This is a genomic window from Mycolicibacter sinensis, from assembly GCF_001667375.1.
GTDB classification, from domain to species: Bacteria; Actinomycetota; Actinomycetes; order Mycobacteriales; family Mycobacteriaceae; genus Mycobacterium; species Mycobacterium sinense_A.
Genome location: NZ_LZIN01000060.1, coordinates 1 through 55,539, shown reverse-complemented (window position 1 = coordinate 55,539; position 55,539 = coordinate 1). Strand labels below are relative to the sequence as shown.

Annotated in this window: 55 protein-coding genes; 32 read left to right on the top strand and 23 right to left on the bottom strand. The window is 70.3% G+C overall.

Annotated features, from left to right (window positions below):
* Positions 1-129: 129 nt before the first annotated feature.
* Complete coding sequence (locus A5771_RS23380; protein ID WP_064855460.1) at positions 130-657, bottom strand: Rv3235 family protein; 528 nt, start codon at positions 655-657, stop codon at positions 130-132.
* A gap of 202 nt (positions 658-859) precedes the next feature.
* On the opposite strand from A5771_RS23380, the gene A5771_RS12120 reads away from it, so the two are divergent.
* The 5 genes from A5771_RS12120 (at position 860) to A5771_RS12100 (ending at position 6,172) form a co-directional block, all read left to right on the top strand.
* Positions 860-2,254, top strand: coding sequence for a WS/DGAT/MGAT family O-acyltransferase (locus tag A5771_RS12120; protein ID WP_064855459.1), 1,395 nt, complete (start codon positions 860-862; stop codon positions 2,252-2,254).
* Positions 2,251-3,072, top strand: a complete 822-nt coding sequence (gene ppk2 / locus A5771_RS12115; protein ID WP_064855458.1) for a polyphosphate kinase 2 — start codon at positions 2,251-2,253, stop codon at positions 3,070-3,072. The genes A5771_RS12120 and ppk2 overlap by 4 nt, the downstream gene beginning before the upstream one ends.
* A 25-nt stretch (positions 3,073-3,097) precedes the next feature.
* Positions 3,098-3,613, top strand: coding sequence for a DUF6912 family protein (locus tag A5771_RS12110; RefSeq protein WP_064855457.1), 516 nt, complete (start codon positions 3,098-3,100; stop codon positions 3,611-3,613).
* A 67-nt stretch (positions 3,614-3,680) separates the two neighbouring features.
* Positions 3,681-4,826, top strand: a complete 1,146-nt coding sequence (locus tag A5771_RS12105) for a ferredoxin reductase (RefSeq protein WP_064855456.1) — start codon at positions 3,681-3,683, stop codon at positions 4,824-4,826.
* Positions 4,827-4,909: 83 nt separating this feature from the next.
* Positions 4,910-6,172, top strand: a complete 1,263-nt coding sequence (locus A5771_RS12100; RefSeq protein ID WP_064855455.1) for a fatty acid desaturase family protein — start codon at positions 4,910-4,912, stop codon at positions 6,170-6,172.
* Positions 6,173-6,190: 18 nt separating this feature from the next.
* Here the strand turns inward: A5771_RS12100 and rsgA are convergent, their stop codons facing one another.
* Positions 6,191-7,171, bottom strand: coding sequence for a ribosome small subunit-dependent GTPase A (gene rsgA, locus A5771_RS12095; protein ID WP_064855468.1), 981 nt, complete (start codon positions 7,169-7,171; stop codon positions 6,191-6,193).
* Positions 7,168-8,460, bottom strand: coding sequence for a 3-phosphoshikimate 1-carboxyvinyltransferase (aroA, locus tag A5771_RS12090; protein WP_064855454.1), 1,293 nt, complete (start codon positions 8,458-8,460; stop codon positions 7,168-7,170). Before aroA ends, rsgA begins: the two co-directional genes overlap by 4 nt.
* 111 nt (positions 8,461-8,571) lie before the next feature.
* On the opposite strand from aroA, the gene A5771_RS12085 reads away from it, so the two are divergent.
* Complete coding sequence (locus A5771_RS12085) at positions 8,572-10,152, top strand: serine/threonine-protein kinase (protein ID WP_064855453.1); 1,581 nt, start codon at positions 8,572-8,574, stop codon at positions 10,150-10,152.
* A 58-nt stretch (positions 10,153-10,210) separates the two neighbouring features.
* Here the strand turns inward: A5771_RS12085 and A5771_RS12080 are convergent, their stop codons facing one another.
* The 4 genes from A5771_RS12080 to A5771_RS12065 form a co-directional block, all read right to left on the bottom strand.
* On the bottom strand, positions 10,211-11,422 hold the full coding sequence (locus A5771_RS12080; RefSeq protein ID WP_064855452.1) for a PPE family protein: 1,212 nt from the start codon (positions 11,420-11,422) through the stop codon (positions 10,211-10,213).
* A gap of 14 nt (positions 11,423-11,436) precedes the next feature.
* Positions 11,437-12,636, bottom strand: coding sequence for a PPE family protein (locus A5771_RS12075; protein ID WP_064855451.1), 1,200 nt, complete (start codon positions 12,634-12,636; stop codon positions 11,437-11,439).
* Positions 12,637-12,645: 9 nt separating this feature from the next.
* A complete protein-coding gene (locus A5771_RS12070) occupies positions 12,646-12,945 on the bottom strand; it encodes a PE family protein (protein ID WP_064855450.1) in 300 nt (99 codons plus the stop codon).
* A 215-nt stretch (positions 12,946-13,160) separates the two neighbouring features.
* Complete coding sequence (locus tag A5771_RS12065) at positions 13,161-14,198, bottom strand: LLM class flavin-dependent oxidoreductase (RefSeq protein ID WP_064855449.1); 1,038 nt, start codon at positions 14,196-14,198, stop codon at positions 13,161-13,163.
* A 92-nt stretch (positions 14,199-14,290) separates the two neighbouring features.
* Here A5771_RS12065 and A5771_RS12060 point away from each other — a divergent pair, with 92 nt between their 5' ends.
* Positions 14,291-15,016, top strand: coding sequence for a class I SAM-dependent methyltransferase (locus A5771_RS12060; protein ID WP_064855448.1), 726 nt, complete (start codon positions 14,291-14,293; stop codon positions 15,014-15,016).
* A 16-nt stretch (positions 15,017-15,032) separates the two neighbouring features.
* Complete coding sequence (locus tag A5771_RS12055; RefSeq protein WP_064855447.1) at positions 15,033-15,779, top strand: SOS response-associated peptidase; 747 nt, start codon at positions 15,033-15,035, stop codon at positions 15,777-15,779.
* Between the two features lie 12 nt (positions 15,780-15,791).
* Here A5771_RS12055 and A5771_RS24445 read toward each other — a convergent pair whose 3' ends face one another.
* The gene (locus tag A5771_RS24445; protein ID WP_064855446.1) at positions 15,792-17,099 is read right to left on the bottom strand and encodes a PPE domain-containing protein; all 1,308 of its coding nucleotides are present in this window, start codon (positions 17,097-17,099) and stop codon (positions 15,792-15,794) included.
* A 4-nt stretch (positions 17,100-17,103) separates the two neighbouring features.
* The gene (locus A5771_RS12045; RefSeq protein WP_064855445.1) at positions 17,104-18,453 is read right to left on the bottom strand and encodes a PPE family protein, SVP subgroup; all 1,350 of its coding nucleotides are present in this window, start codon (positions 18,451-18,453) and stop codon (positions 17,104-17,106) included.
* 211 nt (positions 18,454-18,664) lie between these two features.
* Between A5771_RS12045 and A5771_RS12040 the strand changes: the two genes are divergently transcribed.
* The 4 genes from A5771_RS12040 to A5771_RS12025 are packed head-to-tail and all read left to right on the top strand — an operon-like array spanning position 18,665 to position 22,869.
* Entirely contained in the window at positions 18,665-19,408 is a 744-nt protein-coding gene (locus A5771_RS12040; RefSeq protein ID WP_064855444.1) for a response regulator transcription factor, read from the top strand.
* Complete coding sequence (locus A5771_RS12035) at positions 19,405-20,835, top strand: sensor histidine kinase (RefSeq protein WP_064855443.1); 1,431 nt, start codon at positions 19,405-19,407, stop codon at positions 20,833-20,835. The genes A5771_RS12040 and A5771_RS12035 overlap by 4 nt, the downstream gene beginning before the upstream one ends.
* Positions 20,836-20,875: 40 nt before the next feature.
* On the top strand, positions 20,876-21,946 hold the full coding sequence (locus A5771_RS12030) for a class I SAM-dependent methyltransferase (protein ID WP_064855442.1): 1,071 nt from the start codon (positions 20,876-20,878) through the stop codon (positions 21,944-21,946).
* A complete protein-coding gene (locus tag A5771_RS12025) occupies positions 21,943-22,869 on the top strand; it encodes a phytanoyl-CoA dioxygenase family protein (protein WP_064855441.1) in 927 nt (308 codons plus the stop codon). The genes A5771_RS12030 and A5771_RS12025 overlap by 4 nt, the downstream gene beginning before the upstream one ends.
* Positions 22,870-22,892: 23 nt before the next feature.
* Here the strand turns inward: A5771_RS12025 and A5771_RS12020 are convergent, their stop codons facing one another.
* Positions 22,893-23,753 carry an SDR family oxidoreductase gene (locus A5771_RS12020; protein ID WP_082947201.1) on the bottom strand — a complete coding sequence of 287 codons (861 nt, stop codon included), beginning with the start codon at positions 23,751-23,753 and terminating at the stop codon, positions 22,893-22,895.
* 272 nt (positions 23,754-24,025) lie between these two features.
* Here A5771_RS12020 and A5771_RS12015 point away from each other — a divergent pair, with 272 nt between their 5' ends.
* The 3 genes from A5771_RS12015 to A5771_RS12005 all read left to right on the top strand — a co-directional run bounded on the left by A5771_RS12015 (position 24,026) and on the right by A5771_RS12005 (position 25,683).
* The gene (locus A5771_RS12015; RefSeq protein WP_082947202.1) at positions 24,026-24,661 is read left to right on the top strand and encodes a TetR/AcrR family transcriptional regulator; all 636 of its coding nucleotides are present in this window, start codon (positions 24,026-24,028) and stop codon (positions 24,659-24,661) included.
* 84 nt (positions 24,662-24,745) lie between these two features.
* Positions 24,746-24,919, top strand: a complete 174-nt coding sequence (locus A5771_RS12010) for a CsbD family protein (RefSeq protein WP_064855439.1) — start codon at positions 24,746-24,748, stop codon at positions 24,917-24,919.
* A gap of 392 nt (positions 24,920-25,311) precedes the next feature.
* A complete protein-coding gene (locus A5771_RS12005; protein WP_234783032.1) occupies positions 25,312-25,683 on the top strand; it encodes an anti-sigma factor antagonist in 372 nt (123 codons plus the stop codon).
* Between the two features lie 9 nt (positions 25,684-25,692).
* On the opposite strand, the gene A5771_RS12000 is transcribed toward A5771_RS12005, so the two are convergent.
* Positions 25,693-26,202, bottom strand: coding sequence for an aminoacyl-tRNA deacylase (locus A5771_RS12000; RefSeq protein ID WP_064855437.1), 510 nt, complete (start codon positions 26,200-26,202; stop codon positions 25,693-25,695).
* Positions 26,203-26,394: 192 nt separating this feature from the next.
* Between A5771_RS12000 and A5771_RS11995 the strand changes: the two genes are divergently transcribed.
* Together A5771_RS11995 and rsrA are read left to right on the top strand one after the other, a co-directional pair.
* Positions 26,395-27,057: a sigma-70 family RNA polymerase sigma factor gene (locus tag A5771_RS11995; RefSeq protein ID WP_207545436.1), complete on the top strand. Its 663-nt coding sequence runs from the start codon at positions 26,395-26,397 to the stop codon at positions 27,055-27,057.
* Entirely contained in the window at positions 27,054-27,350 is a 297-nt protein-coding gene (gene rsrA, locus A5771_RS11990) for a mycothiol system anti-sigma-R factor (protein ID WP_064855435.1), read from the top strand. The genes A5771_RS11995 and rsrA overlap by 4 nt, the downstream gene beginning before the upstream one ends.
* 36 nt (positions 27,351-27,386) lie before the next feature.
* On the opposite strand, the gene A5771_RS24650 is transcribed toward rsrA, so the two are convergent.
* A complete protein-coding gene (locus A5771_RS24650) occupies positions 27,387-27,461 on the bottom strand; it encodes a 50S ribosomal protein bL37 (protein ID WP_089025046.1) in 75 nt (24 codons plus the stop codon).
* Positions 27,462-27,563: 102 nt separating this feature from the next.
* Positions 27,564-28,010, bottom strand: a complete 447-nt coding sequence (locus A5771_RS11985) for a hypothetical protein (RefSeq protein ID WP_131808912.1) — start codon at positions 28,008-28,010, stop codon at positions 27,564-27,566.
* A 300-nt stretch (positions 28,011-28,310) separates the two neighbouring features.
* On the opposite strand from A5771_RS11985, the gene A5771_RS11980 reads away from it, so the two are divergent.
* Together A5771_RS11980 and A5771_RS11975 are read left to right on the top strand one after the other, a co-directional pair.
* On the top strand, positions 28,311-28,526 hold the full coding sequence (locus A5771_RS11980) for a biotin/lipoyl-binding carrier protein (protein WP_064855466.1): 216 nt from the start codon (positions 28,311-28,313) through the stop codon (positions 28,524-28,526).
* A gap of 28 nt (positions 28,527-28,554) precedes the next feature.
* The gene (locus tag A5771_RS11975) at positions 28,555-30,042 is read left to right on the top strand and encodes a sensor histidine kinase (protein WP_064855433.1); all 1,488 of its coding nucleotides are present in this window, start codon (positions 28,555-28,557) and stop codon (positions 30,040-30,042) included.
* Positions 30,043-30,118: 76 nt separating this feature from the next.
* Here the strand turns inward: A5771_RS11975 and A5771_RS11970 are convergent, their stop codons facing one another.
* Positions 30,119-30,373 (bottom strand): WhiB family transcriptional regulator, encoded by a 255-nt coding sequence (locus tag A5771_RS11970; protein ID WP_019737187.1) that lies wholly within the window; start codon positions 30,371-30,373, stop codon positions 30,119-30,121.
* Positions 30,374-30,616: 243 nt separating this feature from the next.
* Positions 30,617-31,594, bottom strand: coding sequence for a diacylglycerol/lipid kinase family protein (locus A5771_RS11965; protein WP_064855432.1), 978 nt, complete (start codon positions 31,592-31,594; stop codon positions 30,617-30,619).
* Positions 31,595-31,649: 55 nt separating this feature from the next.
* Here A5771_RS11965 and A5771_RS11960 point away from each other — a divergent pair, with 55 nt between their 5' ends.
* Positions 31,650-32,060 (top strand): hypothetical protein, encoded by a 411-nt coding sequence (locus A5771_RS11960; RefSeq protein WP_064855431.1) that lies wholly within the window; start codon positions 31,650-31,652, stop codon positions 32,058-32,060.
* Here the strand turns inward: A5771_RS11960 and A5771_RS11955 are convergent.
* Together A5771_RS11955 and A5771_RS11950 are read right to left on the bottom strand one after the other, a co-directional pair.
* Entirely contained in the window at positions 32,002-33,117 is a 1,116-nt protein-coding gene (locus tag A5771_RS11955; protein ID WP_109401113.1) for an isochorismate synthase, read from the bottom strand. The two genes, A5771_RS11960 and A5771_RS11955, sit on opposite strands and share 59 nt — an antisense overlap.
* A 5-nt stretch (positions 33,118-33,122) precedes the next feature.
* Complete coding sequence (locus A5771_RS11950; protein ID WP_064855429.1) at positions 33,123-33,719, bottom strand: acid phosphatase; 597 nt, start codon at positions 33,717-33,719, stop codon at positions 33,123-33,125.
* Positions 33,720-33,819: 100 nt separating this feature from the next.
* Here A5771_RS11950 and A5771_RS11945 point away from each other — a divergent pair, with 100 nt between their 5' ends.
* Positions 33,820-34,620 (top strand): ParA family protein, encoded by an 801-nt coding sequence (locus A5771_RS11945; protein ID WP_082947199.1) that lies wholly within the window; start codon positions 33,820-33,822, stop codon positions 34,618-34,620.
* A gap of 94 nt (positions 34,621-34,714) precedes the next feature.
* On the opposite strand, the gene A5771_RS11940 is transcribed toward A5771_RS11945, so the two are convergent.
* A complete protein-coding gene (locus tag A5771_RS11940; protein ID WP_064855428.1) occupies positions 34,715-35,950 on the bottom strand; it encodes an Rv3212 family protein in 1,236 nt (411 codons plus the stop codon).
* A 14-nt stretch (positions 35,951-35,964) separates the two neighbouring features.
* A complete protein-coding gene (locus A5771_RS11935) occupies positions 35,965-37,482 on the bottom strand; it encodes a DEAD/DEAH box helicase (protein ID WP_064855427.1) in 1,518 nt (505 codons plus the stop codon).
* A 243-nt stretch (positions 37,483-37,725) separates the two neighbouring features.
* Here A5771_RS11935 and A5771_RS11930 point away from each other — a divergent pair, with 243 nt between their 5' ends.
* Both A5771_RS11930 and A5771_RS11925 read left to right on the top strand, forming a co-directional pair.
* Complete coding sequence (locus A5771_RS11930) at positions 37,726-38,421, top strand: ferritin-like fold-containing protein (protein ID WP_064855464.1); 696 nt, start codon at positions 37,726-37,728, stop codon at positions 38,419-38,421.
* A 111-nt stretch (positions 38,422-38,532) separates the two neighbouring features.
* Positions 38,533-38,799 carry a DUF3107 domain-containing protein gene (locus A5771_RS11925; RefSeq protein WP_064855463.1) on the top strand — a complete coding sequence of 89 codons (267 nt, stop codon included), beginning with the start codon at positions 38,533-38,535 and terminating at the stop codon, positions 38,797-38,799.
* A gap of 51 nt (positions 38,800-38,850) precedes the next feature.
* Here the strand turns inward: A5771_RS11925 and A5771_RS11920 are convergent, their stop codons facing one another.
* On the bottom strand, positions 38,851-39,534 hold the full coding sequence (locus A5771_RS11920; RefSeq protein ID WP_064855426.1) for a TetR/AcrR family transcriptional regulator: 684 nt from the start codon (positions 39,532-39,534) through the stop codon (positions 38,851-38,853).
* Between the two features lie 201 nt (positions 39,535-39,735).
* Here A5771_RS11920 and A5771_RS11915 point away from each other — a divergent pair, with 201 nt between their 5' ends.
* The 3 genes from A5771_RS11915 (at position 39,736) to A5771_RS11905 (ending at position 42,946) form a co-directional block, all read left to right on the top strand.
* On the top strand, positions 39,736-40,773 hold the full coding sequence (locus tag A5771_RS11915; RefSeq protein ID WP_064855425.1) for a DUF3152 domain-containing protein: 1,038 nt from the start codon (positions 39,736-39,738) through the stop codon (positions 40,771-40,773).
* Between the two features lie 91 nt (positions 40,774-40,864).
* Positions 40,865-42,043, top strand: coding sequence for an adenylyltransferase/sulfurtransferase MoeZ (moeZ, locus tag A5771_RS11910; RefSeq protein WP_064855424.1), 1,179 nt, complete (start codon positions 40,865-40,867; stop codon positions 42,041-42,043).
* Positions 42,044-42,091: 48 nt separating this feature from the next.
* Complete coding sequence (locus tag A5771_RS11905) at positions 42,092-42,946, top strand: TIGR02569 family protein (protein ID WP_064855423.1); 855 nt, start codon at positions 42,092-42,094, stop codon at positions 42,944-42,946.
* Positions 42,947-43,033: 87 nt separating this feature from the next.
* Here A5771_RS11905 and A5771_RS11900 read toward each other — a convergent pair whose 3' ends face one another.
* Positions 43,034-43,330: an MGMT family protein gene (locus A5771_RS11900; protein ID WP_064855422.1), complete on the bottom strand. Its 297-nt coding sequence runs from the start codon at positions 43,328-43,330 to the stop codon at positions 43,034-43,036.
* On the bottom strand, positions 43,330-44,118 hold the full coding sequence (locus A5771_RS11895) for an alpha/beta fold hydrolase (protein ID WP_064855421.1): 789 nt from the start codon (positions 44,116-44,118) through the stop codon (positions 43,330-43,332). The genes A5771_RS11900 and A5771_RS11895 overlap by 1 nt, the downstream gene beginning before the upstream one ends.
* A gap of 58 nt (positions 44,119-44,176) precedes the next feature.
* Between A5771_RS11895 and A5771_RS11890 the strand changes: the two genes are divergently transcribed.
* Genes A5771_RS11890 through nudC form a run of 4 tightly spaced genes read left to right on the top strand, consistent with a single transcriptional unit; the run spans position 44,177 to position 52,720 of the window.
* On the top strand, positions 44,177-47,335 hold the full coding sequence (locus A5771_RS11890) for an ATP-dependent helicase (RefSeq protein ID WP_064855461.1): 3,159 nt from the start codon (positions 44,177-44,179) through the stop codon (positions 47,333-47,335).
* Positions 47,332-50,676 carry an ATP-dependent helicase gene (locus tag A5771_RS11885; RefSeq protein ID WP_064855462.1) on the top strand — a complete coding sequence of 1,115 codons (3,345 nt, stop codon included), beginning with the start codon at positions 47,332-47,334 and terminating at the stop codon, positions 50,674-50,676. The genes A5771_RS11890 and A5771_RS11885 overlap by 4 nt, the downstream gene beginning before the upstream one ends.
* 56 nt (positions 50,677-50,732) lie before the next feature.
* Positions 50,733-51,809 carry a potassium channel family protein gene (locus A5771_RS11880; protein WP_064855420.1) on the top strand — a complete coding sequence of 359 codons (1,077 nt, stop codon included), beginning with the start codon at positions 50,733-50,735 and terminating at the stop codon, positions 51,807-51,809.
* The gene (gene nudC / locus A5771_RS11875; RefSeq protein ID WP_064855419.1) at positions 51,806-52,720 is read left to right on the top strand and encodes an NAD(+) diphosphatase; all 915 of its coding nucleotides are present in this window, start codon (positions 51,806-51,808) and stop codon (positions 52,718-52,720) included. Before A5771_RS11880 ends, nudC begins: the two co-directional genes overlap by 4 nt.
* A 14-nt stretch (positions 52,721-52,734) precedes the next feature.
* Here the strand turns inward: nudC and A5771_RS11870 are convergent, their stop codons facing one another.
* Complete coding sequence (locus A5771_RS11870; RefSeq protein ID WP_064855418.1) at positions 52,735-52,995, bottom strand: mycoredoxin; 261 nt, start codon at positions 52,993-52,995, stop codon at positions 52,735-52,737.
* A gap of 67 nt (positions 52,996-53,062) precedes the next feature.
* Between A5771_RS11870 and A5771_RS11865 the strand changes: the two genes are divergently transcribed.
* Positions 53,063-55,165: an ATP-dependent DNA helicase UvrD2 gene (locus A5771_RS11865; RefSeq protein ID WP_064855417.1), complete on the top strand. Its 2,103-nt coding sequence runs from the start codon at positions 53,063-53,065 to the stop codon at positions 55,163-55,165.
* Between the two features lie 240 nt (positions 55,166-55,405).
* Positions 55,406-55,539, top strand: a 134-nt coding sequence (locus A5771_RS21955) for a WhiB family transcriptional regulator (protein ID WP_207545435.1), incomplete at its 3' end; no start/stop codon positions are given.

The following is a 55,539-nucleotide window of genomic DNA, read 5'->3' as shown; positions in this document are numbered from 1 at the left end:
CGCCGCACCTGAGCCGAGCCGTCCTCGTCGGGACCGGAGTAGGTCAGCCCCGCGGTACCGTCGGAGGCCGCGGCCCCAAACCGCCCAAGACGCGCAAGAGCTGATTCGGCCTGCAACAGCGCGAAGCCCTCAGCCGATGTGCAGGGCGACGATCTGCCAGGCCGTGACACCGCTGGGTCCGGCAACCCGCTCGATGCGGCAGGCCAGCGCATGCGTACGCCGGCCACGCCGGTAGGTGCCGAACGCCTCGACGGCGGTGGTCGGCTCGGCGGATCCGGCCGGTTGCACCCGCACCCGCTGCAGTGTCGCCGGCCCGCCTCCGGCCCTGGCGAACGGGCGCGCCGCCAGCACCGATTCGGCCAGCCCGGTGGCCAGCAGCGGATGCATATGCGCCGTTGGACGACGCCCGTCGATGACCTCCAAGACCCGGCGTAGCGCGGCGTCGGCGAAGACCGCGGCCGACTGCAGCGGCGCCGGCAGCCCGCCTCGCGCCGGACGGTGCGGCCACAGTCCCGGCGGATGCCCCCGGCGCGGCCGCGACAAGGGCGCCGATACCGGCGGCACGGGCCGGCACGGCACCGCCGCGCGGGCCGGTGGTTCGTAGTCGATCACCGGCGCGACGCTCGAGCGCACGGACGGGTTCGGGGTGACGGTCACAGCAGCTCCCCACGGGTCGGTCCGATCGGACAGTCCTGCTGGAGAGTGGCAGGATGTGTCCGGCGATCATGGCACAATCGCGGCGCGGCCGTATCCGCGTGCGCGGCGCGACGGCGGCGGGCTACCGTGAGCGGCAGTGTTTTTCTCCGGTTCGGGCCGCTTGCAGCGCCGTTCGGATCGAGTGCTGGGAGGGCGGGCTGCCATGGTGAACCGGTTGTCGGCGACGGATGCGGCCTTCTACCAGTTGGAGAACACGACCACGCCGATGTACGTGCAATCGCTGCATGTGCTGGGCAATCCGCGGGGCGGGCTGAGCTATGAGAAGCTGCTGACCACCGTCGAGCAACGGCTGCCGCAGGTCCCGCGTTACCGGCAGAAGATCCGCGAAGTCAGCATGAGCCTGGCCCGCCCGGTGTGGGTGGACGACCACGAGTTCGACATCACCTATCACGTACGCCATCTCGCGGTCCCGTCTCCGGGTAGCGACCGGCAGTTGCACGAGCTGATCGCGTACCTCGGCCAGCAGCGGCTGGACCGGCTCCGGCCGCTGTGGGAGCTGTACCTGATCGAGGGCTTGGCCGACAATCGCATCGCGCTGTACATCAAGTCGCACCAGGCGTTGGTGAACGGCATGGCCGCACCGGCCCTCGGGCACGTTCTGGTCGACCGGACGCAGCGCCCGCCGCCGTTCGACGAGGACATCTGGGTGCCGCGCCGCGAGCCCGGCGCCGTCGAACTGGTCTTGGGCGCGGTCGGGGACTGGGTGGTGGCGCCGCGCACCCAGCTGCGGGCGGTGGGATCGACGGTCGGCAGCCCGCTGAGCTGGTTGGGCCGCAAGGCGTTCGACACGGCCCGGGCGGTCGCGCGCGGCACGGCGCCGAACACCCCACTCAACACGCAGGTTTCGCAGAACCGGCTCTTCACCGTGGCGCAGGGCAAGCTGGAGGACTATCGCACGGTACGGGGCCGCTATGACTGCGCCATCAACGACGTCGTGCTCGCGGTGATCACCGGCGCGCTGCGCAATTGGCTGTTGTCCCGAGGCGAGCCGGTCGGATCGACCCGGACGGTGCGGGCCATGGCGCCGCTGTCGGTGTACCCCGGCCACGAATACGACACCGCGGGCCAACCCATCGGTGCGGTGACCCCGTTCCTGGTGGATCTGCCGGTCGGAGAACCCAATCCGGTGGTGCGGCTCTCCCAGATCGCTTATGCCACCGAATCGCACCCCACCTCGACCGGTTTGGTGGACGCCCGCACCATCCTGACCGTGTCGGGGTTCGCGCCACCAACGCTGCACGCGATGGGTGTTCGGGTTGCGACCGCTTTTGCCGGGTTCTCCGGGCGGGTGTTCAACCTGTTGATCACCAATGCTCCCGGTGCCCAGCGCCAGCTCTACGTCTGCGGCGCCAAGCTGCTCGAGACCTACGATGTGCCGCCGCTTTTGCCCAACAAGGCGTTCACCATCGGGGTCACGTCCTACAACGGCACGCTGTACTACGGGGTCAACGCCGACCGCAAGTCGATGAGCGACGTCGGGCTGGTCTCGGCGCTGTTGGACGAGGCCCTCGCAGAACTGCTGGAGGCGGCTACATGAGCGGCAAGTCCGCCGCGCACCGGATCGCCGACGACGTATACAAGGCCGAGTTGCAGCGGCTGCAAACCGAATTCGTCAAACTGCAGGAGTGGGTGCGGACCACCGGCGCTCGGGTCGTGGTGATCTTCGAAGGCCGCGACGCCGCCGGCAAAGGCGGTGCCATCAAGCGCATCACCGAAAGCCTCAACCCGCGCGTGGTGCGCGTGGCGGCGCTTCCGGCGCCCACCGAACGCGAACGCGGACAGTGGTACTTCCAGCGTTACGCCGCGGCGCTGCCGACTCGCGGCGAGATCACCCTTTTCGACCGGTCCTGGTACAACCGCGCCGGTGTCGAGAAGGTGATGGGGTTCTGCACGCCGGACGAGCATTCGCGCTTTTTGGAGCAGGCCCCGGTCTTCGAGCAGCTGCTGGTCGACGACGGAATCCTGCTGCGCAAGTACTGGTTCTCGGTCTCGCAAGGCGAGCAGCTGCGCCGCTTCCGCAAGCGCCGCAACGATCCGCTGCGGCGGTGGAAGTTGTCTCCGATGGACCTCGAGGCGGTGAACCGCTGGGACGACTACTCACGGGCCCGCGACGAGATGATGGCGCACACCGACGTCGCGGCGAGTCCCTGGTACGTGGTCGAGTCGGAGATCAAGAAGCACGCGCGGCTGAACATGATGGCGCACCTGCTGTCGACGATTCCCTACTCCGAGGTGGCGCTCCGGCAGGTGGACCTACCGGAGCGGCCCGTCGACACCGGGAACTATCAGCGCCCCGATCGCGAGAACTACCGGTACGTACCCGACTACGCCGCCACCTTGACGCGCGAGGCGTGAGCGTGCGCGGCTAAGGTCTTCGCTCATGCGGGTGTACATCCCGGCGACGCTGGCCATGCTGGCCCAACTGGTCGCCGACGGTTCACTGCTGGCGGTCAGCGGAACCGCGTTCGCGGTGACGCCGGCCCTGCGGGAGTCCTACGCGCACGGCGACGACGACGAACTGGCCGAGGTGGCCCTCGGCGAAGCGGCCATGGCCTCACTGCGGCTGCTGGCCGGGGCCGCGACGGACACCGCGGAATCGGCCGGCGAGCTGCCGACCCGCAGGGCGGTGCTGGTCGCCGAGGTCGAGCCGGTTACCGCCCGTCCCGAACTGGATGCCGCCGTGGTGCGGCTGGCCGGGCCGGTCGAGATCGGCGACGTGATCGCGGCGTATGTGGACAACGCGGCCGCCGAGCCGGCGGTGCGTGCGGCGGTGGCGGTGATCGACGACGCCGATCTCGGTGACGAGGATGCCGAGCTGGCCGTCGGCGACGCCCAGGACCACGACCTGGCCTGGTATGCCACCCAGGAGCTGCCGTTCCTGCTTGACCTGCTGTGATGTCGGCCGGGGCAAGCTGCGCTACCGTAGCTTTTCCGGCCCCCGGGCAGCGAGCAGGGAAGTTTCAGTGAGCAAGAAGCATTCGTCGATCAACGCCAACATCGGCGACACCAAGCGGCCGACCGTCGCCGGCGCCGACCGCCATCCGGGCTGGAATGCGCTGCGCCGCATCGCCACCCGTATCACCACGCCGCTGCTGCCGGACGACTATCTGCGGCTGGCCAACCCGTTGTGGTCGGCCCGCGAACTGCGCGGCCGGGTGCTGGAGGTGCGCCGCGAAACCGCCGATTCGGCGACGCTGGTCATCAAACCGGGCTGGGGTTTTCACTTCGGCTACTCCGCCGGCCAGTACATCGGCATCGGCCTGCTGGTCGACGGGCGCTGGCGCTGGCGGTCCTACTCGTTGACGTCGGCCCCGGTGAGCGGGTCGCGCACCATCGCCATCACCGTCAAGGCGATGCCCGAGGGCTTCCTGTCCAGCCACCTGGTGGACGGCGTGGCTCCGGGCACCGTGGTGCGGCTGGCCGCTCCGCGGGGCGAATTCGTGCTGCCCGACCCGGCGCCGGCCACCGTGCTGTTTCTGACCGCCGGCTCCGGGATCACGCCGGTCATGTCGATGCTGCGCAGCCTGGCCCGCCGCGACGGCATCACCGATGTGGTGCACTTGCACTCGGCGCCCACCGCCGCAGACGTGTTGTTCGCCGAGGAGTTGGCCGCCTTGGCGCGGGAGCACCCCGGCTACCGCCTGCTGCTGCGCACCACCCGCGCGCAGGGCCGGCTGGACCTCTCCGGCCCGGATTCGCTGGACGCCGAGGTGCCCGACTGGCGCGGCCGGCAGACCTGGGCGTGCGGGCCCACGGCGCTGCTGGGTGACGCCGAGCGCATCTGGGCGGCGGCCGGGATCGCCGACCAGCTGCACATCGAGCGATTCACGGTGGCGCGCACCGCGGCGGCCGAGGGCGGCGGGACCGTCACCTTCGCGGCCAGTGGCAAGAGTGTCGTCACGGATGCGGCCACCACCCTGCTGGAGGCGGGGGAGAGTGCCGGGGTGCAGATGCCGTTCGGCTGCCGAATGGGGATCTGCCAGTCCTGCGTGGTGGAGCTGGTGGCCGGTCAGGCCCGCGACCTGCGCACCGGTGCCGACCACGAACCGGGCACCCGGATTCAGACCTGCGTCTGCACGGCCGCCGGTGACTGCGAGCTGGACGTCTGATGGTTACCCGTTGGTAACCTACGCAAACGTAGGTTACGATTGAGTAGGTCAAGCAAGGAACAGATGCTGGGAAAGGCGGTTCGATGGCGGTAACCGACGTCGAGGTGTTTGCGCACCTGACCGACGCCGATGTGGAGAACTTCGCCACTGAGCTCGACGCCATCCGCCGTGACATCGAGGCCTCCCGCGGCGAGCGCGACGCCCGCTACATCCGCCGGGTCATCGCCGCCCAGCGGGTGCTCGAGGTGACCGGCCGGGTGCTGCTGGCCGGCGGCTCGCGCCGCTCGGTCCGCTGGGCCGGAACCGCGACCCTGGGGGTGGCCAAGATCATCGAGAACATGGAGATCGGCCATAACGTCATGCATGGCCAGTGGGACTGGATGAACGACCCGGAGATCCACTCCGGCGGCTGGGAGTGGGACATGGCCGGGGTGTCCAAGCACTGGCGCTTCACCCACAATTTCCAGCACCACAAGTACACCAACATCCTCGGGATGGATGACGATGTGGGCTACGGGCTGCTGCGGGTCACCCGCGATGCGCCCTGGAAGCGCTTCAACGTGTTCAACCTGTTCTACAACGCCATGTTGGCGATCGGGTTCGAGTGGGGAATCGCGTTGCAGCACTTGGAGATCGGCAAGATCTTCAAGGGCCGCAGCGACCGTGCGGCGAGCCTGGTCCGGCTGCGGGAGTTTTCCGGCAAGGCCGGCCGGCAGCTGTTCAAGGACTACGTCGCGTTCCCGGCGGTGACCGCGCTGTCGCCCGGCGCGACGTTCTGGGCAACGGTGCGGGCCAACGCGATCGCCAACGTGATCCGCAACGTGTGGTCCAACGCGATCATCTTCTGCGGTCACTTCCCGGACGGGGCCGAGAAGTTCACCAAGACCGACATGGCCGGTGAGTCACGCGGCCAGTGGTACCTGCGGCAGCTGCTGGGCAGCGCCAATATCGACGCCGGGCAGCCGATGCGGTTCATGAGCGGCAGTTTGTCGCATCAGATCGAGCATCACCTGTTCCCGGACCTGCCGAGCAACCGCTATCCCGAGATCGCGGTGCGGGTGCGTGCGCTGTGCGCAAAATACGACCTGCCCTACACCTCGGGGCCGTTCCTGGTGCAGTACGGCAAGACCTGGCGCACCATCGCCAAACTGTCGCTGCCGGACCGGTTCCTGCGCGACACCGCCGACGATGCCCCGGAGACGCGCAGCGAGAAGATGTTCGCCGCGCTGGAGCTGGGCTACTCCGGGACCGACCCGGTGACCGGCCGGCGCCACGGGCTCAAGACTGCGATCTCGGCGGTGCGGGGCTGGCGCCGGGACAAGGGCATCGACGGACTGGCGGCCTGACCTCAGCCCCTGCGGTCCCTAGGTCTCGCGCAGCGTCGCCAACAGCTGTCGTGCGGCGGCGACCCGCCGTGCGGCCGGCCCGGTGAGGGTGTCCAGGGTGCATTCGGGATCGGCGGGAGGTCCCAGGTGCCCGCAGCCGCGCGGACATTCGGTGATCGTCTCGGCGAGGTCGGAGAACGCCATCAGCACGTCGTCGGGGGCGATGTGGGCCAGGCCGAACGATCGGATACCCGGGGTGTCGATCACCCAGCCGGATCCGACCAGTCGCAGCGCCACCGACTGGGTGGAGGTGTGCCGCCCGCGGCCGATGTCGGTGACTTGACCGACAGCTCGATCTGCTTGGGGGACAAGACGGTTCACCAAGGTTGATTTGCCGACTCCGGAGTGGCCCAGCAGTACGGTGATCCGGTCGACCAATAACGCGCCCACCGCCTCGAGCGGATCGTCGCGGCCGGCGGTGACCACCGTGAGGTCCAGATCGGCGAACTGGCCGGCGAACGGTTTCGGATCGGCCAGGTCGGTCTTGGTCAGGCACAGAATCGGCGCCAGTCCACCGGCGTAGGCGGCGATCAACGCCCGCTCGACCAGGCCGGTGCGTGGCGGCGGATCGGCCAGGGCCACCACGATCAGCAGCTGGTCGGCGTTGGCGACCACCACCCGCTCGGTCGGATCGGTGTCATCGGCGGTGCGCCGCAACACCGTTCGCCTGGCTCCGCGCCGGACGATGCGGGCCAGCGTGTCGGGCCGGCCGGACAGGTCCCCGACCACGTCGACGTGATCGCCGACGACGATCGGGGTGCGGCCCAGCTCGCGGGCGCGCATCGCGGTGACCTGGCGGTCCGGGTCGTCGGCGAGTACACAACCCCACCGGCCGCGGTCGACGCTGACCACCATGGCCGACTGCGCGTCGGCGTGCTCGGGCCGGATTTTTGTGCGCGGTCGGGAGCCCCGGCCGGAACGGACCTTGACGTCGGATTCGTCGTAGTCGCCGGGCTTCAAGCGCCCGAACCCGACTCGGCCAGCATCTCCGCCCACATCCGGGGGAACGCCGGCAGCGTCTTGGCGGTCGTCTCGATGTCCTCGACCTCGACGTCGGCGACCCGCAACCCGATGATCGCGCCGGCGGTGGCCATCCGGTGATCGGCATAGGAGTGCCAGGTTCCGCCGTGCAGCGGTGTCGCGGTGATCTCCAGGCCGTCGGCCGTCTCGACGGCCTGGCCGCCCAGCCGGTTGATCTCGGTGGTCAAGGCCGCCAGCCGGTCGGTCTCGTGCCCGCGCAGATGCGCGATTCCGCGCAGGTGCGACACCGACCCGGGTGCGGCCAGGGCGGCCAGCGCGGCCACCGTCGGCGTGAGCTCGCCGACTGCGCGCAGGTTCACGTCAAAGCCGTCATAGGTCCGCAGTCCGCGCACCTCCAGCTGGGTATCCGAGTGATCGACGACGGCGCCGGTCCGGCTGAAGATCTCGGTGATGACCGCGGCGGGCTGCACGCCGGCGGTCGGCCAGTCGGCGATGCGCACCGTGCCGCCGGTGACCACCGCGGCGGCCAGGAACGGGGTGGCGTTGGACAGGTCCGGCTCGATCTCCCAGTGCCGGCCCGCCGGCGTCCCCGGTTGCACCCGCCAGCAGTTCGGGGTGGTGTCGTCGACCTCGATTCCGGCTTGGCGCAGCATCGTGACCGTCATCGCGATGTGCGGCGCCGAGGGCAACGACGCACCGGTGTGCCGCACGGTCAATCCGGCGTCGAAGGCGGCGCCGACCAGCAGCAAGCCGGAGACGAACTGCGAGGACGCCGAGGCGTCGATCTGCACGGTGCCGCCGGCGACCGACCCGGCGCCCTTGATCGCGAACGGCAGCGTGTCACCGTCGACGGCGACACCCAGGCCGCGCATCGCGTCCAGCAGCGGCGCGATAGGCCGGTCGCGGGCCTGCTCGTCACCGTCGAAGATCACCGAGGCGGTGCCCAGCGCCGCCAGCGGCGGCACGAACCGCAACACGGTGCCGGCCAGACCGCAGTTCAACCGGGTATCGGGCCCAGGGTCGATCTCGCCGCTGACCGTGACCTGGTGGGCCACCGCCTCGACCCAAAACCCCAAGGCGCGCAGCGCGTCAAGCATCAAATCGGTATCGCGGCTGCGCAGCGCACCGGAGAGGGTGGAGACTTGCCCGCCGCGCGCCGCCGCCAGCGCCGCCAGGATCAGCGCCCGGTTGGTCTGGGACTTCGAGCCGGGCACGGTGACCGTAGCGTCGACTGGGGTGCTGGTGGTCGGGGCCGGCCAAGTCGTCACAGGTTCATCCTGCCAGCGAGGCTGGGGCCGCCGCATCAACCCGGCGGTTCTTTGCCGGTTGGCCGCTTTGCATCACCCGGCCGTTCACCCAGGATCATTACCATTAGGGGCATGGCTCTGGGAGTGGGCTCGATTTTTGCTGAGTACACCATCCTCAAATTGTTGGGCGCTGGTGGGATGGGCAAGGTGTATCTCGCTGAGCACCCACGCCTGCCGCGCCGCGATGCGCTGAAGGTGCTTCGCCGGTCGTTGAGCGCCGACGAGGAGTACGAGGAGCGCTTCCGGCGCGAGGCCGAAGCCGCCGCCGTGCTCGACCACCCGAACATCGTGCGGGTGCACGATCGCGGCGAGTTCCGCGGTCGGCTGTGGATCGCGATGGAGTACATCGACGGCGAGACGCTTGGCGAACTGATCTTCCGCAGATTTCCGGCCGGAATGCCGGCTGCTGAGGTCATCCCGATCGTGGCCTCCATCGCCGACGCGCTCGACTACGCCCACCGCAAAGGCGTGGTGCACCGCGACGTCAAACCGAGCAACATCTTGGTGACCGAGCAGGAGGACGGCGGGCTGAACGCGGTGCTGGCCGACTTCGGCATCGCCCGGCAACTGAGCGGCCCCAGCGGGCTGACCGCGAGCAACCTGGCGATTGGCACCATCGCCTACGCCGCGCCGGAGCAACTGATGGGTTCCGAGGGGCTGGAATTCGCCGACCAGTACGCGCTGGCCGCCACCACCTTCCAGATGCTCACCGGAACGCCGCCGTTTCAGCACGACAACCCGGTGACCGTGATCAGCCACCACCTGAACACCCCGCCGCCGCTGGTGAGCGCGCAGCGTTCTGAGCTGCAACCCTTCGACGACGTGCTCGCTGCGGCGCTGGCCAAAGACCCCGCCGAGCGGTTCCGGAACTGTTCGGATTTCGTCGCGGCGCTGGCCGAGCGGCTCGACGACTCGGAGGCAGATGAGCCCTCCGACGCCGCCAGCACCGTCGTGCGGGGCGTTCCGGTGCCGGCGGCCCTGGTAGCACCGCGTCGGCGCCGACTGGCCGTACTGGCCCGGCCGGCCATTGTCCTGCCGCTGGCGCTGGTGCTGGTGGGGTCGGTGGCGACCGTCGTTCCGGGGCTGCTGGCCGACGAGCAACCGGAGAGGGCCAATGCGGCCGGTGAGGCGCCGGCCGCCGTCGTGCCGCCGCCGGCCAAGGCGCCGGCGTTCGAGGGAACCTACCGTGTCGATGCCAACCGGGCGGGGGAGAAGTACAACGGTGTACCCAATCCCCAGCCGCCCAACGTGAGCACCTGGTGGGCGGTCCGGTCGTCGTGCGACCAGAACCTGTGCACCGCCACGGCGACCATGCTCGATCAGAAGGACCACCACAAGGCGGCCACGCTGCCCGACGGCGGCACCGACATGGTGCTCGAATACACCGGCGACACCTGGCGGTCCCGGCCCGAGCAGCTGCCGGCGCCGTGTGTGGGACCCGACGGGCGGTTGGACAACCAGACCACCACGCAGGTGCTGTCGCTGGAGCCGACCATCGCGGGCGTGCTGCACGGGGCGATGGTCGCCACCGTCGACACCAACGAGTGCGGCCAGCGCGGTGCCCAGATCTGGGTGCCGGTGGTCGCCAGCCGCTTCGGTGACGCACCGGCGGAGGTGGTCGGCGATATGCCCAAGCCGGCCAAACCGGCCTGATTCGATCGTCGACGACGCCCAGCGTGAAGCTAACTTCGCGTTCGGCGTTAAACCGCGGTTACCCGGCGCTGGGCGGCCGGTTCATCACCCGGTGGCGATAGCCGTAGCGCGGCACGAACCGGAAGCCGGTGGGCCCGCCGGCGGCAGCGGCACTGGCCCCGGGCAGCCCGGCCATTCCGGCCATGCCGCGGGGCGCCACTCCGGCCTCGGAGGCCGCTGATGCCGCCACCCGGCTCGATACCAGGCTCGCCGCCTGGTTGGCCGGACTGGGCGCTACCGGCCAGCTCTGCGGCACCGACAGGCTGCCGATCTGCATCCCCTTGCCCAGTGCGGCCGATGGCGTCGCGGCGCCGAAACCCGGGGTGTGGGCGGCGGCGGTCCCCACGCTCTTGGTCGCCTCCACGGCCGGCGCCAGGGTTGCCAAGAAACCCTTGGAGTCCGCGACGGCCTGGCCGGAAACCTCCCAGCCGTTGAGCCCCTGGCCGACGGAGTCGCCGATCCGGAAGAGCCCCATGGACGAGTTGGCCAGGCGGGTGTACGTCGTCAGCTGGTTGACCATCTGTTGCAGGGCTGCCGTGGTAGGCGGCACGGTGCCGCTCCCCGGTGCGGCTGGTGATCCGGTTGCGGTGCCAGCCTGTGCGAGCGACTGCATGGCGGTCAGCGACTGCGAAGACATTTGCGAGGCTGTGGAGTTGCCGGCCGCCTGGGCGGTCGCGGCGGCCTGGGTGGCAGGCGCGGCGGGATTGGTGGTCTGCGGCGGCGAGGTGAACTCCGACAGCTGGGTGGCCGCGGCAGAACCACCCGCGTAGCCGTACATCGCCGCGGCGTCCTGCGCCCACATCGCCGCGTAGTGGGCTTCGGTCGCCGCGATCGCCGGGGTGTTCTGGCCGAAGAAGTTGGTGGCGACCAATGTCATCAGCTGGACCCGGTTGGCCAGCACCACCGGGGGAGGAACGGTCATCGCGAACGCGGCCTCGAAGGCGGCCGCGGCGGCCTTGGCCTGGCTGGCGGCCAGCTCGGCTTGGGCTGCGGTGGTCTTGAACCAAGTGGTGAACGGCAGTGCCGCGGCCGCCATGGCCGTGGCCGAGGGACCGCGCCACGGGCCGCTGGTCAGATCCGCGATGGTCATGTCCACCGCAGCCGCGGTCAGGCTCAACTCTTCAGCCAGCACATCCCAGGCTGTCGCAGCTGCCAGCATCGGGCCGGACCCGGCTCCCGCGTACATCCGTGCGGAATTGATCTCCGGTGGCAGTGCCCCGTAGTCGATCACTTGGCCCCTTGGTGCTATCCGCCGAACGGACGCCGTGGCATGACGGTCAACGCGGTCCCGTAGCGGGGCGCGCCGAACCCGCGGTATCCCGCACCGGCCGCGCCGGCCGCGGCCGCGGGGACGCCGGGCATACCGGGCATGCCGGTCGGGGGCGTCATCGGAGTCGTACCGAGGATTCCGCCCGCCGACGGAACCGGAGCCGCCGCCGCGGGTCCGACCGGGACCCACGAGCCGCCGGACACCGGGCCCAGGGTGCTCACCGGCGGCGCGGGCGGAACCCAGGTGGGCGGTACCGAGAGGCCGCCGATCGAACCGGCCGCGCCCGAGGCGGCGTTGGCGGCACCCGACGCCGCACCGGCGGCACTCGAGGCGGCGCTGGAGGCGCCCTTCATCGCGTCGGCACCCAACTTCTGCAGGCCGAGCACACCGCTGACGCCACGCCAGACGGCACAGATGTTGTTCGACTGCAGGTTCGAGCCGGTCACCAGCTGGGTCATCAGTTGGTTGCCCAGGTTGTAGTTCGGGTCGTTGAGGATGTCCTGGGCGGGGTTGCCGGCGGTGTCGGTCGCCTGCGACGTCAGCGAGTTCACCAGGCCCTGCAACGTGCCGGACGCCTTGGTGGCCTGCGTCCCGGTGGCACTGGCGGCCGCCTGGGCGACCGCATTGCCGGTAGCGGCCTCGCCGCCGGGGTTGGTCGGGTTCGGCGGCGCGGTGAACTCATTCAGCGTGGTCGCTGCGCTGGACTGGGCGTGATAGCCATACATCGCCATCGTGTCCTGCGCCCACATCTCGCCGTGCTCGGCTTCGGTGGCCGCGATCGACGGCGTGTTCTGCCCGAGGATGTTGGTGGCGACCAACTGCTGCAACTGCTGGCGGTTGGCCGTGACCGCCATCGGCGGCACGATCGTCGCGCGCGCCGTCTCGTAGGCTGCTGCGGCGGCACGGCCCTGCCCGGCGGCCTGCTCGGCCTGTGCAGCGGTGAGCTCCATCCAGTTGATGTAGGGCGCCGCCGCGGTGGCCATCGTCGCCGAGGCCGGCCCCAGCCATTCCTCGGAAGTCAGCTGGTTGATGATCGCCCGGTAGGAAGCCGCAATCGATTTCAGTTCGGCGGCCAGCGAACTCCACGCCGACGACGCCACGGTCATCGGTTCCGAGCCGGGCCCGGAATAGATCTTGGTGGAGGTGATCTCCGGTGGTGAGGACAGGTAATCCATGGCCGCGACCTAACCGGCCGCGGCCGCGTTGGCGGCCTCGGTGGCGGCGTAGGCGCTGGCCCCGTTGCTCAGGGCGTTCACGAACATCTCGTGGACAGCCGCGGCCTGGGCGCTGACGGCCTGGTAGGCCTGGGCGTGCGCGGCGAACTGCGCTGCGGTCAGCGCGGAGACCTCGTCGGCGGCGGCGGGAACGACGCCGGTGGTGGGGGCCGCGGCGGCGGCACTGTGGGCGGACATCGCCGACCCGATGGTCCGTAGGTTGGCAACCGCGGCCAGTAGCGCCTCGGGCTGCGTGGTTACGAACGACATAACGCTCCTCGTCGAGTCCTTCGTCTCTGCGATCATCGATCGCGCTACCCGGTTGGGTGCACCCCCGACGCTAGGCGATTTCGACGCCGCGACACACCCGCGGACGTGCGTTTTCGGAGACTGTCAGCAGTTGTTCACCGGCCGTTCGGAACCGCGCCCGATTCATTCACCGAACCGCACCGCGAAGTCGTGGAAACGTCACCGACAGTTCACCTTCAGTTCATCGTGTCGGCCAACAGCGCCAGGGTGGATTCGCGTCCCGGCGCGGTGGCCGGATCGGTGCCCCGGCGGGCCGAGGCGACCGGATTGAGCATCACCTCGTCGACTCCGAACCGGCGGGCCAACTCCCGCAACTGCGCGAGCGCCTCGGCCGGCGTTCCCACCACCGCGCGCTCGAATTCGCCCTGGGCGACGCGCCGCTGCTGCGGCGTGAGGATCGCCTGCTGGGCTTCTTCGACCAGTTCCAGGCGGACCGGCGGTTGCCCGGTCGCCGTCCGCGCCTGCAGATGCACGTGCGGAAGTGTCAAAGCGGTTGCCTCCGCGTGCGTTTCGGCGACCACGATGTTGACGGTCAGGAAGGTGATCGGCTCGGCGGCGACCTCGCTCGGCACGAACGCCGACCGGTAGAGGGCCAGCGCCTCGGCGGTCTGCTCGCCGAACAGGTGATGGCCGAACACGTAGGGCAGCCCTTTGACCGCAGCCACCCTGGCCGAGGCCATCGAGGAGCCCAGCAGGAAGACGCGCGGTGAGCTCAGCGCGTGCGGCGTCGCCCTGAGCACATAACTGCCGTCGGGCAGCTCCACCGACACCCCGGCCGGGCCCAGCAGGGCGATCAGGTCGTCGAGATGGTCGGGAAAGTCATCGGTGTCGCGATCACCGCGGCCGACGGGCGCGCGCAGCACCATCGTTGCCACCGGGTCCGCGCCGGCAGCCCGTCCGATGCCCAGGTCGATGCGGCCGGGGTAGGCGGCTTCCAGCAGCGCGAACTGCTCGGCCACCGCCAAGGGTGCGTGGTTGGGCAGCATCACCCCGCCCGAGCCGATCCGTATCCGCGAGGTGGCGGCCGCCAGCATCGCGATCAGCACCGCGGGGCTGGTCGCCGCGACCGACGGGACATTGTGGTGCTCGGCGACCCAGTAGCGGCTGTAGCCGAGCCCGTCCGCCAGCTTCGCCAGGCGCATGGTGGCCGCCAGCGCGTCGGGACTGGACTGGTCGGTGCGTACCGGCGCGAGGTCGAGCACTGAGAGACGCACAGCGGCGATCTTGCCATCACCGGGCCGGTCATCGTTGTTCGTACACCGCCCGTTCTGAATGCGTTAACCGGCGTCACGCACAGTGGGCAGCGATGAACAGCGATACCGACTTCGTCGGCGAGGCGCCACCCGGGCCGCCCGAGCCCTGGGACATCGGCCGCCCGCAGCCGGCGGTTCAGCAACTGGTGGCCTACGGAGCGCTGCGCGGCGAGATCCTCGATCCTGGCACTGGCCAGGGGCACCACGCGATTTACTATGCGGCGCAAGGGTATTCGACGACCGGAGTCGACCAGTCCCCGGCCGCGATCGCGCAGGCGCAACGCAACGCCGCGGCAGCCGGGGTGACGGTCGACTTCCAGGTGGCCGACGCCGTCGAACTCGCCGGGTTCGACGGCCGCTTCGACACCGTCGTCGACAGCGCGTTCTACCACGTCTTTCAGGACGACGAGGAAACCCAACTGCGGTATGCGCGCACCCTGCATCGGGCTACCAAGCCGCAGGCGCGGCTGTTCATGTTCGAGGCGGGCCGTCACAATGTCAACGGCTGGCAATTGGACGGCCTGTCGCCCGAGCGGTTCGGGCCGGTGCTCGCCGAAGCGGGGTGGCGCATCGACCACATCGGAACCACCACCTATCAGGGCACCTTCGACCCCAATGCCTTCACCGAGATGATCGCGGTGATGGAGGCGCTCGGCCGGGAGGATTTGGTGGCCGGGGTCCGTGCGCTGGCGCAGCGGTTCGCGATTCTGCAGCCGCTGCTCGAAGACAACCTGGTGCACATGCCGTTCTGGGCCGTCACCGCCACCCGACTCGATTAACTGTCACCATGGAGGCATGTGCGGTCGTTTCGCGGTAACCACCGATCCGGCGCTGCTGGCCGAGCGGATCGACGCGGTCAACGAGGTGCCGGCGGACGCTGTTCCGGGCCCCAGCTACAACGTCGCGCCCACCGACCCGGTAGCGGCCGTGGTCAGCCGGCACACCGATCCCGACGATATGCCGACCCGCCGGGTCCGGTTGATGCGGTGGGGACTGGTGCCGCCGTGGACCAAAGCCGGCCCCGACGGCGCGCCGGTCGCCGCCGGTCCGCTGCTGATCAACGCCCGCGCCGACAAGGTCACCACCTCGCCGGCCTACCGCTCGGCCGCCGAACACCGGCGCTGCCTGGTGCCGATGGACGGCTTCTACGAATGGCGCGCCGAACCCGGCGGAACCAAGGCCCGCAAGACACCGTTCTATATCCACGGTGACTGCGCGATGCTGTTCGCCGCCGGCCTGTGGTCGGTCTGGCGGGCCGACCGGCGATCCGCCCCGCTGCTCAGCGTCACGATCATCACCACCGATGCGGTCGGCGAACTCGCCGGGATCCATGATCGGATGCCGCTGCTGTTTCCCGAAAGCCATTGGGACGCTTGGCTGGATCCGGATTCTCCGGTGGACACCGCGCTGCTGGCCGCGCGTCCGGACACGCGGGGGATCGTGCTGCGTGAGGTGTCGACACTGGTCAACAGTGTGCGTAACAACGGGCCGGAGTTGATCGCGCCGGCCGTGCCGCAGCCCGAACAGGCCTACCTGCTGTAGCCCGAGGCCGACCTACCGGCCGACCAGGGCGCGTTTCTCGGCGGCGTACTCGTCCTCGGTGAGGATGCCGGCGCTGCGCAGCTCGGCCAGTTCGCGCAGTTCGACGTCGGCGCCCATCAGCAGGCCGAAGGCCGACTCCGGGGTCAGCTCCGGCAGCTCGTCGGGGCGCTGGGCCGGCCGTCGGGCGGTGGTGCTGCCGGTGGTCGGGACCCGCTGACCCCGGGCGGCACCCGCGCTGGCCCGGCCCGCCAGGCCCGCCGCGGCCATCCCCACCGCGGGGACCATCGTCTCGCCGGCGGCGACGGCTCCGGCCGCCTGGCCGGTGGAGGCACCGGCGGACACCAACGACACGCCGACCGGCCCGATCGCCGACGGCACCGCAGACGCCCAGGCCAGCGGCACCGACAAGCCGCTGATCGAGGTCGCCGAGGACATGCTGGCCACCACCGGTAGCACGCCGGCCAGCGCGGCCCGGGCCACTTCCTCGGCTATCCCGAAAACGCCGAGCGGATCGATCAGAAAAGTGCCGAGCACATCGATGCCGAACGTTCCGATCGAGTCGACGACGAGTTCGAGGCCGGCGTTGGAGAGCTCGATGGTGGGCGCGCTGGCCGAGGCCGCGGCCGTCAGCGGGCCGATGACGCCGGCCAGCGCCGACGCACCCGCCGACGATCCGGCCGGGAAGGTGGAGCCCTGCAGCGCCTGGGTGATGCCGGCGAGGAGTCCCTCACCCTGGCCCTCGGCGGCGGTGACGGCGGCCTGCCCCACCGCAGCGGCCTGGGCGGCGGACCCGGCGGAACTGGTGGTGCGCGGCGGCTGGGTGAACGGGACGAGCTTGGTGGCGGCGGCCGCACCAGCGGCGTAGCCGGACATGGCGGTGGCGTCCTGGGCCCACATCTGCGCGTAGTGGGCCTCGGTGGCCGCGATCGCGGCGCTGTTCTGGCCCAGGAAATTGGTCGCGACCAGCGTCATCAGCAGGCTGCGGTTGGCGGCGATGACCGGTGGCGGCACCGTCATGGCGAACGCGGCCTCATAGGCGGCGGTGGCGGCCCGGGCCTGGATGGCGGTCTCCTCGGCCTGGACCCCGGTGGTACGCATCCACTGGGCATATGGCGCCGCGGCCGCGGCCATCGCGGCGGCGCTGGGCCCCGCCCAGCCGGACGAGAGCTCGGTGAGCACCGACTCGTAGGCCAGGCCCGCGGTGTTCAGTTCGGCGGCCAGGGCATCCCAGGACGACGCGGCTGCCAGCAGCGGGCCCGCGCCGGCGCCGGAATACATCCGGCCCGAGTTGATCTCCGGCGGTAAGAACGCGAAATCCATGGTGTTACCGGCCGAGTAGGCGCCGCTTCTCCTGAGCGAACTCTTCTTTGGTGAGGATCCCGGCGTCGCGCAGGTCAGCCAGCTCCCGCAGCTCGCCGGAGATCCGGGTGATCGGACCGTTCAGCGGTCGTACCGGCGGCGCTGCCGGCTCCTCCGGCTGGCCGGGCAGCTTGACGGTCGGGCGGGCCGGCCGTCTGGCGGCCGTTTTCGCGGGCGCCTTGACCGACGCGGCGCCGCCGCGGCCCCGCCCGACGCCCGCGGTGGCGCGCCCGGCCAGACCGGCGGCGGCCATCGCGGCCAGCGGCAGTGCGGTGGCGCCGGCCGCGACCGGGACGGCGCTCTCGGCGGCTGTGGGCAACGCCCCGCCGACCTGCTGGATCACCGTGGTGGTCGGGGCGGCGGTGGCCCAGGCCTGCGGCACCGACAACCCGCTGAGCGTGCCGGCTTCGCCCATTCCGGCGCTCACCGGGGTCACCGCGCTGGCCAGCGCCATCTCCGGCAGTAGTTCGCTCTCGATCTCGCCGATCCCGATCAGGTCGATACCGAAGGAACCGGCAGCGTCGACGCCGAACGTGCCCGCCGAGTCGATCACGAAGGTGCCGAACAGGCTGGCCGCCAACGCCGCGTAGGAGGCCGCCAGACCGGGCTCCAGGGCCGCCGCCGATCCGATCGAACTGAACAGGGACGCATCGGATCCGGCCGCCGCGGCACCCGGTGAGGTCAGGCCCTGCAGCGCCTGAGTGACCGCCGAGGCCACCGTATCGGCGTGGCTGCCGGTCGCGGTGGCGGCCGCCTGTCCGACGGCGCCCGCCTGGTTCGCCGCCCCCGCGGGGTTGGTGGTCTGTGGCGGCTGGGTGAACGGGCTGAGCCTGCTGGCAGCCGCGGAACTACCGGCGTAGCCGTACATGGCGGTCGCGTCCTGGGCCCACATCTCGGAGTACTGGGCGTCGGTGGCAGCGATGGCCGCGGTGTTCTGGCCCAGGTAGTTGGTGGCCAGCAGCGTCATCAGCTGTGCGCGATTGGCGGTGACCACCGGCGGTGGAACGGTCATCGCGAACGCGGCCTCGTAGGCCGCGGCGGCGGTTCGGGCCTGGGCCGCCGCGTACTCGGCCTGGGCCGCGGTGGCGTGCATCCACTGGGCATAGGGGGTGGCGGCGGCCGCCATCGCCGCGGAGCTGGGTCCGGCCCAGCCGCTGGACAATTCGTCGATCACCGAGTCATAGGCCAGGCCGGCGGCGTTCAGTTCGGCGGCCAGCGAGTTCCAGGCCGTGGCGGCGGCCAGCAACGGCCCGGCGCCGGCCCCGGAGTACATCCGGGACGAGTTGAGCTCCGGCGGCAGTGCAGCGAAATCCATTGCTAGACAGTTCTGTTGGTGATAAGCATCATGGTCTCTCCTGAATCCCCCCGGTTCGCGTCGGTCGACGGGCCGCTGGGCGCACCACTGTCCGCATTCGCTGGTGGGACGGTAAACGGTGAACTTGAAGTGAACCTGAAGAATCCGGCGGTCGACGAAAATCGGCCGTCGGGCGCTCCCCATCCGGGCGTGGCGGTGTTATCAATGGACCATGGCCGATTCCCGGTCCGCCGACCGGCGCGGCGGCAATCCCTTAGCGCGTGCCGCCGAGAGCTTCAGCGTGGGAACTCCGCGGGTGCTGGTGGTGGAGGATTCGGAGACGATCCGGGAGATGGTCAGCGAGGCGCTGGTCGACGCCGGGTATCTGACCGATGCCCAAGCCGACGGCAGCGGGCTGGAGGAGGTGCTCGACGGGTTCCGGCCGGATCTGGTGGTGCTCGATGTGATGCTGCCCGGACGCGACGGCTTCGCCCTGATGGATGTGATCCTGCGCTGGGGCGAGGTCGGCGTGGTGCTGCTCACCGCGCGCGACGGCCTGCCCGACCGGCTGCGCGGGCTCGACAGCGGCGCCGACGACTACGTGGTCAAGCCGTTCGAGCTCGCCGAACTGGTGTCGCGGGTCGGTGCGGTGCTGCGCCGCCGGGGCCGGCTGCCGGCGGCCGTGCAGTTCGGCGACCTGATGGTCGACGTCGACGCCGGGGTGGCGTCGCGCTCGGGGACCCCGCTGGGTCTGACCGCCACCGAGCTGCGGGTGCTGGTCTACCTCGTCGAACAGCGTGGCCGAATCGTCAGCAGCGCGCAGATCCTCAACGCGGTGTGGGGCTATGAGGCCTACGACCCCAACCTGGTTCAGGTCCACATCAGCGGGCTGCGGCAGAAGCTGGAGGCGCACGGGCCGCGGATCCTGCACACCGTGCGCGGGATCGGCTACCGGCTGCAACTGTCGGCCTCATGACCGCCACCCCGTCGCTACGGCGCCGTCTGACGGTGATGGCCTTGGGACTGCTCGCCCTGTTGATGCTCACCATGGGCCTGGTCATCAACGCCACGTTGACCGCGATGGCCAACCGCAGCCTTCACGAGCGCCTGTCGATCGCCACGCAGCGCGCTGATTCCCTGGTGGCACTGGGGATTTCCGCCGACCAACTGGCTGAGCAGCTCAACGGAGGCGTCGTCAGCGCGCTCGTGGTCACCGCGGACGGAGCCAGCTTCGGCGATCCCGCGATCGAACCCGATGCGACCACCGGATCGAGGTTTCCGCCTCCGCCGCTGGAACCCGACGACACCGCAACGGTGTTGGTGCACCCGCTGGCCAACGGCGGACGGGTGATCCTGGTCGCCGACACCACCGAGGTGGTCGAGACGATGCGCCGACTGCAGCGCCTGATGATCGAAGCCGGGCTGGGAACGCTGCTCGTGGCGGCGATTCTGCTGGCCGGGGTGAGCCGGGCCATGCTCGCTCCGCTGGACCGGCTCACCGATCTGGCCCGCGACATCACCACCGGAGACCGCGGCAGGCGGCTGCGTCCCGACCGGCCGAAAACCGAACTCGGCCGCGCGGCAAGCGCTTTCGATGACATGCTCGATGAGCTGGAGGATTCCGAGAAGCGCGCGCAGCGAGCCGCCGACGCGGCGCAGCGAGCCGAAGCGGCGGTACGGCGCTTTCTGGCGGACGCCGCCCACGAGCTGCGCACTCCGATCGCCGGCATCCAGGCCGCCGCCGAACAGATCGCCGGCAACGTCGGCCAGGACGTCGGCCAAGGTGGCCAGGACGCAGTCGACCCCGAAGTGCTCCGCCAGCATCGCCGCGCCACGATGCTGCTCACCGAAGCCCGCCGCGCCACCCGGCTGGTCACCGACATGCTCGACCTCAGCTACATCGACGCCGGCCTGCCACTGGAGCGCAAAGACATCGATCTGATCGGGATCGTCGACACTCAGCTCGAGCGGGCGGCGTTACTGGCCCCGCAACTGAACCTGGGCCGCACCGGTCTGGACGCCTTGGCCGTCCGGGCGGATCCCACCCGGCTGGCGCAGATCCTGTCGAATCTGTTGGACAACTCGCGCCGCTACACCCCGCCCGGTGGGCACATCACCGTCGATGTGCGCCGCGTCGGCGGCGCGGCCGACGTGACCGTCACCGACACCGGCATCGGGATCCGCGCCGAGGACACCGAGCGCATCTTCGATCGGCTGGTGCGCCTGGACAGCGCCCGCGGCCGAGACCACGGCGGCGCCGGGCTGGGTCTGCCGATCGCGCGGGCGCTGGCCGACGCGCACGGCGGCCGGCTGACGTGTGTGCCCCACGACGGCGGCGCCTGCTTCCGGCTGGTCATCCCGCTGACGGCGCAGGAGCCAAGCGGCGCGGGCGATTCCGGCTGATCGCTGGGCAGACGGTCTGCCGATTGGGTAGAACGGTGCGATGGAGAAGTCGCCGCACGCTTCGGCCCGCCCACAGGAGTTGCACGACGCGATGGCTCGGCGGCTGTATCGCAGGGCGGTTGCCACCGGGCAGATCAGGTTGATGGCTGTTCCGGGCATGCTCGACGAGTACGTGAAGATGTGTGACACGGTGTTCGCCGGCCTGGGCACGCCGCTCGCTGTCGAGCAACGGGATCAGCTGAGGACCATCCTGCAGAAGGAGTTGGCCGCGGCGTTCGAGGCGTCGGCGCGGTCGACCATCGTCATCAGCTATGACGTCCCGGTCGGCGAGGTGCTGAACTACGTGGTCCGCGCCGAATGGACCACGATCGAAGCCGGCTACGAGAACTGGGTCAACACCCGCCAACCGCCGCTGTTCGGCACCGAACCCGATGCGCGGGTCTGGGCGCTGGCCGGCGAAGCCGGCGATCCGCGGGGCTGCCGGGTGCTCGACATCGGTGCCGGGACCGGACGCAACAGCCTGGCCCTGGCCCGGCGCGGGCACCCGGTGGACGCGGTCGAGATGACGCCGATGTTCGCCGACAACCTTCGCGCGGACGCCTATCGCGAGGCACTCGAGGTCCGCGTCATTCACCGCGACGTCTTCGCCGCCGGCGACGACTTGCGCAGCGACTATCAACTGATCGTGCTCTCGGAGGTCACGCCGGATTTCCGGACCACCGGGCAGCTGCGCGACATGTTCGAACTGGCAGCCCGGCGGCTGGCCCCGGGCGGACGTCTGGTGTTCAACGTGTTCGTGACCCGCGACGGCTATCTGCCCGACGGGGCCGCCCGGGAACTGAGCCAGCAGTGCTACAACATGTTCTTCACCCGGGGTGAGATCAGCGATGCGGCAAGCGGGCTGGGCCTGCAACTGGTCTCCGACGATTCGGTGTACGACTACGAGAAGACCCATCTGCCCGACGGCGCCTGGCCGCCCACCGGTTGGTACGCCGAGTGGACCCGCGGCCTCGACGTGTTCGATGTGCAGCCGGAAGCCTGCCCGATCGAGATGCGCTGGCTGGTTTACCGGAAACCGGCCGCAACCGGCGACGTTACGATGACGCGATGACCGGCCCGCTCACCGCGTACGACGCCCAGCGGCGGGATTTCTGGACCGCCCTGTGCCCGCAGCTGTCGATCGACGGTGACGCCGCCGCCGCCGCTGCGGACATCGGCGAGACCGACCCGATGCTGGCGACCCTCAAGCGCGAGGGCTACATCCGGGTGCCCGACGCGCTGGGCGAATCGGTGGTCGCACCGATTCGCGACGCGGTGTCGACGCTGTCCCGGCTGGGGATTCCGTTGCCGTTCGCGTTCGTCTACGACCAGTTGTGGCTGGCGTTTCAGGGGCTTTCGGGCTTTTTGACCGCGGTGCTCGGGGAGGGATATCGCGCGCTGCCCGACTTCTGGGTCTGGCACGTCAACCCTGACGACGACGCGACGGGTTGGGGTCCGCATCGCGATCGGGTGATGTCGACGCTGGATGCCGACAACTCGCCGCACACGCTGACCGTGTGGCTGCCGTTCAGCGACGCCACACCCCTCAACGGGTGCATGTACTTTCTGCCCGCCCACCTCGATGACCGGTTCCGGCAGCGGCGCTGGGACGGCACCGACAACAACGTCGTCTACAACCCGCAGGACATCCGCGCGGTCCCGGCCACCGCCGGCAGCCTGATGGCCTGGAACCAGGCGATCCTGCACTGGGGTGGGCGGGGCAGCCGGCTGGGTGAGGCCCCGCGGATCAGCGCGGCCTTCGAATTCCAGCGTGCCGACCGACCGGCGTTTAACGCTCCGCTGCTGGACCCGGGCCGGTTGCCGGCCTTCGGTGAACGGCTCGGACTGATCGGCAAGCAGGTGCTGCAGTATCGGCACATGTACCCACTGGGCGACGACGTCGCCGCCATGGCCACCTCGCTGGTGGAGCGCTTCTACCTCGGCGCCCCACCGGCCGGCGACGCCACCTCACGGGGCGTTGCCGCGTCTTTCTGACCGGCTCTGCGCCACGGTGGCACTCACGGTTGCACGTAGCCCGGCGGGTTGACGGTGTCCACCCACAGGTCCACACCCAGGTCGCTGCCGGGCACGCAGTCATAGACCGACAGATCGTTGACACCGGCCTCGAGCAGGACGTCCTCGCAGAGCAGCGATTTGCCGGTGTAGGTGTCGGCCGGCCGGGTGATGATCGCGTAGGCGGCGTCGGCGTAGACCTCGGGTTTGCGGGCCCGGGCCATCGCCTCGTCGCCGCCGAGCAGATTCTGCACCGCGGCGGTGGCGATCAGGGTGCGCGGCCACAGCGTGTTGGACGCGATCCCGTGCGAACGCAGCTCTTCGGCGATCCCCAGTGCGCACAGCGTCATCCCGAACTTGGCCATCATGTAGGCGGTCGGCTTGAGCCACTTGGATTCCAGCCGGATCGGCGGCGACAGGGTGAGGATGTGCGGGTTGTCCCGGCCGATCATGTGCGGGATGCAGGCCTGCGACACCGCGTAGGTGCCGCGCACCTCGATCTCGTTCATCAGGTCGAAGCGTTTCAGCGGCACCTCGAGGATCGAGCCGAGGTTGATCGCCGAGGCGTTGTTGACGCAGATGTCGATCCCGCCGAATCGCTCCACCGCAGCCGCGACGGCATTGCGCACCGAGTCCCCGTCGCGGATGTCGCCGACGATCGGCAGCGCCTGCCCGCCGGCGTCCTCGATCTCGGCGGCCGCGGTGTACACAGTGCCGGACAGCTTCGGGTGCGGTTCGGCGGTCTTGGCGATCAGCGCGACGTTGGCGCCATCGGCGGCGGCCCGCTTGGCGATCGCCAGGCCGATCCCGCGGCTGGCACCCGAGATGAACATGGTCTTACCGGAGAGTGGTCCTGAGGTGGGCATGGAGTCACCCTATGCCGTGGTCACCGGCGCGGTGAGCGTCCCGGCCAGAACCGGTGCTGCGCGGCCGGCTTACGACGTAAACTGGGCACCGATCGCAACGCTTGGGCAGACGTGATGACTCGACTGATCATCCGGCGGGGCAGTGAAAAAGGGGTGTTCCGGTGGATGGCAACGATCTCGATGCCCACCGGTCGCCGCATCAACCTGCGGACTTCGACACCGGCGAACCTCTGCGCTCGTCGTCGCAGTTGAGCCGCGACGCGATTCTGGAGATGGCGATCGAGTTCATCGACCGCCACGGCCTGTCGAAGCTGACCATGCGGGCACTGGGCGCGGCCTGCGGCGTCGAGGCGATGGCGCTCTACCGCTACGTGCACGGCCGCGGTGACCTGCTGACCGGTGTCGTCGACCACATCATCGACCGGCTTTATGCCGACCAACTCGCCGCGCGGCGACAAGAAGACGGCTGGCAGGACTACCTGATGCGCCTCGCACACGGGGTACGCCAGATCGCCCTCGACCATCCGGAGGTCTTCCCGCTGGTCGCCACCCAGGCCCCCGAGGCGCCGTGGGTTCGGCCGCCGCTGCGCAGCCTGCGCTGGATGGACAGCTTCCTGGACACGCTGATCTCCTACGGGTTCGACGACAGCGCCGCGGTGGAGTCCTACCGCTCCTACACCACCTTCCTGATCGGGCACCTGCTGTTGGAGGTGTCCGCGCGCGGCGCGCAGCTCCACCCGGACGAGACCCTGCTCGACGACAGCTGCCGGCCCGCGCGTGACCTGTCGAGTTATCGGCAGTTGCAGCGGCTGCAGCCGATGTTGTCCCAGGACCACAGCAGCGCCGAATTCGAAGAGGCGCTGGAAGCCATGCTGGACCGGCTCGAGCTGCTGCTCGCCCGACGCTGAGGTCCGCCGCCCCCGACCAGGGTTTACGCCGTAAACCGGGTGGGTATTTGCCTGTCACACGCACACCTGAGGGAGGAGCTTCGCATGGGACTGGCGGACAAGGCGAGAAACGCGGCGCAGAACGCCGCGGGCAAGGTCAAAGAGGCTGCCGGGAAGGCCACCGGCAACGACCGCCTCAAGAACGAGGGCAAAGCCGACCAGGGCAAGTCCAGCCTGAAGAAGGCCGGCGAGAACATCAAAGACGCCTTCCGGGACTGAACAACGACCGCGAACGCCCGCCCCGCCCGAGTTCGGGCGGGGCGCGTTTCGTTCCGGGCGGCGCGCCGCCCGGCGACAGAGTTCGCCGGGCACCGACGGGAGCGGCGGATGGCGGTGCGGAGATTCGTCCGGCCGTCGCCGGCTGCCAGTCCTCGCTGTCGGGCCGGCGGGCCTGGTCGGTGGCGCTGGCGACCCTCGCGCTGCTCGCCATTGCCGTCGGGTTTACAACGTAAACGATTCGGCGTAGCTTCATCCGCATGCTCTTCGGTTTACGCCGTAAACTCGGTCGCTGCGCGGCATGGCGCGGGTCCGGGGGAGCGTCGGACCCAGCGGGTGTCGCTGAACTGTCGGCCCAGGATGGTCCCGTCCGGCTCAGCGAGGTGCTCGTCTCGGTGGCGGCTCCTCCGGCGGACGAGGTGCGCGTCGTGCTGGAACGCAGCGGCTCGGCGCTGGTGGTCTCGGCCGGCGGCAGTGTCGACGCGTCGAACGTCGCCGTCTGGCGGCGCCTGGTCGGCGAGGCCGCTGCGGTCACCGCGGTCCCGGGTCCGCTGATCGTCGACGCCAGCGGGCTGGAGTTCATGGCGGTGTGCGCGTTCGGCGTGTTGATCGAGGAATCGGCCACGTGCCGGCGCCGGGGCATCGAGCTCTGCCTGGTGAGCGGCCAGCCCATCGTCGGCCGGATGGTGAAAGCGATAGGCCTCGACGGTGAGTTGTCGTTCTGCACGACCATCGACGACGCGCTGGGGGACACACCGCGCGTCTGAGCACGGCTCTCACCGGGCGCTGATATCCGCGACGACCGCAACGGTCAGCCGGATCAGATCCGCCGGCGCCACCGCCACGTCCCAGCCGCGTCGGCCCGCGCTGCACAGCACCCGGCCGAAGTCCGCTGCCGAGGCGTCGACGACCGTCGGCAGGGCTCTGCGCTGGCCGAACGGCGAGATCCCGCCCAGCACGTAGCCGGTCGCTCGTTGCGCCACCGCCGGATCGGCCAGCGCCGCTTTGGGCGCGCCGAGCGCGGAAGCGACGGACTTCAACGACAGCTTCGCCGGTACCGGCAGCACCGCGACCGCCAAGGCGGGCGGCGTCGCCCCGGAGAGCTCGACGATCAACGTTTTGAAGACCTGCTCGGGCCGCACACCGGCCGGCCCCGCGGTGGCGAGCTGCTCGACGGCCTCGGCTCCGAAAGACCGCTGGTCCGGGTCGTGGTGGTAGTGCAGCACCTCGTGGCGCACCTGAGCGGCGATCAGGGCCGCGATGGCCCGGGTTGCCGCGCGACTCACCGAGCCAGGATACGGCCGGAAATAGCATCGTGGCCGACGCTGTTGAGCAAGGGGTGTGCGGTCACTACGCGCAGTTGTCGGTCACGGTCCTAGGATCGGGAAGGAGTCCGGGTGTCAACGGCGATCGGTCTGTTGGAAATCGAGCCATCGTGGGTTGTGGGCACCGCGACAGAAGGGACTGCAGCGATCAAGATGGCTGACGCCGAAAGTGGGACCGATACCGCGGCTTCGACGGAGTCGAGGGCCCCGGTGCGCTCCGACGAGACCGACGAGCAACTGACGGCGCGCTTCGAGCGCGACGCGATCCCGATGCTCGATCAGCTCTACGGCGGCGCGCTGCGGATGACGCGCAATCCCGCTGACGCCGAGGACCTGCTGCAAGAGACCATGGTCAAGGCCTACGCCGGCTTCCGGTCCTTTCGGGAGGGCACCAATCTCAAGGCGTGGCTGTATCGCATCCTGACCAACAGCTACATCAACAGCTACCGCAAGAAGCAGCGCAAGCCCGCCGAATATCCAACCGATGAGATCACCGACTGGCAGCTGGCCGCCACCGCCGAGCACTCGTCGACCGGCCTGCGCTCGGCGGAGGTCGAGGCGTTGGAGTTGCTGCCGGACACCGAGATCAAAGAGGCGCTGCAACAGCTTCCCGAAGAGTTCCGGATGGCGGTGTACTACGCCGACGTCGAAGGGTTCCCGTACAAGGAGATCGCCGAGATCATGGATACGCCGATCGGCACGGTGATGTCGCGTCTGCACCGCGGCAGGCGCCAGTTGCGCAGTCTGTTGGCCGATGTCGCCAAGGACCGCGGGTTCATCCGTGACGGCCAGGCATCGGAGGAGGTGTCGTCGTGACCGAGCACACCAGTGACTGCGCCACCCCGGGCCCCGACGGCCCGGCCGCCGACTGCTCCGAGGTCATCGCCGAGGTATGGACCCTGCTGGACGGCGAATGCACCGCCGAGACCAGGGCCAAGCTGCGCCGGCACCTCGAGGAATGCCCCGGCTGCCTGCGGCACTACGGCGTCGAAGAACGGATCAAGGCGTTGATCGCTCGCAAATGCAGTGGCGACAAGGCACCGCGCCAGCTCTACGAGCGGGTCCGGATGGAGATCAGCCGCACCACGATCATCCACCGCGAAGGCTAGGGCGGCCCGGAACGGCCGGACGGCTAGGGACAGCGTTTAAGCGTTGGGGCGCTTGCCGTGGTTGGCTTTGCTGTACTTGCGATCGCGCTTCTTGCGGCCACGCTTTGCCATGGTGATCCTCCTAGCATCTTCCGGCTGGACAGTCTCTCATACCTCGGGGTGTGACGCCGGTGGCGGGGCCTGGGAGTCGACCGGCCCCGCCGCCGCGGTCACTCAGTGGAAGCTGCGCGCCCCGGCCAGCGTCTGCGGCACGATTGCGGCCGGCCCGGCGGCGGGCGCGCCAAAGGCCGGCGGAGTCCCCGGCGGCGGAGTCCCCACCCCCGGAGCTCCCGGCACGCCAGCGGCCGGCGGGGTCAGCGAACTGACGTCGCTGGGCATGATCGAGCCCACCCCGGGCACCACGCGGTTGAGCATGCCGTTGAGCGCCTGCAGGAAGGAGTTGGCGGCATTCACGCCCGCCGACGAGGTTCCAACGGCCGGCCCGGGCACGCCGGGCAGCGCCGGGGCGCCGATCGGGGCCGGGATCGGCAGCGGGTCGTCGACCAGCGTCGGGGCGGCTTTGGCGGACGCCACCCCGAATCCGAGGCTGGCCAGCGTCATGGCGCCGGCGCAGACCAGCGGCAACCGGACTCGTGGGTTCGCAAAACGGTTTTCAGACAACGCGCACTCCTCAGTTCGACTTCGATTCGTCCCCGCGTCACGGCGAATACGTCACGCGTTCGAAACACTGGAGTAACGGTGCTATGCAATTGTCACAGCAGAAACACGACACGGTCACGGAAGGAACTCTCTAGAACCGCTTAATTGTCTTGGAGTTCACTTAGTCGGCGAACCGAGCGGATGCCGGCCAGGGCGCCAAGCGTGCGCCCCGCTCAACCCCCGAGCGGGGTTGTGGTTCCATAAGACGAAGAAATTCGGGTGATCGCCGGAACCGTCGACTGGATGATGAACGAGGTGAAGATGGCCGAGGACGTTCGCGCGGAGATCGTGGCCAGCGTGCTCGAAGTCGTGGTCCACGAGGGCGAACAGATCAACGAGGGCGACACCGTGGTCTTGCTGGAGTCGATGAAGATGGAGATTCCGGTGCTGGCCGAGTCCGCCGGCACGGTCAGCAAGGTGGCCGTGAAGGTCGGAGACGTCATCCAGGCCGGCGACCTCATCGCCGTGATCAGCTGACCGCAGCATTCGCCACGTGACATGACCCATGTCCACCCTCGGTGACCTGCTTGCCGAACACACCGTTTTGCCCGGCAACGCGGTGGACCACTTGCACGCCGTGGTCGGGGAGTGGCAACTGCTGGCTGACCTGTCATTCGCCGACTACCTCATGTGGGTGCGCCGCGACTCCGGCGCCGGCGGCGCGCTGGTCTGCGTCGCGCAGTGCCGACCCAACACCGCGGCCACGGTGCTGCTCACCGACGCCGTCGGAACCGTCGCCGACGCGGCGTCGATGCCGCTGGTGTCCGGGGCGTTCGAATCGGGCGTGATCGGGCGGGAAGGTCTTGCCGGGCAACGTCATACGGAGGCCGTGCCGGTCCGGCACGGCGGCCGGGTGGTGGCTGTACTGACCCACCAGACCGCATTGACCGGCGGGCGCGAATCCAGCCGGCTGGAGGCGGCCTACCTGGACTGCGCGGCGGACCTGGTGCACATGCTCTCCGAGGGCACCTTCCCCAACATCGGTGACATCGCGGTGTCGCGTTCGAGTCCGCGGGTCGGCGACGGCTTCATCCGCCTGGGCGTCGACGGCACGGTCAGCTACGCCAGTCCGAACGCGCTGTCGGCCTACCACCGGATGGGCCTGGCCGCCGAACTCGCCGGCCACGATCTGGTGGCCGTCACCCGGCCGCTGATCTCCGACCCGTTCGAGGCGCACGAGTTGGCCGAGCACGTCCGCGATTCGCTGACCGGCGGATCGAGCATGCGATTCGAGGTCGACGCGGCCGGCGCGGTGGTGCTGCTGCGCACCCTGCCGCTGATCGTGCACGGCGAGCCGGCCGGGGCCGCGGTGCTGGTCCGCGACGTCACCGAGGTGAAGCGCCGCGACCGCGCGCTGCTGTCCAAGGACGCGACGATCCGCGAGATCCATCACCGGGTGAAGAACAACCTGCAGACCGTGGCGGCGCTGCTGCGCCTGCAGGCCCGCCGCACCGCCAACACCGAAGGGCGCGAGGCGCTACTGGAATCGGTGCGGCGGGTGTCGTCGATTGCCCAAGTGCACGAAGCGCTGTCGATGTCGGTCGACGAGGTGGTGAACCTGGACAAGGTGATCGACCGGATCCTGCCGATGATGAACGACGTCGCCAGCGTGGACACGCCGATCCGGGTGGCGCGCACCGGAACGCTCGGCACACTCGACGCCGACCGGGCGACCGCCCTGGTCATGGTGATCACCGAACTGGTGCAGAACGCGATCGAGCACGCCTTCTCCGCGGATGCGGATCGGCGCGGGGTGATGATCCGGTCCGAACGGTCGGCGCGCTGGCTCGACGTGGTGGTGCACGACGACGGCCACGGCCTGCCCGCCGGATTCCGGCTGGAGACCTCGGACCGGCTCGGCCTGCAGATCGTCAACACCCTGGTCTCGGCGGAACTGAGCGGTTCGCTGACCGCGCGCGACGCCCCGGGCGGCGGCACCGAGATGGTGCTGCGGATTCCGGTCGGAAGCCGGCGGACCCGTCAGGCACTGTAAGGGCCCCTAGAAAAGGGCGCACAGAACGACGCGGTCCCGACCAGGTCGGAGCCGCGTCGACAGTCCTCTGCTGGGGTCAGACCCCGCTGCGTGCCCGGGTCCGGGCGTTGCGGCGCTTGAGGGCGCGCCGCTCGTCCTCGCTCATGCCGCCCCACACACCGGCGTCCTGGCCGGTCTCCAGCGCCCAGGTAAGGCACTCGGTGACCACCGGGCACCGGGCGCAGACCTGCTTAGCGGAAGCGATCTGAGCAAGTGCAGGCCCGCTGTTTCCCACCGGGAAGAACAGCTCTGGGTCCTCGTCGCGACAGACCGCCTTGTGGCGCCAATCCATAAGTCTCCAACTCCTCACTCTGAGCGCAGCAGGGCGCGCACGTTGATTTTCGGCTGTTATAAGCGGCGGCAAGAAATGAATACGGCTTGCATCCGATTTCTCGATCGTTTCACAGCTTGGACAGATGTCAAGAGTGTCCGTTATCACGTGGCCAACGTCACGCTTGCGCGGGGTTGCTCCCAAACCGGCGCACGGGGTGTACTACAGTGGTTTCAACTGTGTGCTCATTGGCCGCATTAGGCGCTATCTCCGCAGTTCAGCGGGGCTTTTCGGCGCAGGAGCGACGACGCTGAGGGCGTCGGGCACCGCGCGGAACGTCATCGCACTGCGCAGTCCGAGATACTCACCGTCGATCTGGGTGGCGATCGGTGTGTCGCCGGCGTCGACGCGCAGAACGGTCACATCGTCGTCCCGGATGAGCTGCTTGGCGCTCAGCTTCGGCCGCTTGGACAGCATCTGCCGGACCAGCCGCAAGGTGGGCAGCACCTTCATGCTGGTGGTTGCGAACACCCCCAGCCCGGCCTCGAACGTGGTATTGGGGTTGGTCCACACGCAGCGTTCATCGGCATAGGTCCAGGGACTGCAGTTCGAGATGAACACGAAGTGCACGCCGGCGACCGGCTCGTCGTCGCCCAGCTGCAGCGTCAACGTCGGCGCGCGACGCGTGGTGGCCAGCACGGCGGGAACCGCCGCCCGAACGTAGCGCAGCGCGGTGACGGCGTGGCCCTTCTCGCGCTCGGCCTCCACCGCGGCCACCACCTCCCCGTCGACGCCCATTCCCGCGTTGAGCACCGACCACCGCTCACCGCAGTCGATCAGCCCGATCCGGCGCCACCGGGGCTGGCCGCCACGGCCGTCGATCAATTCGATCACCTGGTTGGTGGCGACGGTCGGGTCGGCGGCAATCCCCAGCGAGCGGGCGAAGACGTTCGCCGAACCGCCCGGCACCACCGCCACCGCGGGCAGGTGCTTCGGCGGCGCCGAACCGGGCGGTCCGAGCAGGCCGTTGACCACGCCGTGCACCGTCCCGTCGCCGCCGTGCGCGATGACCAGATCGACCCCGTCGCGGGCCGCGGCCTGGCTGATCTCGATGGCGTGGCCCCGGTAGTCGGTGTGCACCACGCTCAGGTCGAGGCGGCTCTTGAGCGCGTAGGCCAGCAGGTCACGTCCGGCGGCGGTGGTCGAGGTGGCATTGGGGTTGACGATCAGCACGGCGCGCACGGGATACCAGTCTATGGGCATCGAAGCGATGGCACCCGGTGGTTAGGCTGTCGGCGTGAACGCCGTCGCCGATCTCCCGCGCGCTGTGCGCGGTGCGGGCCTGATCGTCGCCGTCCAGGGGGTGGCCGGGCTGGCGGTCGCCGCGACGCTGGTGGTGCGCGCCGTGGCCGGAGCGGATCAGCGGGTGGTCAACGGCTACGGCACCGCGGCGTGGTTCGCGCTGGTCGGGGCCGCGGTGCTGGCCGCCGGCTGGGGGTTGCTGCGGGGCCGGCGGCTCGGCCGCGGCATCGCGGTGTTCGTCAACATGACGCTGCTGCCGGTGGCCTGGTACCTGGGAGTCGGCTCGCACCGCTGGGGCTACGGCGTGCTGGTCGGCGCGGCCGCGGTGGCGGTGCTGGCGGCGCTGTTCAGTCCCGCGGCGCTGCGCTGGGCGGCGAAACGCCAAGCGCCGTCAGGATCGTGCTGAACTTCGTCACGGTTTCGGCCAGCTCCTCGTCGGGGTCGGACTCGGCGACGATCCCGCCACCGGCGTGGGCCAGCGCGGATCGCCGGTCGGCGGACAATTGCGCGCAGCGGATCGACACCACCCAGGCGCCGTCGCCGCCGGCGTCGCACCACCCGACCGCGCCGGCGTAGAAACCGCGGTCGCCCTCCAGTTGGCCGATGAGGTCGAGCGCATCCGCCGTCGGGAATCCGCCGACCGCCGCCGTCGGGTGCAGCACCAGCGCCAAATCCAGTGCAGTGGTGGCGGATTCGCGGAGCCGGCCGGTGATCGGGGTGCTCAGGTGCCAGACCGCGGCGGTGCCGGTCAGGCGCGGCGCCGGCGCGATGTCGAGCTCGGTGCACAGCGGCGCAAGCGCGGTGCGCAACTGGTCGACGACCAGTTGGTGCTCGTGGCGGTTCTTACCGGATTCGGCCAGCGCGGCGCCGTTGGCGGCGTCGACGGCCGGGTCGGGGGAGCGCGGCGCCGAGCCGGCGAACGGCCGGCAGGTGACCCGGTCGCCGTCGCGGGCGACCAGCAATTCGGGGCTGGCGCCCACCAGGGCCGCCCCGGCGTAGGCGTCCCCGGCGGCACTCAAATCGACCAGATAGCCGTAGCCGCTCGGATCGGCGGTGACCAGCCGGCGCAAGACGGTGCCGGCGTCCAGCGGCGCGTCGGCGGCCAGGCGCAACCCGCGGGCCAGCACCACTTTGCGCAGGGTGCCCGGGGCCGCGGTCAGTTCGTGCAGGGCCCGGCGGATCCGGGCGCGGTGCTCGCTGGGCTCCGGCAGCTGTGCGGCGATGCGCACGGCGGGCAGCGCCGACTCGGGCGGCAACGACAGCGCGTCGTCGCGGCGGACTTGTTTCGGTGCGAACAAGGCGCAGGCGTCTCCGGGCCGGAAAGGCAACGCGCCCACCACGATTGGCGTTTCACCGGACGTCAGCGCGGCCTGCGCGGCACTGACATCACCGAAGCCGGTCGCCGCCCCCTCGGCCACCAGCGTTCCGGTCGGTCCGGACAGCACGAACGACGGTGTCGTCAAAACCCTCAGGCTCCCGGCCCGGTCAGCCCGAGCGCGGTGAGCTGGCGCCCGCCGTGCTCGAATCCGCAGACCGCCATCGACGCCGCGGTCATCCCGAAACGCGCACCGTCGGCCAACGGCAGCTCGAGCCAGCGGGTGATCACCGCCCGGGAGAAGTGACCGTGGCCGACGAAGACCACGTCGCGCGCGGCCAGCTGCCGCAGCGCCGACGCGAACACCCGGTCGGCGCGATCGCTGACCTGTGCCACCGTTTCACCGCCCGCGCTGCCGTGGGTCCAGATCAGCCAGTCGGATTCGGATTCCCTGATCTGCTCGGTCGTCAGCCCCTCGTAGCGGCCGTAGTCCCATTCGGCGAGGTCGTCGGAGATTTCATCGACGTGCAGGCCGGCGAGCTCGGCGGTGACCTGGGCGCGCCGGCGTGGGCTGGAGATCACCAGCGGGTTGTCCAGCCGGAGCTTGGCCAGCGTCGAGCGGAGGGCCACCGCCTGGCGCCGGCCGGTGTCGGTCAGCTCCAAATCGGTGCGCCCGGTGTGCCGCCCGCTCTCCGACCACTCGGTCGCACCGTGGCGCACAAGCAGCAACCGGTGTTCCTCGATGCTCACGTCCGTCGATTCTGCCCGACGGCGGACACCGAGCCGCGTTTGGTGCTGCGGGGGCCGCAAGCCGTGCCAGTATGGCGGTGGTGCAAAGGGAGGAAGCAACGTGAGCCGACTGCGGATACTGGCGGTTGCCAACCAGAAAGGGGGCGTGGCCAAGACCACGACGGTGGCGTCGCTGGGGGCGGCGATGGCCGAACTGGGTCAGCAGGTGCTGCTGGTCGACCTCGACCCGCAGGGCTGCCTGACCTTCTCACTGGGGCACGACCCCGACAAGCTGCCGGTGTCCATACACGAGGTGCTGCTCGGCGAGGTCGAACCCAACGCCGCACTGGTGCCGACCGAAGAAGGCATGACGCTGCTGCCGGCCAACATCGACCTGGCCGGCGCCGAGGCCATGCTGTTGATGCGCGCCGGCCGCGAGTACGCCTTAGCGCGGGCGCTGGCCAAGCTCGACGACGAGTTCGACGTGGCCATCATCGACTGCCCGCCGTCGCTGGGGGTGCTCACCCTCAACGGGCTCACCGCCGCCGGCGAGGTGATCGTGCCGTTGCAGTGCGAGACACTGGCCCACCGCGGCGTCGGCCAGTTCCTGCGCACGGTGGCCGACGTCCAGCAGATAACCAACCCGAAACTGCGCCTGCTCGGCGCGTTGCCGACGCTGTACGACTCGCGCACCACCCACAGCCGTGACGTGTTGCTCGACATCGCCGACCGGTACGGTCTGGCGGTGCTGGGCCCGCCGATCCCGCGCACCGTGCGGTTCGCCGAGGCCAGTGCATCGGGCGCGTCGGTGATCGCGGCCCGCAAAAACAAAGGCGCCCAGGCGTATCGGGAGCTGGCCGAAGCGCTGCTCACCTACTGGAAGCGGGGCAAGACGCTGCCCACCTTCAGCCCCGAGATCTAGGCGTTTTTTATCCGCGAGCGTGCGTGTACCCGGCCGCCAGGCCGAGCGAATTCCCGGGTCTGCGCACGCTCGTGCCCAGGGAAGGTCGCCGGTATCAGCCCAGCGCGACCACGGTGTCGCCGCGCTGCTCGAGCACCGTCGGGCCCGACACCGCCGGAAACACCGCCGCCACACCGGGCGGGCGGCTGACCGGGATGACGCGTTCGAATGCGCCGGTGTACTGGTCGAACACGCCCACCCCGCCGGTCACCGGAATCAGCAGCCGATCGGCCATCAGTGCCGCCGGTCCCAGCGGAACCCTGGCCCCGGCGGCCGGGACGGTGTAGCGGTAGGTCAGGGTTCCGGCGTCGAATACCATCACGGCATCGCCGGTCCACCAGCACACCAACCCGGTGGGCCGGGACACCTGCAGGGCGGCGCTGTCGGCGGTGGGTCTGCCCGGCAGCAGCGTCTTGGCGATCGTGGTGCCGGTCTGGTCGACCACCTCCACCCGCGGCTGCGGTGTAGGCAGGTAGACCGCGGTATTGGTGCCGGAATCGGAGTCGGTCACCGCCAGCACCCGGGCGCCGGAGTCGGCGGCCACCCCGGGCTCGGGCACATGCTGGCGTTCCGGCTCGTCTTCGTCCTTGCCGGGGCGCAGCAGGGTCAGTTGCAGATCATCTTGTCCCGGGCAGGCCTCGAGCACCGAGACCGCCGCCGACGCCGCGGCGGCCGACACCAGGGTGCAGCCTTGGCCGCGGCCGCGAGCCGACGGTTTCACCCGGGCGTCGATCTCGCCGTAGGACAGCGTCCGGACCATGTCCGAGCGCCACAGCTCCAGGCGGGTACTTCCGGCCGAGAGCACAGCACTGCCCTCGGAGGTGACGGTCACACTCTTATCGGCATAACTGGTTCGGGCCGGTCCGCGCTGGCCGCTCGCCGCGACGATCGTGCTGACCTGGCCGCAGCCGCGGGAGTCGGGGTACACCGCGACGGCATAGCGGTAGATCCAGGACACCGCGCACAGATCGACGCCGCGGGCATAGCTCCAGCGTTCCTCGCCGGTGCTCGGGTCACGTCCGGTCAGCTGCGGCCCGTCGCCGGTGATCACCGTGCCGGAAACCATTACCGGCGCCCGGGTGACCGGGCTGGGTGCCGTCCACCGCTGGGTCAGGGCCGCCGGCACCATAGCGGCCGACGGAGGGTTGCTCGACGAGTCCGTCGCGGGCCGGCTGACCGTGGCGCGGGCGTCACTGGTCCACCACACGATCACCCCGGCGACGACGACAACGACCGCGATCAGCGCTGCGGCCACCAGATCGCCGGCGGTGCGGCGCTCCGGTCGCACCATCTGGGCGGCCCGGCTCAGTTGCCGTTCGCGGCGGCCGCCGCCTTGCTCGGCCGCCGGCGACGACGGCGCCGGGGCGCGCTGTCGTCAGAAGATCCGGCGGTCCGGGCCTCGCCGGCATCGCCGGGCCGGGCGGCCTGCGGCGCGGCGTCGGCCGAGCCGCCCTGGCCGCCGCGGGTACGCCGCCGCGACCGGGTGGTGTTACGCGGCGCCCGCTGCCGGTCGGCGGACGTCTCGCGGCGCTCGCCGTCTGTGCCCTCGGCCCGCTTGGCCGACGACCGGGCCGGTCTGCCGATGGTGCCGCTGGCTTCGGCGGGGATGTTCAGCTCGGTGAACAGGTGCGGAGAGCTGGAATAGGTCTCGGCCGGATCCGGGCAGGACAGGTTCAGCGCGTTGTCGATCAGCGTCCAGCGGGGCAGCTCGTCCCAGTCGACCAGGGTCACCGCGACACCGGTCTTCCCGGCCCGCCCGGTGCGGCCGATGCGGTGCACATAGGTCTTCTCATCGTCGGGGCACTGGTAGTTGATGACGTGCGTGACGTCGTCGATGTCGATGCCTCGGGCGGCCACGTCGGTGGCGACCAGCACATCGATGTCGCCGGTGCGGAACGATTTGAGGGCTTTCTCGCGGGCCACCTGGTTGAGGTCGCCGTGCACCGCGCCCACCTTGAACCCGCGTTCGCCCAAGTCGTCGGCCACCTTCTGCGCGGTGCGCTTGGTGCGGGTGAAGACCATCGTGGCGCCGCGGCCGCGGGCCTGCAGGATCCGGGCGACCAGTTCGGCCTTGTCCAGCGCATGGGCCCGGTAGACGAACTGCTCGGTGGCGTCGTGCACCGCCGAGGAGTGCGGCGCCTCGGCGCGGATGTGGGTGGGCTGGTTCATGAAGCTGCGGGCCAGCGTGATGATCGGGCCGGGCATGGTCGCCGAGAACAGCATCGACTGCCGGTCGTCGGGGATACGGGCCAGGATGCGCCCGATGTCGGGCAGAAAGCCCAGGTCCAGCATTTCGTCGGCCTCGTCGAGCACCAGCACCGTGAGCCCGCCGAGCTGCAGGTGGCCCTGCTGGGCCAGGTCGAGCAGCCGGCCCGGGGTGCCGACCACCACGTCGGCGCCGGCCTTCAGCGCCTCGATCTGCGGCTCGTAGGGCCGGCCGCCGTAGATGGCCTGCACCGACAGCGGCCGGTCCCCGGCGGTGAGATATTTGGCCGCGTCGGCCAGGTCGCCGGAGACCTGGATGCACAGCTCACGGGTGGGCACCACGACCAACGCCCGCGGAATGCCGGTCAGCGGCCGGTCGGTGCTGGTGCTGACCCGCTGCAGCAGCGGGATGCCGAAGCCGAAGGTCTTGCCCATGCCGGTGCGGGCCTGGCCGATCAGGTCATCGCCGGCTAAAGCCAGCGGCAACGTCAGCTCCTGGATCGCGAAGGCGTGTTCGATGCCGTCCTCGGCCAGGGCGCGGACGATCTCGTCGCGGACGCCCAATTCGGCGAAGCTGGGGGGAGAGGTGGGACGGGTGGTGGAGATAAGCGGGGTCATGCGCTGGCAGATGCCTTTCGAAGTCGGCGCGGTAGATAGGTCGATCGCGGTGTGGTCGGGGCGCACACGCTGTGACGGTCGATACCTGACTTGCCGATTCGGGGGCCCTGCACTCGCCGAGGAGGCGGGCCAACCGCGTGTACGCACATTGCGCGGCAGCGCCGATTCGGCACTGCCTTCTCCCTATGCTACCTGTTCGGCCCGGGCATCGGTGCATTCCGGCGGAACGCCTACAGTGTGGTGATGAATTCGGTTCCCTCGACCGACCCGCTGACCCAGGCTTCGCCGCCGCGACTGTCCGCCGATCATCCCGGCATCATCGAGCTTTTCGCCCTGCTCGCCTACGGCGAGGTGGCGGCGTTCTATCGGCTCACCGACGAGGCCCGCATGGCACCGGATCTGCGCGGGCGGATCTCCATGGCGGCCATGGCCGCCGCCGAGATGGGTCACTTCGAGGTGTTGCGCCAAGCCCTGGACAGTCGCGGGGTCGACGTGGTGGCGGCGATGTCGAAATACGCCACGGCCCTTGACAATTACCACCGGCTCACGATGCCCAGTACCTGGCTGGAAGCACTGGTCAAGACCTACGTCGGCGACGCGATGGCCGCGGACTTCTACCTGGCGATCGCCGACGGCCTGCCCGACGAGGCGGCCGACGTGGTGCGGTCGGTGCTCGCCGAGACCAAGCATTCACAGTTCGTCGTCGACGAGGTGCGCAGCGTCGTCACCTCCAGTGCCAAACAACGCAGCCGGCTGGCGTTGTGGTCGCGCCGCTTGCTCGGTGAGGCGATCACCCAGGCGCAGTACGTGCTGGCCGACCGCGACGAACTCGTCGACCTGGTGATCTCCGGCACGGCCGGACTGGGCCATCTGGCCGGGTTCTTCGAACGGGCCCAGCACACCCACGACGAGCGCATGCGCGAGCTGGGATTGGCCTAACGGGCGATCGCGCGTCCGGTATCGCCGACGGCGAACAGCCGGTGGCTCTCAACTCCGGCACCGTCCACTAGCCTGCTTAACAACGCCCACCGCGACATGAAAGGGGCCGGCGTGGAGGTCAAGATCGGGGTCACCGACAGTTCGCGCGAACTGGTCATCAATAGTGCGCAGACGCCAGATGAGGTCGAGGAACTGGTCGCGACCGCGCTTGAGCCGGGGGCCGGCAACGGGGGACTGCTGTCGCTGACCGACCAGAAGGGTCGTCGGTTCCTGGTGCAGACCGCCAAGATCGCCTACGTGGAGATCGGCATCGCCGACAGCCGGCGGGTCGGGTTCGGGATCGGTTCCGACGCCGCGAGCGGGGCCAGTTCCGCTTAGCGGTGGTCGCAAGCGCGGCGAAGCCGGGCGCAGCGGGCCATCGCCATTGACCTAGCGGGTGAGGGGCACGTGTGACAGCCCGCCCCAGGCGAACGCCACCGTTCCGTCCACGGCGTCGTCCTTGGAGATCGGGCGGTCACTGTCCAGCCAGTAGCGGGCACAGTCCACGCTGATCGCGACCAGCCCCACCGCCACCGCCCGGGCCCGGTGCGGGTCCAGGCCGGAGTCGCGGCTGACCAGGTCGAAGATCGCATCGATGCAGGATTCGGTGGCGACCCGCACCTGGACCGCCACCTGCGGCTCGGCGACGTTGTCGTTCTCGAAGATCAGCCGATAACCCTGACCGTCGTGTTCGATGAAGTCGAAGAACGCCTGCACCGCCGCGCGCAGCCGTTGGCGGTTGTCGGTGGTGGTCCGCAACGCCTGCCGCACACCGGAGACCAAGTTCTCCACGTGCCGGGCCAGCACCGCCAGGTACAGCTCCAGTTTCGACGCAAAGTGCTGGTAGAGAATCGGTTTGCTGACACCGGCGCGCTCGGCGATCTCGTCCATACCGGCCGCGTGGTAGCCGCGGTCGACGAACACCTCACTGGCTGCGATCAGCAGCTGGCCGCGCCGCTCATCGCGGGGAAGTCGGCTGCCTCGACGGCCGGCCGCCGGCGCCTTGGCGCTGGCCGGGGCGCGGCCGGCCGCCTTGGCGCCGCCCCGCTCGGCCGTGTCGATCGGTTTGCTCATCGACTCCTCAATCCGGGTTTCGGCGGCCGACGAAGGAGGTATCCGGCGGCCGGTGCGTGAGAGCGAGACTACGCGCTGCACCCTTCACTTCCGCCAGCGACATCCACCAATGCGGTGCGGACCGGTTCGGGACGCCCCACGCCGCCGCCCGCTGGCGCGGCGAAGAGTCCCAGCTCGCAGTGCTTGTGTCATCCTGAGAAGGTGACCTACGACCCGGGGCAGCACGGCGGCGGTCGAGCCCCGGTGCTTCGGGATCGTTTCCGCGAACCCCTGCGCGCGCAACGTGACCCGCTGGCCGCCGGCGCCGGGCGGCTGCGGTCGGACCGCGACGTCCATCGGCAGTGGCGCAAGCAGAGCTGGCTGGGCAGGTTCGTGTCCACCTACGGCTGGCGCGCCTATGCGCTGCCGGTGCTGATGGTGCTCACCGTGGTGGTGGTGTACCAGACCGTGACCGGAACCGGGGTGCGCGCGCCGGACATCGACGAGCCGGTCCAGGGCGGCCCGCCGACGATCGGGTCGGCCGGCACCTCGATCATCGGTGCGCCACCGCGGGGACTCACCGAATTCGACGTCAACCTGCCGACCGGCATGCTTCCCGACGGTGGGCCGTTCACCGAGGCCGGCGACATGGCGTGGCACATCATTCCCGGCACCGGATCGGTGTTCGGCCGGGGCAGCCAGAAGGTGTTCGCCTACACCATCGAGGTCGAGAACGGCATCGACACCACCGCCTTCGGCGGCGACGAGGCGTTCGCCCGGATGGTCGACCAGACCTTGCGCAACCCCAAGGGGTGGACGCACACGCCTCAGATCGGGTTCGTCCGGGTGGATGCGACCAGCGGCGTCGATCCCGATTTTCGGATCTCGCTGACGTCGCCGATGACGGTCCGGGAGGGCTGCGGCTACGAGATCCCTCTGGAGGCGTCCTGTTACAACCCGTCCTACGGGGCGAGGTCGGAACCGCGGGTGTTCATCAACGAGGCCCGCTGGGTTCGCGGCGCGGTGCCCTTCCAGGGCGACATCGGCTCCTACCGGCAGTACCTGATCAACCACGAGGTCGGTCACGCCCTCGGCTATCAGCACCACGAACCGTGCGAGAAGCAGGACGCCCTGGCCCCGGTGATGATGCAGCAGACGTTCGGCACCTCCAACGACGACGCGGCGAAGTTCGACCCGGACTGGGTCAAGCCCGACGGCAAGACCTGCCGGTTCAACCCGTGGCCCGCTCCGATTCCTTAGAAATCCGGTTCGGGAAGCGTCGCGGGCCGTTTGTCGTTGACCCGATCAACTGCTGTGATGGTGGTGGATGCGATTTTGAGGAGAGCTGTCGGTGTCGAATTCGCTGCCGCCGCTGGTGGAGCCGGCCGGCGAGCTGACCAGGGATGAAGTAACGCGCTACAGCCGCCACCTGATCATCCCGGACGTCGGCGTGCAGGGACAGCAGCGGCTCAAGAACGCCCGGGTGCTGGTGATCGGGGCCGGCGGGCTGGGCGCGCCGACGCTGCTGTACCTGGCGGCCGCCGGCGTCGGCACCCTCGGGATCGTCGACTTCGACGTCGTGGACGAATCCAACCTGCAGCGCCAGGTCATCCATGGCGTCGCCGATGTCGGCCGGTCCAAAGCCGAAAGCGCCCGCGACTCGATCAAGGCGATCAACCCGCTGGTCCGGGTGCGGCTGCACCAGCTCCGGCTTGCGCCGGACAACGCCGTCGAGCTGTTCTCCCAGTACGACCTGATCCTGGACGGCACCGACAATTTCGCCACCCGCTACCTGGTCAACGACGCCGCGGTGCTGGCGCACCGGCCCTACGTGTGGGGGTCGATCTTCCGTTTCGAGGGCCAGATTTCGGTGTTCTGGGAGGACGCGCCCAACGGCCGGGGCGTGAACTACCGGGACCTGTACCCCGAACCGCCGCCGCCGGGGATGGTGCCGTCCTGCGCCGAGGGCGGTGTGCTGGGGGTGCTGTGCGCATCCGTCGGGTCGGTGATGGGCACCGAGGCGATCAAGTTGATCACCGGGATCGGCGAGTCGCTGCTGGGCCGGTTGATGATCTACGACGCCCTGGAGATGAGCTACCGCACCATCGCGATCCGCAAGGACCCCTCTACGCCCAAGATCACCGAGCTGATCGATTACGAGGCGTTCTGCGGGCTGGTCTCCGACGAGGCGGCCGAGGCGGCGGACGGCTCCACCATCACGCCGGCCGAGCTGCGGGAGCTGCTGGACTCCGGGCGGCCGCTGGCGCTGATCGATGTGCGCGAACCGGCGGAATGGGAGATCAACCGGATCGAGGGGGCCCGGCTGGTTCCGCAGTCGACGATCAACTCCGGCGAGGGGCTGGCGACCCTGCCCCAGGATCGGATGTCGGTGCTGTACTGCAAGACCGGCGTCCGCTCGGCGGCGGCCCTGGCGACTCTGAAGAAGGCCGGATTCGCCGACGCGGTCCATCTGCAGGGGGGAATTGTGGCGTGGGCCAAGCAGATGCAACCCGACATGGTGATGTACTGACCGGCGGTTCAGCGAGGCTCGCTTGTAGTTACCGCTTAGGCTGACCGTGTGACTGTCGAGCCGCCGCCTGAGCATGTGCTGGCGACGTTCGGCCTTCGCGGCGCCGCGCCCACCCCGCTGGCCGCCGGCTGGGAGGACGGCTGGAAATGCGGGGAAGTGGTGGTGTCCATGGTGGCCGACCACGCCAGGGCCGCGTGGTCGGCGAAGGTGCGCGAGACGCTGTTCGCCGACGGCATCCGGCTGGCCCGGCCGGTGCGCTCCACCGACGGACGCTATGTGGTGTCGGGCTGGCGGGCCGACACCTTCGTGGCCGGCAGCCCGGAGCCCCGTCACGACGAGGTGGTCTCCGCGGCGGTTCGGCTGCATGAGGCCACCGCCAAATTGGAGCGGCCGCGTTTCCTCACCCAGGCGCCGGTGGCGCCGTGGGCGGACGTCGACGTGTTCATCGCCGCCGATCGGGCGGCGTGGGAGGAACGGCCGTTCGCCTCGCTGCAGGCCGGCGCCCGGCTGGCCCCGGGCTCGGTGGACGGTCAGCGCTCGATCGACCTGATCAATCAGCTCGCCACCTTGCGCAAACCCACCAAGGGTTCCAGCCAGTTGGTGCACGGGGATCTCTATGGCACGGTGCTGTTTTCCGGCGCCGCGGCGCCCGGCATCACCGACATCACGCCGTACTGGCGCCCGCCGTCGTGGGCTGCCGGGGTGGTGGTGGTGGACGCCCTGTCGTGGGGGGAGGCCGACGACGGGCTCATCGAACGTTGGGAGTCACTGCCCGAGTGGCCGCAAATGTTGTTGCGCGCGTTGATGTTCCGGCTCGCGGTGCACGCCCTGCACCCGCGGTCGACGGCCGAGGCCTTCCCTGGCCTGGCGCGCACCGCGGCGCTGGTGCGCTTGGCGCTGTAAGCGGTCCTTCGTCGCGCCGAGCGTGTACTCAGTGCGATCTGCAGCGGATTTTTTCGCAATGGTGACACGTTGGGCGACTGGGCGTTATCAGAACCGGTGACGCGCGGTGCGCAGATCCACCTTGCCGTTGTCGGCCAGAATCCCTTCGGCGCGAAGCCGTTCCAACTGCCGGATGCTCAGGTGTGGCGCCGGCTGACCGGATGCCCGGATCACCCGATGCCACGGCAAGTCGGCGGAATCGGTGCGCATGATCCATCCGACGATGCGAGGGCTGGAAAGCCCTGCTGCCGAGGCGATGTCGCCGTAAGTAGCGACCCGGCCGGCGGGGATCGCGGCGACCAGCGCACGCACCCGCTCGACCTGCTCGTCGGTGACCGTTGCCATCAGGGCAACCGAGCGCGGATCAACTCGGCAACCTCGCCGGGTCTGGCGTGCGGCACCATGTGCTGGCAATCGAGGTCCACCAGCCGGAAGTCCGCTCCCAGTCGGGCCCGCAGCGCGGCGATGAGGTTCTCGCCCACATAGGGCGGTGAGGTTCGGCGTGCCCGCACCAGCGTGGTGGCGGTACCCGGGGCCGGCAGGACGATGTCGCGGGCCAGCTCGCTCCAGTACGACATCATCGCCGGGACGCTGATGCGCCAGCCGACACGCCCGCTCGGCAAGGTGATGAGGTGTTCGTCGACTTCGGCGTCCAGTACGGAGGCGTCGACGTCCGACCAGGAGCCATGTTCCTTTTCGGCGCGGGCTTCGGCGGGATCGGGGTAATCCGGGGAGGCCAGCATCGCGTCGGCGATCCGGGCCATCCACTCCCCGTCCAGGCCGATCGCCGGGTCGAGCAGCACCAGGGCGGCCACCAGATCCGGGTGCTCGACGGCCAGGTGCAAGGCGACGGCCCCGCCGAACGAATGCGCGACGACCGCGACGGGCCCGTCGGCGGAGCGCTCCAGCAGTGCGGCCAGCGCCGTCACATTGGCGTCGATGGTCCACGGTGCCGCCCACGACGAGTGGCCGTGACCGATCAGATCCGGTGCCGCGACGCTGAATTCACCCAGATGATCTTCGGCCAAGTGTTGCCAGCGCTGACCGTGGCCGGTCAGGCCGTGGATCGCCAGGATCTGGACCGGCCCGGGTGGTCCGTAGCGGTGCACGTGCAGGAGATGATCGGAATTCACCCGTCGATGGTGCCAGCCGCGGCCGGAGTTGTCAGAGGGCAGTGCTGTCATGGGCGGTATGACGCAGCACCGGGGATCGCATGCCGCCGAAGCGCGCGTCGCGCTGGATCCGGCAGGGCGCGGTGTGCTGCGGGTGCTCGGCGGGCCCGGGACCGGTAAGACCAGCCTGCTGCTCGACACGGCGGTCGCCCACGTCGCCGACGGCCTCGACCCCGAATCGGTGCTGCTACTCACCCCCGGCCGCATCGGCACCGCTGCACGCGCCGCGGTGACGGCGGCGCTGCTGCGGGCCCGCCCGCCCGGCCGGCCGGTGATCCGGGAATCCGTTGTGCGCACCGTGCACGGCTACGCCTTCGCGGTGCTGCAGCGCGCCGCGCGCCGGGCCGAGGCCGCACCGCCCCGGCTGGTCACCGGGGCCGAGCAGGACAGCGTCATCCGCGAACTGCTCGCCGGTGACGGACCCGGAGCCTGGCCGCCGTCGTTGCACGCAGCGCTGGCCACCGACGGCTTCGCCACCGAACTGCGGGACTTGATGGCGCGCTGCGCCGAACGCGGCGTCGACCCGGCCGAGTTGGTCCGGCTCGGCAAGCGGTGCCGCCGCCCGGAGTGGGCCGCCGCCGGCCGCTTCGCCCGGCAGTACGAGCAGGTGATGCTGCTTCGCGCGGCGGTCGGCACCGCGGCACCGCAGGCGACCACGCCGGCCCTGGGTGCCGCCGAACTGGTCGGGGCCGCGTTGGAGGCCTTCGCGGCCGACCCCGACCTGCTGGTCGAGGAACGCCGCCGGATCCGGTTGCTGCTGGTCGACGACGCGCAGCAACTCGACCCGCAGGCGGCCCGGCTGGTGCGGGTGCTCGCCGCCGGCGTGCAGCGCAGCGTCATCGCCGGCGATGCCGATCAGGCGGTGTTCGGGTTCCGCGGTGCTGAGCCCGCCGCCCTGCTCACCGACGACGCACCCGCGGTGCAGCTCTCGGTCTCGCACCGCTGCGCCCCGGCGGTGGCTAACGCCATCAACGCCGTCGCCGCCCGACTGCCCGGGCCCGGGCCCGTCCGCCGCCTCGAGGGCAGCGGGCCCGACGTCGGCTCGGTCGCCGTGCGCACCGCGGCCTCCGGTCATGCCGAGGCCGCGTTGATCGCCGACACGCTGCGGCGCGCCCACCTCCTTGACGGCGTGCCGTGGTCACAGATGGCGGTGATCGTCCGCTCGGTGCCGCGCGCGGCGGCCCGCTTGCCCCGCACCCTGGCCGCCGCCGGCATTCCGGTGACCCTGCCCGCACCCGGTGGCCTGCTGGCCGAGCAGCCGGCGGTGGCCGCCCTGCTGAGCGTGCTGGAGTGCGCCGCCGACGGTGTCGACGGCCGTCGGGCGCTGGAACTGCTCACCGGCCCGATCGGGCGCATGGATCCGATCTCGCTGCGGCAGTTGCAGCGCATCCTGCGCCGCGGCGGCGCCCCGGAAGCAGATTCCGGCGGTTCAGCGAGGCTCGACGGAGGAGAGGCGAAGCTGGGACCGCCGCATGAGCCCGGCGACCGGTTGGCGGCGGTGTTGTCCGGTGACTCCGGCCAGCTGCCGGCCGCTCATGTGCGCCCGCTGCGGCGGGTGCGCGCGGTGCTGCAGGCCGCGGCCCGCAGCCACGCCGACGGCCGGGACCCGTACTACACGCTGTGGCAGGCCTGGAATCGGTCCGGGCTGCAGCAGCGCTGGTTGTCGGCGACCGAGCGCGGCGGGACGGCCGGCGCCCAAGCCGGCCGGGACCTGGACGCGGTGACCGCGCTGTTCGATCTCGCCGAGCAGTACACCGCGCGTACCGCCGGCGCGACGCTCGCCGGGCTCGTCGACCATGTCAGCGCCATGCAACTGGTGATGCCCCGGGCCGAGCCCGCGACCGGCGCCGAGGCGGTCGCTGTGCTCAGCGCGCATGCCGCCCTGGGCCGCGAGTGGGATCTGGTCGTCATCGCCGGTGTGCAGGAAGGGCTGTGGCCCAACACCGTTCCGCGTGGCGGCGTGCTGGGCACCCAGCGGCTGCTGGACACCCTGCACGGCCTCGGTGACGATGTCTCGGCCCGCGCACCACTGCTGGCCGAGGAGCGGCGGCTGCTGGTGGCGGCGCTGGGCCGGGCGCGTCGCCGGGTGATGATCACCGCCGTCGACGGGGAAGGGGACGGCAGCGCCGAGGAGCAGATCCCGTCGGAGTTCGTCACCGAACTCGCGGCCTGCGTGATGCCCGACGTCGCCCGGACGCCGGCGCCGCCGGTCGTGGCTCCGCCGGTGCTGTCGGCAGCCGGGCTGGTGGGTCGACTGCGCGCTGTGGTCTGCGCGCCGGAAGCAGAGGTGGGCGATACCGAACGTGCCGACGCCGCAACGCAATTGGCACGGCTGGCGGCTGCCGGGGTGTCGGGCGCCGACCCGGCCGACTGGTACGGCGCGGCGCCGGTGAGCACCGAGGAACCGCTGTGGCGCGCCGAGGACGGGCGGGGGGTCACGCTGTCGCCCTCGGCGTTGCAGAGCCTGCTGGACTGCCCGCTGCGCTGGCTGGCCGAGCGACACGGCGGGACCGACGGCCGTGACCTGCGCTCGACGATCGGGTCGGTGATGCACGCCCTGGTCGCCGAATCGGCCGTCACAGCAGAGGAATTGCTGGCCGAGTTGGACCGGGCCTGGCAGCAGCTGCCGTTCGAGTCGGCGTGGTACTCGGCCAACGAACATCAGCGGCACCGCGCCGTGATCGAGACGTTTCTGGCGTGGCGGACACAGACCCGGGGTGAGCTCACCGAGGTCGGCACCGAGGTCGCCTTCGACGGGGTGATCGACGCCGGGGAGGGAGTGCGGCTCCGCGGCCGGATCGATCGGGTCGAACGTGACGCCGCCGGACGGTTGGTGGTCGTCGACGTCAAGACCGCCAAGACCCCGATCAGCAAGGACGACGCGCAACAACATGCGCAGCTGGCCGTCTACCAGCTCGCGGCCGAAGCCGGTCTGCTCGGATCCGGTGAGCAGCCCGGTGGCGCCCGGCTGGTTTACCCGGCCAAGCCCGGAGCCGGCGGCGCCACCGAGCGCGAACAGAACCCGCTCACCGCCGAAACCGGCGGCCAGTGGCGCGAGCGGATCGCGCAGGCGGCGGCGGCCACCGCCGGTCCGCAGTTCACCGCCCGGGTCAACGACGGCTGCCGGCACTGCCCGATCCAGCCGATCTGTCCGGCCCACACGCGGAGCGGCGCATGAACCCGCATTACAGCCCGGCCGAGCTGGCGGAGGCGCTCGGCTTGCACCAGCCCACCGCGGAACAGGCCGCGGTCATCGCCGCGCCGCCGGGCCCGCTGGTGGTGATCGCCGGAGCCGGCGCCGGTAAAACCGAGACGATGGCCGCCCGGGTGGTGTGGCTGGTCGCCAACGGCTACGCCGACCCGGGCCAGGTGCTGGGGCTGACGTTCACCCGCAAGGCCGCCGGCCAATTGCTGCGCCGGGTGCGCTCCCGGTTGGCCCGGCTGGCCGGCGCCGGTCTGATGACCGCCGAACCCGATACCACTGGGCCGGCCGCCCCTACGGTCAGCACCTACCACGCGTTCGCCGGCGCGCTGCTGCGCGAGCACGGGTTGCTGTTGGGCATCGAGCCCGACACCCGGCTGCTCACCGAGACCGGGTTGTGGCAGCTGGCGTACGAGGTGGTCAGCGGCTACCCCGGCGAGCTGCGCACCGACCGGGATCCGGCCGCGATCACCTCGATGGTGTTGCGCCTGGCCGGACAGCTGGCCGAACACCTGGTGGACACCGAGGCGCTGCGAGACACCCACCTGGAGTTGGAGCGCCTGGTCCACACCCTGCCGCCGGGCCCACGTCAGCGCGCCGAACCCAACCAGACGTTGCTCAAGATGCTCGACACCCAGACCGAACGTGCGCAGCTGGTACCGCTTATCGACGCCCTGCATCAGCGGATGCGGGCGGAGCGGGTGATGGACTTCGGTGCGCAGATGGCCACCGCCGCGCGGCTGGCCCAGGCTGACGAGTCCGTCGGCGCCCGGCTGCGCGCCACCTACCGGGTGGTGCTGCTCGATGAATACCAGGACACCGGGCACGCCCAGCGCATCGCATTGTCGGCACTGTTCGGCGGGGGAGCCGACGACGGCCTCGCGCTGACCGCAGTCGGCGACCCGATTCAGTCGATCTACGGCTGGCGCGGCGCCTCGGCCACCAACCTGCCGCGCTTTGCCACCGACTTCCCGCTCTCCGACGGCACCCCGGCCCCCACCTTGGAGCTGCGGACGAGCTGGCGCAACCCGCCGGAGGTGCTGCACGTGGCCAACGAAATCTCCGCCGAGGCGAGGCGGCGCTCGGTCACCGTGCACACGCTGCGGGCACGCCCGGATGCGGCACCGGGCGAGGTGCGGCTCGCGCTGCTGCCCGACCTGACCGCCGAACACCAGTGGGTCGCCGAGGCGCTGCAGCGCCGGTACCGCCAAGCCGAGGCTGAGGGTGCCGCCCCGCCCACCGCGGCGGTGCTGGTGCGGCGCAACGCCGACGCCGCGCCGTTCGCCGAGGCGATCCGGGCCCGGGGCGTCCCGGTGGAGGTGGTCGGGCTGGCCGGACTGCTGTCGGTGCCCGAAGTCGCCGACCTGGTGGCGATGCTGCGGCTGGTTTCCGAGCCGGCGGCCGGGGCGGCGGCGATCCGGGTGCTGACCGGCGCGCGGTGGCGGCTCGGCGCCGCCGACCTGGCCGCGCTGTGGCGGCGCGCCGCCGAGCTGGTCCGCCCCGACCAGGCGACCGGGCCGGTTTCGGCCGCCGAGATCGCCGCGCAGGCCGGACCTGATTCCGACACCGCCTGCCTGGCGGACGCGCTGGCCGATCCCGGGCCGGCGGAGCGTTATTCGGCCACCGGGTACCGGCGCATCCTCGCACTGGCCGAGGAGCTGACCGCGCTGCGCGGTCACCTGTGGCATCCGCTGCCCGATCTGGTGGCCGAGGTGCGCCGGCTGCTGGGCCTGGATTGTGAGGTGCTCGCCGCGCAGCCGGTGGCCGCCGGGTTGGGCACCGAACAGCTCGACGCGTTCGCCGACGTGGTCGCCGGGTATGTGGAGGACGTCGGCGGCCCGGCATCCCTGCCGGGTCTGCTGGCGTACCTGGATGCGGCCGCCGTGGTGGAGAACGGGTTGGCGCCGGCCACGCCGGTGGTCGCCGCTGACCGGGTCCAGGTCCTCACCGTGCACGCCGCCAAAGGATTGGAATGGCAGGTGGTGGCGGTGCCGCACCTGGTGGCGCGGGTGTTCCCGTCGACCGCGTCGCGGCGCAGCTGGCTCTCCGACGCCGCCGAGTTGCCGCCGCTGCTGCGCGGTGACCGCGCCGAGCATCAACCCGGCGGTTCAGCGAGGCTCGACGGAGGAGAGCCGAAGCTGGGACCGCCGCATGAACCCGGCGGTTCAGCGAGGCTCGACGGAGGAGAGCCGAAGCTGGGACCGCCGCATGAACCCGGCGCGCACGGTGTCCCAGTGCTCGACACCGGCGCGGTCACCAATCGAAAGCAGCTGTCCGACACTATCTCCGAGCATCAGCGCCGGCTGGATCAGCGCCGGGTCGACGAAGAGCGCCGGCTGCTCTACGTCGCGGTCACCCGCGCCGAGGACACCCTGTTGGTCTCCGGTCACCACTGGGGATTCGGTGAGACCAAGCCGCGTGGACCGTCGGAATTTTTGACCGAACTCAAGGCGGTCATCGAGGAGTCCGGTGCCGGTGTCATCGAACACTGGACGCCGGCGCCGGCCGACGGTGAGCCAAACCCGTTGTGCGACAGCGCCGCGGAAGCGGTTTGGCCGACAGACCCGCTCGGCTCGCGCCGCGATTCCGTGCTAGCCGGAGCCGCACTGGTCGCCGCCGCGATGGCCGGGGGCTCCGCGGCGTCGGCCGACAGTCCGTGGGCCGCCGACGTCGACGCGCTGCTGGCCGAGCGGGCCCTGGCCGCCGCACAACCGGCCCGGACGCTGCCCAGCCAGGTCTCGGTGAGCAATCTGGTCGAGCTGAGCCGCGACCCGGCCGGTGCGGCGCAGCGGCTGACCCGCCGCCTCCCCACCCGCCCGGACCCGCATGCGTTGCTGGGCACCGCGTTCCACGACTGGGTGCAACGGCTCTACGGCGCCGAGCGGCTCTTCGAGCTCGACGATCTACCCGGCGCGGCCGACGCCGACACCGCCAGGGTCGACGCGCAGGAGCTGGCCGGCCTGCAGGAGGCGTTTTTGGGCTCGCCGTGGGCGGCCCGCTCACCGGTCGCCGTGGAGGTGCCCTTCGAGATGGCCGTCGGGCAGACCCTGGTGCGCGGGCGGATCGACGCGGTCTTCGCCGAGCCGGACGGCGGCGTCACCGTGGTGGACTGGAAGACCGGTGCGGCCCCGGCCGGGCCGGAGGCGCAGCGGCACGCCACGGTTCAGCTCGGGGTGTACCGGCTGGCGTGGGCCGCGCTGACCGGCTGCCCGGAATCGAAGGTGCGGGCCGCGTTCCACTATGTGCGCACTGGCACGACCGTCGTCCCCGACGAACTGCCCGAGCTCGCCGAGCTGACCGCGCTGCTCAACGGTTGATGACCCGTGTGGTTACAGTGGGTCCGTGCGTCAGGTGCGACCGATGACCGCCCGTCGTGGCAGGAGCTAGCTGGCGACGGCTGCGTCGTCTCGATGAGACGCTGACCGCCCAGCCCAGTCACGCGCTCGTCAGCGTGCTGCGTATCCCGCAGGGGCAGTCCAGCCCCGGGCGCACCGTCTACCGTCGCAGCCTGATCGCGCTGGGGGCTCTGCTGATCTCCACGATCTTCGTCTACGTCGACCGGGACGGCTACATCGATGTGCAAGGCGAGCGGCTGACCTTCCTGGACTGCCTGTATTACTCGGCCGTGACGCTGTCCACCACCGGATACGGTGACATCACACCGGTGACCCAGTTCTCTCGCACGATCAACGTCCTGGTTCTCACCCCGCTGCGGGTCGCGTTCCTGATTCTGTTGGTCGGAACGACCGTGGAGGCGTTCACCGACACTTCCCGACAGGCCTTCCGTATTCAGCGTTGGAGGAAAAGAGTGCGCGACCACACCATCGTCATCGGGTACGGCACCAAGGGCAAAACCGCGATCGCCGCGATGCTCGGCGACGACGAGACCACTCCGAGCGACATCGTCGTGGTGGACACCGACCGGGCGGTGCTGGAACGGGCGAAGAGCGCCGGGTTCGTGACGGTGGACGGCGACGCCACCAGGTCCGACGTGCTGCGGCTGGCCAGCGCCCAGCGCGCAGCGGCGATCGTGGTCGCCACCGGCGACGACGCCAACGCGGCACTGGTGACCCTGACCGCCCGCGAGATCGCCCCCGAGGCCACCATCGTGGCGGCGATCCGGGAAGCCGAGAACCAGCACCTGCTCGAGCAGTCCGGCGCCAACTCGGTGGTGGTGTCATCCGAGACCGCCGGCCGGCTGCTCGGCATCGCCACCACCACCCCGAACGTCGTGGAGATCATCGAGGATCTGCTCACCCCGGATGCCGGCTACTCCATCGCCGAGCGGGAGGTGGAGCAGAAAGAGGTCGGCGCCTCGGCGAAGCATCTCACCGAAATCGTGCTCGCCGTGGTCCGTGACGGGCAGCTGCTGCGGCTGGACGCACCGGAAGTGGACGCGATCGAGACCGGTGACCGGCTGCTCTACGTGCGCACGGTGGGTAACCAGTGAGTTTTCAGCTGCGCCAGGTGCCCCTGCTATCGCGGGTCGGCGCCGACCGGGCCGACCAGTTGCGCACCGACACCGACGCGGCCGTCGCCGGCTGGTCTGCCGCTGCGCTGTTGCGGGTCGATCCCCGCAACCAGGTGCTGGTCGCCGACGGCCGGGTGGTGTTGCACGACGCCGGTGAACTCGGCGACGCGCCCCCACCCGACGCGGTGTTCCTGGGCCGCCTCGAAGACGGCCGGCACGTCTGGGCGCTCCGTGGTGCGCTGCAGGCGCCGCCCGACGCCGACGTCTCGGTGCTGGACCTGCGGGCCATCGGAGACGTCTTCGACGACACCAGCGCACAGCTGGTGTCCTCGGCCATCGCCTTGCTGAATTGGCATGAGAACGCACGGTTTTCCGCCGTCGACGGCACACCGACCAAACCGGTGCGCGGCGGGTGGGCGCGGGTCAACCCCGTCACCGGCGCCGAAGAGTTCCCCCGGATCGATCCTGCGGTGATCTGCCTGGTGCACGACGGCGCCGACCGGGCGGTGCTGGCCCGCCAGCACAACTGGCCGGTGCGGATGTTCTCGCTGCTGGCCGGGTTCGTCGAGGCGGGCGAGTCGTTCGAAGCCTGCGTGGTCCGGGAGGTCCACGAGGAGGTCGGGCTGGCCGTGCGCGACGTCAGCTACCTGGGCAGCCAGCCCTGGCCGTTCCCGCGCTCGCTGATGGTGGGCTTTCACGCTGTCGCCGAGCCGGGCCAGGAGTTCGTGTTCAGCGACGGTGAGATCACCGAGGCTGCCTGGTTCACCCGCGACGAGGTGCGCGCCGCTTTAGCTGCCGGGGCCTGGAACGGTGGGTCGGCGGAGGCGAAACTACTGCTGCCCGGGTCGATCTCGATCGCCCGGACGATCATCGAGTCCTGGGTCGGCTGATCCCGCAAAGGCGATCAGCTGCTGAGCCGATCCAGTTTCGCCTTGACCTCGCGGCCGGTCGGGTTGGTCAGCGTCGAGCCGTCGGCGAAGCGCAGCGTCGGCACCGTGCGGTTGCCCCCGTTGGCTTCCTCGACGAACTTGGCGGCGGTGGGATCGGACTCGATATCGATCTCGTCGTAGCCGATCTCGAACTTCTCCAGGGCCTTCTTGAGCTGGCGGCAGTAACCGCACCACTGCGTGGTGTACATGATGAGCGGCGGATCGCTAACAGTCATAGTGCCCAACGCTAGTCGCTGAGGATGGCGGGCCGCTCGCGGCCGGGCGTCGGAGGTCCCTGTCAAGATGGACGCCATGGATGCGCTCATCGCCGGCCTGGATGACGAGCAGCGCGCCGCCGTCCTGGCGCCTCGGGGGCCGGTGTGCGTGCTGGCCGGTGCCGGGACCGGCAAAACCCGCACCATCACCCACCGGATCGCCCAGCTGGTGGCGGCCGGTCATGTCGCGCCCGGGCAGGTGCTGGCGGTGACGTTCACCCAGCGTGCCGCCGGTGAGATGCGCTCGCGGCTGCGCGCCCTGGGCTCGGCCGCCGGCAACCCGGCCGGCGTCGGCGCGGTGCAGGCGCTGACGTTCCACGCCGCCGCGCGCCGGCAGCTGCGCTACTTCTGGCCGCGGGTGGTCGGCGACACCGCCTGGGAACTGCTGGACCGCAAGTTCGGGGTGGTCGCCCGGGCCGCCGGCCACGCCGGGCTGCGCCTCTCCAACGACGACGTGCGCGACGTGGCCGGCGAGATCGAGTGGGCCAAGGCCTCCCTGATCGGGCCGGAGCAGTACCCGGAGGCGGTGGCGGCCGCCGGACGGGACACCCCGATCGAGGCCACCAAGCTGGCCGACGTCTACGCCGGCTATGAGGCGCTGAAGGCCCGCGGCGAAGTGGCCATGCTCGACTTCGACGATCTGTTGTTGCACACCGCCGCCGCGATCGAGAACGACGCGGCCGTGGCCGCCGAATTCCGGGACCGCTACCGCTGCTTCGTGGTCGACGAATACCAGGACGTCACCCCGCTGCAGCAGCGGGTGCTGTCGGCTTGGCTGGGCCAGCGCGACGATTTGACCGTGGTCGGTGACGCCAACCAGACCATCTACTCGTTCACCGGTGCCTCGCCGCGCTACTTGCTCGACTTCACCCGCCGGTTCCCCGACGCCGCCCTGGTGCGCCTGGAACGCGACTACCGCTCCACCCCGGAGGTGGTGTCGCTGGCCAATCGGGTGATCGCCGCGGCCCGCGGACGGGTGGCCGGCAGCAAACTCAAACTCATCGGTCAGCGCGAGTCCGGCCCGGCACCGACGTTTCGGGAGTATCCCGACGAAGTCGCCGAGGCCGCCGGGGCGGCCAAGTCGATCGCCCGGCTGATCGAGGGCGGCACCGCGCCGGCCGAGATCGCCGTGCTCTACCGGATCAACGCGCAGTCGGAGGTCTACGAGGAGGCCCTTACCGAGGCCGGGATCGCCTATCAGGTCCGCGGGGGAGAGGGCTTCTTCACCCGCCAGGAGATCCGGCAGGCGCTGGTGGCGCTGCGACGCGCAGCAGAGCGTGGCGCCGACGGGCCGCTACCTGACGTCGTGCGCCAGGTCCTCGAACCGCTCGGGCTGACGGCCGAACCGCCGAGCGGGGCCAAGGCCCGGGAACGCTGGGAGGCGCTGGGCGCGCTGGCCGAACTGGTCGACGACGAAGTGGCACAGCGCCCCGACCTGGATCTGACCGGACTGCTGGCCGAACTGCGGATGCGCGCCGACTCCCGCCACCCGCCGACGGTGCAGGGCGTCACGCTGGCCTCGCTGCACGCCGCCAAGGGACTGGAATGGGACGCGGTGTTTTTGGTGGGCCTGGCCGACGGCACCCTGCCCATCTCGCACGCCCTGGCGCACGGCCCGGACAGCGAGGCCGTCGAGGAGGAACGCCGGCTGCTCTACGTCGGCGTCACCCGCGCCCGGGTGCACTTGGCGTTGAGCTGGGCGCTGGCGCGTGCCCCGGGCGGGCGGGCGTCGCGCAAACCGTCGCGGTTCCTCAGCGGGATCGCGCCGCAGGCCGCAGAACCGGCTGGTCGCGGTTCCTCCTCCCGGCGCCGGGCCCGCGGCGCTCCGAAGCACTGCCGGGTCTGCAACAAGGAGCTGAGCACACCGGCGGCCATCATGCTGAGCCGGTGCGAGACTTGCGCGGCCGACGTCGACACCGAGCTGCTGGTGGCGCTCAAAGATTGGCGACTGCGCACCGCCACGGAGCTGAAAGTGCCTGCCTACATAGTCTTTTCGGACAACACGCTGACCGCGATCGCGGAGATGCTGCCCGTCGACGAGGCCGCTCTGGTGGCCATTCCGGGCATCGGTGCGCGCAAGCTCGAACAGTTCGGTTCCGACGTGCTCGAGCTGGTCCGCAACCGGGACTGAACGCGCAGGTCAGAAATTCGGTTGTGCATCCCGGGCGGCAACCGTTAACCTGCCTAACCATGAACACCCCGAACACGATCGGCGTACGTGCGGCTGCCGCGGCGGCGCATGCCGCTGCCGGCGTGTCCGTGCATCGGGGTTTTGTCTAACGCATCAGCTCAAGCCGCCCGATGGCCACGGACCCAGACCAGGATCCGTGGCCATATTTTTTTGCGTTATTCCCAGAACAGGTGACCAGCGATGATGAAGAACCAACCCGAGCTTCCGTGTAATCGTGATCCCGACCTGTGGTTCGCCGACGACCCCGCGGACCTGGAGCGGGCCAAAGCGCTCTGCGCCGGCTGCCCGATCCGCCGGCAGTGCCTGGCGCTGGC

Bases quoted from the DNA above. Each gene is read 5' to 3' on its own strand.
- A5771_RS12020 (WP_082947201.1), bottom strand. From the start codon at position 23,753: ATGCCCACCTCAGGACCACTCTCCGGTAAGACCATGTTCATCTCGGGT.
- A5771_RS11920 (WP_064855426.1), bottom strand. From the start codon at position 39,534: ATGAGCAAACCGATCGACACGGCCGAGCGGGGCGGCGCCAAGGCGGCC.
- A5771_RS12035 (WP_064855443.1), top strand. From the start codon at position 19,405: ATGACCGCCACCCCGTCGCTACGGCGCCGTCTGACGGTGATGGCCTTG.
- A5771_RS12075 (WP_064855451.1), bottom strand. From the start codon at position 12,636: ATGGATTACCTGTCCTCACCACCGGAGATCACCTCCACCAAGATCTAT.
- A5771_RS12070 (WP_064855450.1), bottom strand. From the start codon at position 12,945: ATGTCGTTCGTAACCACGCAGCCCGAGGCGCTACTGGCCGCGGTTGCC.
- A5771_RS12015 (WP_082947202.1), top strand. From the start codon at position 24,026: ATGGCGATCGAGTTCATCGACCGCCACGGCCTGTCGAAGCTGACCATG.
- A5771_RS11890 (WP_064855461.1), top strand. From the start codon at position 44,177: ATGACGCAGCACCGGGGATCGCATGCCGCCGAAGCGCGCGTCGCGCTG.
- A5771_RS11930 (WP_064855464.1), top strand. From the start codon at position 37,726: ATGAATTCGGTTCCCTCGACCGACCCGCTGACCCAGGCTTCGCCGCCG.
- A5771_RS11935 (WP_064855427.1), bottom strand. From the start codon at position 37,482: ATGACCCCGCTTATCTCCACCACCCGTCCCACCTCTCCCCCCAGCTTC.
- A5771_RS11995 (WP_207545436.1), top strand. From the start codon at position 26,395: ATGGCTGACGCCGAAAGTGGGACCGATACCGCGGCTTCGACGGAGTCG.
- A5771_RS11980 (WP_064855466.1), top strand. From the start codon at position 28,311: ATGGCCGAGGACGTTCGCGCGGAGATCGTGGCCAGCGTGCTCGAAGTC.
- A5771_RS12100 (WP_064855455.1), top strand. From the start codon at position 4,910: ATGGCGGTAACCGACGTCGAGGTGTTTGCGCACCTGACCGACGCCGAT.
- A5771_RS11975 (WP_064855433.1), top strand. From the start codon at position 28,555: ATGTCCACCCTCGGTGACCTGCTTGCCGAACACACCGTTTTGCCCGGC.
- A5771_RS12085 (WP_064855453.1), top strand. From the start codon at position 8,572: ATGGCTCTGGGAGTGGGCTCGATTTTTGCTGAGTACACCATCCTCAAA.
- A5771_RS12055 (WP_064855447.1), top strand. From the start codon at position 15,033: ATGTGCGGTCGTTTCGCGGTAACCACCGATCCGGCGCTGCTGGCCGAG.
- A5771_RS12045 (WP_064855445.1), bottom strand. From the start codon at position 18,453: ATGGATTTCGCTGCACTGCCGCCGGAGCTCAACTCGTCCCGGATGTAC.
- A5771_RS12030 (WP_064855442.1), top strand. From the start codon at position 20,876: ATGGAGAAGTCGCCGCACGCTTCGGCCCGCCCACAGGAGTTGCACGAC.
- A5771_RS12040 (WP_064855444.1), top strand. From the start codon at position 18,665: ATGGCCGATTCCCGGTCCGCCGACCGGCGCGGCGGCAATCCCTTAGCG.
- A5771_RS24445 (WP_064855446.1), bottom strand. From the start codon at position 17,099: ATGGATTTCGCGTTCTTACCGCCGGAGATCAACTCGGGCCGGATGTAT.
- A5771_RS12060 (WP_064855448.1), top strand. From the start codon at position 14,291: ATGAACAGCGATACCGACTTCGTCGGCGAGGCGCCACCCGGGCCGCCC.
- ppk2 (WP_064855458.1), top strand. From the start codon at position 2,251: ATGAGCGGCAAGTCCGCCGCGCACCGGATCGCCGACGACGTATACAAG.
- A5771_RS11940 (WP_064855428.1), bottom strand. From the start codon at position 35,950: ATGGTGCGACCGGAGCGCCGCACCGCCGGCGATCTGGTGGCCGCAGCG.
- A5771_RS12010 (WP_064855439.1), top strand. From the start codon at position 24,746: ATGGGACTGGCGGACAAGGCGAGAAACGCGGCGCAGAACGCCGCGGGC.
- A5771_RS11870 (WP_064855418.1), bottom strand. From the start codon at position 52,995: ATGACTGTTAGCGATCCGCCGCTCATCATGTACACCACGCAGTGGTGC.
- A5771_RS11970 (WP_019737187.1), bottom strand. From the start codon at position 30,373: ATGGATTGGCGCCACAAGGCGGTCTGTCGCGACGAGGACCCAGAGCTG.
- A5771_RS11900 (WP_064855422.1), bottom strand. From the start codon at position 43,330: ATGGCAACGGTCACCGACGAGCAGGTCGAGCGGGTGCGTGCGCTGGTC.
- A5771_RS11885 (WP_064855462.1), top strand. From the start codon at position 47,332: ATGAACCCGCATTACAGCCCGGCCGAGCTGGCGGAGGCGCTCGGCTTG.
- A5771_RS12110 (WP_064855457.1), top strand. From the start codon at position 3,098: ATGCGGGTGTACATCCCGGCGACGCTGGCCATGCTGGCCCAACTGGTC.
- A5771_RS12025 (WP_064855441.1), top strand. From the start codon at position 21,943: ATGACCGGCCCGCTCACCGCGTACGACGCCCAGCGGCGGGATTTCTGG.
- A5771_RS12120 (WP_064855459.1), top strand. From the start codon at position 860: ATGGTGAACCGGTTGTCGGCGACGGATGCGGCCTTCTACCAGTTGGAG.
- A5771_RS11865 (WP_064855417.1), top strand. From the start codon at position 53,063: ATGGACGCCATGGATGCGCTCATCGCCGGCCTGGATGACGAGCAGCGC.